Source organism: Colwellia sp. BRX8-7 (assembly GCF_014077275.1).
GTDB lineage: Bacteria > Pseudomonadota > Gammaproteobacteria > Enterobacterales > Alteromonadaceae > Colwellia_A.
In genome coordinates this window covers 57672-115342 of sequence record NZ_JACGVP010000015.1, presented here as the reverse complement: position 1 = coordinate 115342, position 57671 = coordinate 57672, and the positions used below count along the sequence as shown (strand labels likewise).

Below are 57671 nucleotides of genomic sequence, written 5' to 3'. Positions count from 1 at the left end.
ATTGCTAAAGCTTTTTATATTGCCAGCACGGGAAGACCGGGACCTGTGGTTATTGAGCTGCCCAAAGACTTATTAATGCCAACCAGCATGGGCGAATTTCATATTGAAACTGATGTTAAGATGCGTTCATACAATCCAAGCATTAAGGGTCACCCTAAACAAATAAGAAAAGCCGTTAAAGCAATGACTACGGCTAAAAAGCTGGTTGTTTATTCGGGGGGTGGTGTCATTATCGCCAATGCATCAGGCTTGTTAACAAAACTTGTTGAAAAGTTAGATGCCCCAATTACTAATACCTTAATGGGTTTAGGTGGCATTTCAGGCACTCATAAAAACTATATTGGTATGTTAGGCATGCATGGTTCAGTTGAAGCCAACAAAACGATGGCAAATGCTGATGTCATTCTTGCACTTGGTGCTCGCTTTGATGATCGTGTCACAAATAATGTTAAGAAATTTTGTCCCGATGCCAAGATAATTCATGTTGATATTGATCCGACTTCTATTTCGAAAACCATAAATGCTCATATCCCGGTTGTTGGCCAACTTGAGGTCGTGTTACAACAGTTATTAGATGAATTAGCGGCAACAGACTTTGAGCCTAATAAAGAAGAAAGAATGCAGTGGTGGCAAGAAGTTAATAACTGGCGCGACATTAACCGCGTAGCTTATGTCCAAGAAGGAGACCAAATAAAACCTCAGCGTGTTATCGAAGCTATGTATAAAATTACCCAAGGTGAAGCATATGTTTGCTCTGATGTCGGTCAACATCAGATGTTTGCCGCACAATACTACCCGTTTGCTAAACCTCGTCAATGGATAAACTCTGGTGGTCTAGGCACAATGGGCTTTGGCTTACCTGCTGCTATGGGGGTTAAATTAGCCTTCCCTGAAAGTCATGTTATTTGCATAACGGGTGATGGCTCTATTCAAATGAATATTCAAGAGCTTTCTACTTGCCTACAGTACAACTTACCTGTGGTTATTATTTCATTAAACAACCGCTCATTAGGCATGGTTCGCCAATGGCAGGATATGGTTTATGGCGGTCGTCATTCATCTTCCTATATGGAGTCGCTTCCTGACTTTGTAAAACTTGCTGAATCATATGGTCATGTAGGTATGCAGATAAACCATTTAGATGAATTAGAAGATAAGCTAACCGAAGCCTTTGCGATTAAAAATCGTTTAGTTTTTGTAGATGTATTAGTTGACGAAAACGAACATGTTTACCCAATGCAGATAAGATTGGGCGCAATTGATGATATGTGGATAAAAAAAGGAGTAAAAGCATAATGCGCAGAATTTTAGCTGTTTTATTAGAAAACGAACCGGGCTCTTTATCACGTATTGTTGGCTTATTTTCTCAACGAGCCTTTAATATTGAAAGTTTGACAGTAGCTCCCACTGAAGATCCGAGTTTGTCGCGTATTACTATAGCAACACGAGGCGACGATAGAGTACTAGAGCAGATCGTCAAACAAGTTAATAAACTCATTGATGTCATCAAAATTACCGACTTAACCGAGCGTAGCCATGTTGAACGTGAACTACTGCTGATCAAAGTTTTGGCGATGAATGATAAATCACGCACTGAAGTTAAGCGTATTACCGATATTTTCAGGGGTTCAATTATCGATATTGGTAAGCAAGTTTATACCATTCAATTAACCGGCGATGCTGAAAAGCTTAATGCTTTTATCACGACACTCGCCAATGAAACAGAGATAATTGAATCGGTGCGTTCTGGCTGTGTCGGTATTGCCCGTGGTGAAAAAGCGCTTAGGATATAACGAACACTGAAGTTTAAAAACCAAGCAACCTGCTTGGTTTTTTGTTTTATAATGAGCAGCCAATCATCAAAAGACAGATAATGAAAACGACTTTTTCTCTCGCAACTAAAAGTGATAAAAAATCACTGATGCGTTTTTATAAACAGCAAAGTTACAGCGCAGGCCTAATGGGTTTAGACAACGCTTACTTGCTTAAGTGCTCATCAGAGATTATTGGCGCGGTTATAATTTCAACGCTGTCAGAAAATAGCCAACAATCGTTTTTACATGCATTGGTTATTGAACGGGCCTTTCGACAACAAACGTTAGCCTCACAGCTATTAACCTCTGCTTTCACTCAACATCAACACCAAGAAATTTTCTGTTTTGCTGATGAAACGCTAAATCACTTTTATCTGCAAAATGGCTTTGAAAAAATATCTGAACAACAATTACCTGAGCCACTGCTAGGAAGATTTCTAAGAGTAAAGAAAGCTAAAAAAAATTTATTAGCTTTCACTTGTAAGCCGCTTATTTTATAGAAAATTAACCATTAGTGCTTGCGGCTATAAGGGTGTTTTTTAATAAGCAGGCAATGGTCATTGGGCCAACGCCACCCGGTACCGGTGTTATCGCACCACAAACCGGTGCAACATTAGCAAAGTCGACATCACCAACGAGTTTAGCTTTGCCTTTCTCATCTTCTATATGGTTAATACCGACATCAATAACAGTTGCGCCTGGTTTTACCCAACTGGCTTGAACAAAATTAGCTCGGCCAACCGCCGCAATTAGAATATCGGCTTGCTGACAAATACCTGCTAGGTTTTTAGTGCGGGAATGAGCAATGGTTACTGTGCAATTTTCTTGTAGAAGTAACAAAGCAACAGGCTTACCAACGATATTAGAGCGACCAATGACAACCGCATGCAATCCTGATAAGTCTTCGCCTAAATGTTGTTTAGCCAATATAATGCAGCCTTGCGGCGTACAAGGCACTAATGCGCCTGGCTCGCCATTCAACAAGCGACCCGAGTTCATCGCATGAAAACCATCAACATCTTTATGCGGAGCAATAGCCGCAATAATAACGCTTTCATCAATGTGCTTTGGCAAGGGTAATTGTACTAAAATACCGTGCACTGCATCATCACTATTTAACTGTTGCAGCTCGGCTAATAATTGTATTTGGCTAGTGTCATGAGGCAATTTAATTTCGTTAGAAATCATGCCGACATCGCGTGTCTGCTTTATTTTATTACGCACGTAAACTTCACTTGCTGGGTCTTCCCCAACGAGTACCACAGTTAAGCCTGGTACAATTCCCTTATCTTTTTTAAGGTGGGCGACTTGAAGCGTTAGTGTTTTTCGTAAATCAGCAGCTGCCTGCTTACCATCAATGATCATCTATATTTCACTTTATTAGAATTAGAATTAGCGTTGGAACCATGGGCAACGAGTCACGACTCAATTGAGCGTTAGCCGTCAACCCTTGTTGCTATCACTCTTTGCACTTACCTTTTAGATAGAGGAAAGCAAAGCATAAAATTAATCGATATCATTTAGCGGCCATGAAACAATGAAATCTTCAAAATATTCTATCGCTACATCGTCATCTTTAACTATTTTTCCTCGAACCGACATCCCCGCTTTATGCATGGCTGTCTTTTTGCCGTTATTAAGCAGTGGATGCCACGAAGGCATGCCACGTCCCTCTTTTAGACGACGATAGGTACAACTAGGGGGCATAAAAAAAACACCGTCTAAATTTTCTTGTGTTAAGCGCACACAATCAGGCACTAAAGTGGTACGTTGTTCGTATTTTGAACATTGACAACTTTTTTCATTCAGTAAATGGCAAGCAATATTGGTGTAATGAATCTGCTCACCTTCGTTGATATAAGTGGTTGGCAGTAACTCAGTTTCCTGGGTTGTTTCATCATCATCAATAAATTTGTTTAGACAGCATTTAGCACAACCATCGCAAAGAGACTCCCACTCAGGTCGACTCATTTCTTCTAATTTTTTGGTTTGCCAAAAAGGAGCTTGTTCGCTCATAAATATCTTCTCTTTTATTTTCTCTGGTGAATCGAATGAATTTTACTGAATAGGTGGAAATTTTATTCTGTCTGATAAATGACCGACCGAGCTAACAAAATAATAAGATAGATTCCAATGCATTAGACTCTTATAATTATTATAAGCTAAATAAACACGGCCATTCTCGTCATCAGGAAATACTAGTGCAGCCTTAATGTCGACTTTAGGTAAGTGAGTACCATCGGCACGCCTAACACCTAAAGCTTGCCACTGTGCTAAGGTTTTTTCTGTTTTTTCCCAAGCTTTTAACCAGTTTGCTCGACTACCCGTATTTTTAGGAATAGCCAACGACTTATCGAAATCTGCTGGTAATTTAACCTGTCTACCCCAAGTTAATTCGTCGCTCCAACCTTCTTTTTTAAGATAGTTAGCCATAGACGAAAACACATCGTCTAAATTACCCCAGATATCTTTCTTGCCATCGCCATCTCCGTCGACCGCAAAAGCAACAAACGAGGTTGGCATAAACTGATTTTGCCCCATAGCACCCGCCCAAGAGCCTTTCATCTGTTCAACACTGATATGTCCTTGCTGAACAATAGTTAACGCAGCCCAAAGTTGTTTCTTAAAAAACACTTCACGGCGGCCTTCATATGCAAGCGTGGTTAATGCCGAAATAACATTATAATTACCCATGATTTTACCGAAGTTTGTTTCTAACCCCCATAACGCCACGATAAAACGGGGTTGAACGTTATATTCTTTACCAATTTTTGTTAACAAGGGTAAATGTTCTTTATACAGTGCACGCGCTTTATTAACTTTCCAGTCAGGAACACGTTTTGGTAAATAAGTATCTAAAGTTTCAACAGTTTCTGGCTGAGAACGATCGGCTTTTACCGCACGCTGGTGAAATTTGACCTGTGAAAAGGCGTTATTAACAAGTGCCGTGTCATAGCCCTTGTCCAGCGCTTCTACTTTGAGTGTGTCAACATATATCTCAAAACCCGCTGCGCTTATATTTTTTTTTGCCGCTTGAGCAGAGCTAGTTAAACAAAGCAAAATACAACAACTCATTAGCACACTATATTTTTTAATATCAAAGCAAAACGACATGTAACACTCCTTAATCATCATTGTTATTTTTTATTTTCATTTCCGTTTTATGTTGGTCAAGTAAGTTTTCTACGGGTGGTGGAAGCTGTAAGTAAAACCCTTGCTCATTTAAATTTGCTTTTACTTTTTCAATGTCTGCTAGTGCCAGCTTTTCTTTTTTTGCTAAATTCATCACAGTAACAAGTGTTGGCGTACCAAAAATCGACATCAAGGGTGCCGGTACTGATGAGAAATCATTACGTTGTTTAACAAAAAGATATGTTTGCGCTTTTTTAGTACTTTTATAAATGGTACACAGCATAAAGTAGACCTATGTTTTTAGTTGTAGTATTTTAAAATGCCTAATAGACAGTTTATTTAAAATCATTTTTAGCGAATAAATTTAATTGCTCACCGAACAAGGTTTTACGCCAGCCCGACAATATATCAATTGATTCACTATACTCGGGCGCATTATGTAATTTAAAATGCGATGACAAAAATTGATTAATTTGTTTTTTCGAGGCTAAATTTTCAGGGGTAAGTTCAGCGTTTAGCGCTTGTTCAGCGACAAAGTTTTTCACTTTCTTAAAGATTTGTTTATAACCCGGATATTCATCAAGACGAAAAATTTTCTCTGGATATTGACCACAATCTTCTTGCTCAGCCTTTTTTAAAACCATCAACATTGTTTTGCCCTTGTGGCGAACATCAAGCATTTCGACGCCTTCAAGGTTGGCCATAACCGCAACGTTATCAGGGTTATGAACCGCTAAAGCAAACAAGGTGTGATCTTTGGCAATGAAGCCTATCGGCATATCACGACTCTTCGCTTGCTGAAAACGCCAACTGGCTAAGTGTTGCAAGATGTACAGTTGCTTAGCGCTAAGTTTCCAGCTTAACTTGATATTACGATATAATTTACTTTCATCGATAGGCGTAAATTTTTTCTCTATCAGTAAATCACTTTCTTCCTGCGCAGCATCGAGCCAGCCTTTTTGCTCAAGTTCATCACGAATACGCGGGTAAAGTTGAAATAGATACTCGACGTCTGCTTGCGCATAATCAAGCTGTTTAGCACTTAAAGGACGCTTCATCCAATCGGTTCTAGACTCTGACTTATCAACTTCTATATCAAGATAATGGTTGACCATTGCGGCATAGCCCATTGATAAACCATGACCAAGAAACGACATCATTATTTGACTGTCAATTAAGTTAACCGGACGACAATTTGCCGCAGTCAGAAAAACTTCTAAGTCTTCTGAGCAAGCATGCAGTACCTTGCAAATTTTTTCATCGGTTAGTAGCTGCCAAAAGGGTGATAAATCATCTATCGCAACGGGGTCAATTAACGCTAAATTTTCCCCGTCGTTCACTTGAATAAGACCTAATTTAGGATACAAGGTACGAGTACGAACAAATTCGGTATCTATTGCCAAAAAATCTGCTTGCGCAAGTTTCTGACAAAGTACAACCAATGAGGCATGATCTTCTACGTAAGTTTTATTCAAGTTTATCCCTTAAAAAATTAATGACCGCTTATGCAACAATATCAACAAAAGACTAACGGCGACGACGCGTTGCTTGTTGACTTCTTTGTTGATGTTTTTTCACTGAGCGGCGAATACGACGGCTTTTGGCATTATCCATCACTTTTTCGTCCACTTTTACTTTGCTTTGTGTTTCAACAGGCAAACCCACTAATTTACGGTAGTAATTGACTTCAGGTAAAGCTAACTCAGTCCAACCACCATTAGGTAATTGTCGTTTCATTTCCATATCGCCATAGCGCACACGAATTAGACGGCTGACTTGAACTTCTTGGCTTTCCCATAAACGGCGAACTTCACGGTTACGCCCTTCAGAAAGTACCACATGAAACCAATGATTACGGCCTTCACCACCTTTGTAAGTGATCTTTTGAAACTTCGCCGGTCCATCTTCCAATTTAACACCCGCACGCAATGTTTGCAGCATGGCTTCATTGACTTCGCCAAAAACACGCACTGCATATTCACGTTCAACTTTTTGTGAAGGATGCATTAAACGATTAGCAAGCTCACCATCTGTGGTAAATAACAGCATACCCGAGGTGTTAATATCTAATCGACCAACAGCAACCCAGCGACTATTCTCTAGTGGCGGTAAACGATCAAAAACCGTTGGACGGCCTTCAGGATCTTTACGGGTACACATTTCGCCTTCGGGCTTGTTGTACATAATGACACGACATAAATCGTCTTCTTTAGGTTTTAACTTAACGATGTGACCATCAAGACGAATTTGCTCACTTCCTTCGATGCGATCCCCTAAAAAAGCGGTTTTTCCATCAACACTGATACGACCAGCACTAATGAAGGTTTCCATTTCACGGCGTGAACCTTTACCGGCACGGGCAAGGACTTTTTGTAATTTTTCAGACATGGCTTTAACTCTCTTTACGTCAGTAACTTCACGGTGTTTTCCGCTACGTTGCTGTCTCTAAAATAAATAGTGTTTGTATATTTTTATTAATACGGGTGCTGTTGCTATAACTAAACCAATGCTTGCAAAGGTTTATCTATAGCGCCTAAATCAGCCATAGGCAATAATTCGGGTAACTGGCTTAATGAAGTTAATGAAAAATAATCTAAAAATGCTTTTGTGGTCGCATATAACGATGGCCGCCCAGGCACTTCTTTATTACCAACCACTTTCACCCAGTTTCTTTCTAATAATGTTTTCATTATATAACTACTTACCGCTACTCCGCGAATCTCTTCAATTTCGCCGCGGGTTATTGGCTGTTTATAAGCAATAAGGGCAAGCGTTTCTAAAAGTGCTCGCGAATACTTAGGCGTTTTTTCTTTGGTGAGCTTAGCAACAAAAATAGCTAAGTCTTCATTAAGCTCACTAATCGTTTCAAATCGGTAACCTGAAGCAACCTGCACCAAGTTAACCCCTGAATTTTTATATTTTATCACCAATTCACCAATGACATCACGAATTTGCTGGTGATTTAGCTGATAATTAACTAATAACTCTGTTTTTATTTGCTTAACACTCAAAGGTCCATCACTAACAAAAAAAGCCGCTTCAATAAGTTTAGCTATTTTTATTTTTTCAACAGTTGTCATACTGGTAAACGCACTCTTAATTGACCAAAAATGGTAGTTTGTACACATTCTATCAAACTTTCTTTGATCAACTCTAAAATAGCTAAAAAAGTTACCACAACACCTTGTCTGCCCTCAACGACTGTAAACAAAGCGCTAAATTCAACAAAAGCTGAGCTATTTTCGGCAGCACACTTTAACTGCGCTAATATTGATGACATCCGCTCTCTGGTTGATAAAGATTCTTTTTCTATATGGTGATGTTCGAGTGCTTTGGTACGTTTAAGTACTCCTTGTAAAGCACTAACAAGTTCACTTAAATCGACATCAGCCTGAAAAACGGCGGCTTGAAAATCTTCAGATAATTCAACATTCCCTTGAAAAAAATCACGTTCAAGACGAGGAATTTGATCAAGTTGTTGTGCAGCACTTTTGATCACCTCATATTCTTGTAAACGACGTACTAATTCGGCACGTGGGTCTTCATCCTCATCAGCTACCGCTTGTTTTGGTAATAATAAACGTGACTTTATTTCCATTAAAATGGCAGCCATGACTAGGTATTCAGCCGCTAATTCCATTTTAATTTCTTTCATCAACTCAATGTATTGCATATATTGTGTGGTAATGGGCGCAATAGGCATATCTAGAATATCAAATTTTTGCTTACGAATAAGGTAAAGCAATAAATCAAGTGGTCCTTCAAATGACTCTAAAATAACCTCTAAGGCATCAGGCGGAATAAATAAATCTTTTGGCTTATTAACCACCACTTCACCACGGATCAATGCCAACGGTAATACTTGCTGAACCATCTCTCGTGGCATAGTTTTTTCTTTTGAATTAGCGGGCTGACTCACTCGTTATTAATCCATAATAAGTTGTAGTTATTCAAAAGGGCTTGGGTCGCCTTCACCGACTCGAATAACTTTCACTTCATCATCAGAAAAATCAATGACGGTGGTTGGGTGCTCACCCAAGTGCCCACCATTAATGATTAAATCAACTTGGTGCTCTAAAATATCGCGAATGTGCTCAGGGTCATACTCTGCTCGTTCTTCACCCGGCATAATTAGCGTTGTCGACATAATAGGCTCTTGCAGCTCAGCCAGTAAGGCTTGCACTATGGCATTATCAGGCACCCGAATACCTATGGTTTTTCTTTTCGGATTTAATAACCGTTTAGGTACTTCTTTTGACCCTTTAAAGATAAAGGTATAAGGACCTGGGGTATTACTTTTTAATAACCGATAGGCGCTGTTATCAACACGGGTATACTCAGATAATTCAGATAAATCTCGGCACACTAAGGTGAAATTATGATTTTTATCGATATTTCGGATATTACAAATACGTTCAAGCGCTTTTTTGTCGCCGATATGACAACCTAAAGCATAGCCTGAATCGGTAGGGTAAACGATGACACCACCTTGTTGAATAATAGCCGCCGCTTGCTTCATCAAACGACCTTGCGGATTATCTGGGTGTACATAAAAAAACTGACTCATAAATTTTCTCCACTAAGATGTTGATGTTAATTTCGGTGTTACTTTAGGTGTTAATACAGTTGTTAAGCTTACTACTCACTTACGACTAGCTCGGGTATACCTATCTTGCTCACTTAGTAACTCACTTAACAGCGTTAGGCCAAAGATCCCAAATGGGTTTCACCTGATCGGGCATACGTAAATTACGACCTAAATCACTCCATCGTGTTGGATAATGAAAGTCTGAGCCCATAGATGCATGTAAATCATATTCTAAACAAAAGCTTAGCATTAATTTTCGTTGTTCGTTAGCCATTTGCGGTAATACTATTTCTAAGCCATCACCTTTTGCGGCTTTAAACTGCACCACTAAGCGGCGTAACCATTTGGTTGATAAGTCATATCTAACCGGATGGGCAATCACCGCATTACCACCGGCGTGGTGAATAGCGGCAATCGCTTCTTCAATAGAACACCAGTTTGGCTTTACAAACGCGCGTTGGCCTTTGCCAATGTATTTATCAAAGGCTTTTTGCATATGATCAACATGGCCTTCTTGCAATAATATTTTAGCAAAGTGTGCCCGCGTTATAGAGCCTTGCCCTGCAAGCTCTTTCGCTTGCTCGTAGATGCCAGGGAAGCCACATTTGGTGAGTTTTTCACCCATGGTGGTGGCACGTAATTCTCTTGCTGCTTGCTGGCTGGCAATTAATGTTTGTAATTGTTCATTATTTTCATCAATGTTTAAGCCAACAATATGAATTTCAAAACCATGCCAGCTGGTTGATATTTCGATGCCATTGATAATGGTTAATGGATGATTTTTTTCTAGAATATAATCTTTAGCTATAGATAAACCTTTAAGCGTATCGTGATCGGTAATAGCTAAAACATTCAATTGGAAGTTAACCGCCCGTTCAACAAGCTCTTGCGGCGTCAGTGTTCCATCAGAACATTTGGTATGACTGTGCAAATCGACCCGTAGGCTATAATAATCAGCTAAATCAGAGGTTGACAATACAGTCATAATCGGTTCTTCTATAGGGGAATTAATTGCTAAGGCAATTTTACTGAGATGAAGACAATAATGATACAAGTAAAACAAACTATTTCGATGAATTGTTGGTGGCATAAATCTGCATAAGTGGGTTGTGATGTTTACTTGTACGTAAAAATTCAAAAAGCCTGCTTATTTCATAATGAGTGGGCTTTTTACTTTTTAGCTCAAAGCTAAAGTACTATGGCGAGAAAAACATGATTATTACGCGCGTTAAAAGTTGGTTTATATGGTGGCTATTGCCTATTTATGCAGGTTGACCATTAATTTAAATTAGACGTTAAAAGCTAGGAAAGAATATGAATCATCAGAATACGCTTACCATAGATAAGCAAACTGGCAGTGTTACCACACTATCAGAAACCGTTAAATATCAGACCGATCCCCTGGCGATATTTCACCAGTTAAGCCAAAACAGTGATAACAACTTATTATTAGAATCGGCTGAAATTGATAAAAAACATCAATTAAAAAGCTTATTACTTACCGATGCGGCATTAAAAATAACCTGTCATGGTAATCTTGTTACGTTTGAAGCGTTAACAAACAATGGTCAATCGGCCCTTGAGTTTGCGCAACAGCATTTAGCTGAACACGCTACGTTAAGCGTTAAAGATAAAACACTTAGCGCCATTTTCCCTGAACTGACTCAACAACTGGATGAAAAATCGCGCTTACTCGCTATTAATCCTTTTCAAAGTTTGCGCTTATTTAATAAGCTTAAAAATAGCAATAATCACCCTTTTGCGATATTTTTAGGTGGTGTCTTCGCCTTTGATATGATGTCGATGACCGAGCAATTACCGACAGTAAGCCAAGGTGATAATACCTGCCCAGACTTCGTCTATTATTTGGCTGAAACTGTTGTGGTTATCGATCATGAAGCGCAATCAACTGAAGTTATTGGTAATATTTTTTCAGGAGAAGCGGCCAATCATAATCTCGTGACAATTCGTCAACGGTTAGCCGATATAAAAAATATTTTGGCCCAACAATATATTGCTCAAGAAAGACCTTATGACAAGCCGATTGAAAAAAGTGAAGTTAGTAGCGACATCTCAGATCAACAGTTCTGTGACACGGTTAATCAGTTAAAAGAAAATATTCGCGCCGGTGATATTTTTCAAGTGGTACCTTCTCGTACCTTTACGCTAAAGTGCTCAAATACCTTAAATGCTTACAAAGCGTTAAAGCAAAGCAACCCTAGCCCTTATATGTTTTACCTAAAAGACAGCGAATTTTGTATTTTTGGTGCTTCTCCAGAATCTGCATTAAAATATCAACATAAAAATCGTCAAGTAGAAATTTATCCCATTGCAGGAACTCGTCCGCGCGGACTTAATAAAGACGGTTCAATTTCACTTGATTTAGACAGTCGTATTGAACTTGAATTACGATTAGATAAAAAAGAATTAGCCGAGCACACTATGCTGGTTGATTTAGCCCGCAACGATATTGCCCGCGTTAGTCAAGCAGGTACTCGCTATGTTGCTGACTTATTAAAAGTTGACCGTTACTCTCATGTTATGCATTTGGTCTCTAGAGTTTGTGGCACCTTAGCGCTTGACCTTGATGCCCTGCACGCTTATCAGGCTTGTATGAATATGGGCACTTTATCGGGAGCCCCAAAAGTAAAAGCGACACAATTAATTCGAGAAGTAGAAGGCAAACGTCGGGGGAGTTATGGCGGCGCGGTTGGCTATTTAACCGGTGACGGTGAAATGGATACCTGTATTGTTATCCGCTCTGCTTTTGTTAAACACGGTATAGCGCATGTTCAAGCAGGTGCCGGTGTTGTTTACGACTCAGATCCTCAGTCAGAAGCCAATGAAACCAAGCAAAAAGCACAAGCGGTCATTAATGCCATTCAACATGCAGAACTGTTCACTGTTGAGATCACTGCCGCACCGAGTAGCGACAGCGCTAACCTAAACAATCCGTGCAAGGAGAGTAATCATGCATAGTCATCAAGAACCCGCTATTAATGGCAATGTTAGAATATTCATGCTCGACAACCTCGATTCTTTTACTTACAACTTGGTCGATGAATTTCAATGTTTAGGGTTTGAACCGACCATTTACCGAAACACCCTATCGGCAGATTTTATCTTTGAACAAATGCAAAAATCCACAGAACGAGTATTACTCGTATTATCGCCCGGCCCAGGAGAACCCAATAAAGCCGGATGTTTAATGGCATTAATAGCCAAATGTGCCGGTAAATATCCAATCTTAGGCATTTGTTTAGGCCATCAAGCCTTAGTTGAACACTATGGCGGTAAAGTTATCCGTGCACCTGAAATTGTCCATGGTAAAGCGTCGAGTATTACTCATCGTCAAACCGGTGTTTTTGACCAGATAAATCACCCCTTACCTGTGGCGCGCTATCATTCACTGATAGCAAGTGAAGTCCCTAATACCATTGATATTATTGCTGAATATATAACATCTGAACAAATCAGTTTACCAATGGCCATTGAGCATAAGACGGACGTAGCCTTAGGATTTCAATTTCATCCAGAGTCAATCCTAACGACTTATGGCGGTACGTTATTAGCGCAAACTATTGATTATTTACTGGCTTCACCACACAAAGCAGCGGAAGGTTCTTATGAGTAAAATTTTACAACAACTTGTTGATGGAAATGATATTAGTCAGACTGAAGCTGAAGATTTTTTTAAAAATATGATCAAAGGTGAAGTTGAGCCCGTACTGTTAGCAAGTGTATTAACTGCCTTAAAAATAAAAGGCGAAACGGCTAACGAAATTTCAGGTGCTGCCCTAGCAGTAAGAGGCTCAGCAACACCATTTCCACAGCAAGAGCATAACGTTGCTGACTGTGTAGGTACCGGTGGCGATGGCGCGAATACCATTAATATATCAACCACCGCGGCAATTTTAGCCGCGGCATGTGGCTTAAAAATGGCGAAACACGGTAACCGAAGTGTTTCTAGCATGTCTGGCTCCGCAGATTTATTGGAGGCCTTTGGCGTCAATTTAATGATGTCGCCAACGACAGCAAGTGCGTGTTTAGCGCAAACAAATTTATGTTTCTTATATGCTCCGGCTTATCACCCGGGTTTTAAACATGCAGCTCCGGTTAGAAAATCTATGGGTGTGCGCACTTTATTTAATATATTAGGGCCATTAGTGAATCCTGCTTCACCGAGCACTATGTTACTCGGTGTTTATACACCAGCGCTTATCGATGTAATGGCAAAAAGTTTACTGTTAACTGGGGTTAAACGTGGTTGGGTCGTTCACGGTAGCGGCTTAGATGAAATTGCCTTACACGGCGAAACGCAAATTAGCGAGATAGCCAATGGTCAGTGTACAAGCCGAACCATTTCTCCCGCTGATTTTGGTTTACCCAGTTACACATTAGAAGATATTAAGGGCGGTACGCCACAAGAAAATGCTGAGTATATTCGCGCAATTCTTAGTGGTAATGGCAAGGCTGCTCATAATGCCGCCGTCATTATTAATTGTGCCGCATTATTGTATCTACATGATAAAGCAACTGATTTAAAAATAGCCGCTAACATGGCAAGAGAAGTATTAGCTTCAGGTAAAGCATTAACGACTTTAGAAAATATGGTCGTGATTTCAAACTCAAATTTAGACTCAAAGGCAATGGCATAACATGGCAAATGTATTAGAAAAAATTGTTGCTGATAAACGTATCGAAATAGCGCAACGTAAAATTGATTTTCCATTAAGTGAATTTATTGACACTTTAGTACCCACTCAAAAAGATATGTACGGTGCACTTGATAGAAAAAAAGGTCACGCGCATGCTGGCTTTATTTTAGAATGTAAAAAGGCTTCGCCATCGAAAGGTTTAATACGCGAAAATTTTGACCCTAAGGCTATTTGCCAGATTTACGATAAATATGCTGCCGCTATTTCTGTTTTAACCGATGAAAAATACTTTCAAGGCACTTTTGAATATTTAAAAATAGTGACTGATTCGGTAAATTGTCCAGTACTTAATAAAGATTTCTTTGTTGATGCCTATCAAGTTTATTTGGCACGATATTACGGTGCCGATGCGATTTTATTGATGCTAAGCGTTTTATCAGACCAAGAATATAAAGACTTATCTGCTATCGCAGAGCAATATAACTTAGCGGTCTTGACTGAAATATCTAATGATGAAGAGCGCGATCGAGCCATTGATTTAGGCGCTAAACTTATTGGTATTAACAACCGAGATTTACGCGACTTATCCACCGATATCGCTCGAACCTTTGACTATGCGCCGACACTGCCTGCTGATCGCATCGTTATATCTGAATCGGGTATTTATACCAACGAACAAGTTCGCGAGTTAGCGCCAGCAGTTGATGGCTTCTTAGTGGGTAGTTCAATCATGGCAGAAGATGATATTGATTTAGCTTGTCGTAAACTCATTTATGGCAATAATAAAGTCTGCGGCTTAACACAAGTTGACTATGCCCAAAGTGCTGTTGATGCCGGCGCACAATTTGGTGGCTTAATTTTCGCTGAAAAGTCGCCAAGGTATGTTAACGAACAACAAGCAAAAATGATTGTCGAGCAGGTTCCCTCTTTACGTTACGTTGGCGTGTTTGTTAATCATGCCATTGAAGAAGTGGCGAAACTTGCACACAAGCTAAACTTATTTGCGGTGCAACTTCATGGTAATGAAACTTCACAATATATCGCTTCATTGCAGCCATTACTTCCAAAAGGCTGCCAAAGTTGGAAAGCTTTGCCGGTCGAAGACGAAGTACCTGAGTTAATGAGTAATGCGCAGTTTTATGTCTTAGACGGCAAAAATGCCGGCAGTGGTGAAACCTTTAATTGGCGAGCGTTAGCCGATTCTGGGCAAGACTTAAGCCATTGTTTTCTAGCGGGCGGGTTGTCTATCGATAATATAGCGCAGGCGGTTAGCCAGAAAACAACACTAGATTTATTCGGTTTGGATCTCAACTCAGGCGTTGAAACAAGCCCAGGCGTTAAAAGCCGCGAAAAACTTCAGCAAGTTTTCGCCGCCATTAGACACTATTAATAAGACCGAACACACAAATTAAGTGAATATTTATACGCTATAAATAACTCACTTAATTCATGTAACTCGTATAAAGCATTAGGAATAAAGAAAATGACAGATCAAACAATTAAACAAGAGACGACCCAAGTAAAAGCAACTTTACCAGCCTATTTTGGCGAATTTGGTGGCATGTTTGTTGGTGAATTATTAGTCCCTGCCCTTGAGCAGTTAGAGCAAGCATTTATTGACTCACAACAAGACGAGAGCTTTTTAACTGAGTTTAATGACCTACTAACAAATTACGCGGGACGTCCGACCCCCCTGACCTTAACCCGTAATTTATGTAAAAATCCATTAGCTAAAATATACTTAAAGCGCGAAGACTTATTACACGGTGGCGCGCATAAAACCAATCAAGTCCTTGGCCAAGCATTACTCGCTAAACGTATGGGTAAAACAGAAATTATTGCCGAAACAGGTGCTGGGCAACACGGCGTAGCTACAGCTATCGCTTGTTCACTATTAGGTTTGAAATGTCGAGTTTACATGGGCGCATTAGACTGTGAACGTCAACAACCCAATGTATTTCGCATGAAATTAATGGGAGCAGAAGTTATCCCTGTTACTGCAGGCTCCGGCACCTTAAAAGATGCCGTTAATGAAGCTTTGCGTGACTGGTCTGCAAACTATGAAAACGCTCATTACTTGTTAGGCACAGCCGCAGGTCCTCACCCGTTTCCAACTATCGTTCGTGAATTTCAAAAAATGATTGGCGAAGAAGCTAAACAGCAAATCCTTAAACAAGAAGGTCGCTTACCAGATTATGTCATTGCTTGTGTGGGTGGTGGTTCAAACGCCATTGGTATATTCCATGATTTTATTAAAGAGAGCAGTGTAAAATTAATTGGTGTGGAAGCGGGTGGCAAAGGTGTTAATACCAACCAACATGGTGCAACCTTAGTTGCCGGTACAAAAGGTATGTTACACGGTAACTACACTTATATTATGCAAGATAAATCAGGACAAATAGAGGAGTCGTACTCGGTTTCAGCCGGTCTAGACTACCCAGCTGTTGGTCCGCAACATGCCTTTTTAAAAGATACGGGTCGAGCTCAATATGTGCCTATTAATGACGACGAAGCGTTATCAGCTTTTAAACTGTTAGCAATGAATGAAGGTATTATTCCAGCACTTGAACCATCACATGCCCTTGCTCATACGATTAAAATGGCGGAAGCGGTTACTGAGGAAACAGTATTTCTTGTTAATTTATCAGGGCGCGGTGACAAAGATTTAGCGCATGTGCAAACAGTGTTACAAGCTGAAAATGAAGCAAAAATTCAAGGAGAAGCAAAATGAGCTTAGACACAACGTCAAACAAGCAGATGACTACACGTTATCAGCAAACTTTTGCTGAATTAGCAAAAAAGAATCAAGGCGCTTTTATTCCGTTTGTGACCGTAGGCGATCCAAGTATTGAGCAGTCATTTGAAATAATCAAAGCTTTAATCGATGCTGGCGCAGATGCATTAGAATTAGGTATTCCATTTTCAGACCCAAGTGCTGATGGTATTACTATTCAAATGGCGGCATTGCGTGCACTCAACGCTGGGGTAGACACTGATGTTTGCTTAACTATTTTAGCAAAAGTTCGTGCTTACGCGCCTGAAATCCCAATCGGTTTACTACTTTATGGAAATTTAGTTTTTGCTCGTGGTATTGATGATTTTTATAAAGATATGGCTGCTGCTGGTGTTGATTCAGTGTTAATTGCTGACTTACCTTTGCGTGAAAGTGCCCCGTTCCGTTCTGCTGCACTAAAGTATGGTGTTGCGCCAATATTTATTGCTCCGCCTAACGGCAGCGAAGAAACATTAAAGCAGGTTGCAAAATATAGCTACGGCTATACCTACGTATTAAGTCGTGCGGGTGTAACGGGTGTGGATACGCCTAAAAGTGCATCGGTAGAAGCCACTAATCCTGCTATTCACTTAATTGAAAAGCTAAAGGCAAATAATGCCTCACCTGGCGTGATAGGGTTTGGTATTTCTAACCCAGAACAAGTTAAAGCAGCACTTGCAACGGGTGCCGCTGGCGCAATAAGTGGTTCTGCCGTGGTTAAAATCATTGAAAATAATCTTGATGATAACCAAGCAATGTTGGCGGCATTAACACGTTTTGTTCAAGAAATGAAAGCAGCAACGCGTTAATAAAAAACGCCTGTTTATTACCTATAAAATTAAATAAAGCCAGCTGAATTAACATAAGCTGGCTTTATTTTTATCACTATGTTTTGTTAACTTGCTAATAAAATCTTATTAACTATCACGTTTAAATAATAAATATAACGCTATTGCATTATTTATCACTAGCGGACGTTTAACTTCGTTAGTTTTTCAAAAATAGCTCGTCTGTTATCTAAACTTTAAAATCACACACCTAAATATATTAAGAATTACGATACCATTCAAAACAAGCTATATGATGAAAAAATTAAAGTATAAATTTAGATAAAAAAAAACCTTTATATACCGGTGAGATTCCAGTAAATAAAGGTTTTAAACGTAATAGTAGGGTAATTAGTTACCCATTTTAGCCCAAGTATCGCGCAAACCTACCGTACGGTTAAATACTAACTTATCACCTTGTGAGTCTTTATTATCACGACAAAAATAACCTTGGCGTTCAAATTGAAAGGCTTGTTCAGGTTTAGCATTGACCAATGATGGTTCTACTTTAGCGTGACTAATGGTAATTAACGAATCTTCATTCATCACACTCTGAAAATTTTCTGCAGCAGCAGGATTTGGTACATTAAATAAACGGTCGTATAAACGAATTTCTGCATCAATAGATTGCTGAGCAGCAACCCAATGAATTACACCTTTTGGTTTAGTACCATCTTCAGGATTTTTACCTAAGGTATCGGCATTATAATTACAATAAACGGTCGTAACATTGCCTTCGCTGTCTTTGTCACAACGTGTGGCGGTAACAACGTAAGCACCACGTAAACGCACGGCTTTATCAAGCACTAAACGTTTATATTTTTTATTAGCTTCTTCACGAAAGTCTTCCGCTTCAATATAAAGTTCTGCGGCGAAAGGAACAATGCGAGTCCCTTGTTCATCATCACTTGGATGATTTTTTACTGTTAATTCTTCTACTTGATCTGCTGGATAGTTTTCTATTACCAATTTAATCGGGTCAAGTACCGCCATAGCACGAGGTGCATTGTCATTGAGGTCTTCACGAATACAAGCTTCTAAAACTCCAATTTCAACGGTATTGTCCATTTTAGTAACGCCAATACGTTTAGCAAACTCACGTAATGAGCTCGGAGTGTAACCGCGACGACGAAAAGCAGCAATCGTTGGCATACGCGGATCGTCCCAACCATTTACAAGCTTTTCATCAACTAACGTATGAAGTTTACGTTTACTCATCACCGTATATTCAAGGTTTAAACGTGAAAATTCATATTGATGTGGTACAACATCAATCGATACATTTTCAAGTACCCAGTCATATAAACGACGGTTATCTTGAAATTCTAATGTACAAAGTGAATGGGTAATACCTTCAATAGCATCAGATAAACAATGGGTAAAATCGTACATCGGGTAAATGCACCATTTGTCGGCTGTTTGATGATGATGAGCAAAACGAACGCGATAAAGAATCGGGTCACGCAAACACATAAAGCTTGATGTCATATCAATTTTAGCGCGAAGAACACATTCGCCTTCTTTACATTTACCGTCTTTCATTTTGGCAAAAAGTGCTAAGTTATCTTCAACACTCGTATCACGATACGGGCTATTTTTCCCTGGCGCTTTGAGCGAACCACGATGTTCGCGTGCTTCATCCGCATTTAAGAAACAAACGTATGCCAAGCCTTTTTCAATTAATTCAACAGCAAAACCATGCAATTGATCAAAGTAATCAGAGGAGTAATGAACCTTACCCGCCCAATCAAACCCTAACCATTTTACGTCTTCTTGAATTGAGTTAACGTAATCAATGTCTTCTTTTTCAGGGTTGGTATCATCGAAACGTAAATTACATAAGCCTAGGTAATCTTGAGCAATGCCAAAATTTAAACAAATTGCTTTCGCATGGCCAATATGTAAAAAACCATTGGGCTCAGGTGGGAAACGAGTTTGTACACTCGAATGTTTACCACTTTCAAGATCCGCATCGATAATTTGACGAATAAAATTTGTTGGGCGTTTTTCAGCTTCCGACATCCACAAAACCTCTAAAAAGAATTTAAACTACGTTATTTTTCGGCATTATAACAACTGTTAATCAAAGGGAATAGCGCTTATCTCGGCAAATTATAAATTTTACGCATTAAGGGCAAAAGTTGCTTAAGAATTAAATAAATATCGGCTTATTCCTAGAAAAATCAATTAACGTCTGATTATCATCAATAGATATTTACCTAATCCCCATAAAAAAGAGAAGTACCGAACGGCACTTCTCTTTTGTAAAGATTTTTTACTGCAATAAGACTTTAGCTTAAGCTTTTTTATTCGCTATTTTTTATTCGCTATATAGGTATCAACTAATTGAGCTAAAACATTTAAGGGTACTGGACCATTACGAAGTACCACATCATGAAACTCACGAATATCAAATTTCTCAGCAAGTTCGACTTTAGCGTGTTCACGTAGCTCAATAATTTTTAACATGCCAATTTTATATGCGGTTGCTTGTGACGGCATAACAACATGGCGCTCTACCATTTTTACAGCGTCAGACTTAGCATTTGGCGTATTTGCGACATAATATTCAATACCTTGAGCTCTCGTCCATTTTTGCGTATGAATACCCGTATCAACCACTAAACGACAAGCTCTCCATAACTCCATAGCTAAACGACCAAAATCAGAATAAGGGTCTTGGTATAAACCAATTTCCTTCGGGATCATTTCTGAGTACAAACCCCAACCTTCGGTGTGTGCGGTATAACCACCAAATTTACGAAATTTTGGAATATTTGTTAGCTCTTGTTTTATCGCTATTTGCATATGATGACCAGGGATCCCTTCGTGATACGCAAGCGCTGCCATTTGATAAGTTGGCATCGCTTGCATATCGTAAAGGTTGGCATAATAAACACCTGGACGAGAGCCATCAGGTGCAGGCTGTTGATAAAAAGCTTTACCTGAAGATTGTTCTCTAAAAGCTTCAACCGCTTTAACCTTTAGCTTAGCTTTAGGTTTGGTTAAAAATAAACTGTCTAAACGTCCTTCCATATCATCAATTAAAGCAACAGCTTCATCTAAGTAACGTTGTTTACCCGCGTCATCAGCAGCGTAATAAAATTGTTTGTCATTTCGCATGAATTCAAAAAACTCACCAAGTTCGCCTTCAAAGCCAACCTTTTCCATAATTACGCGCATTTCACCGTGAATTCGAGCCACCTCACTTAAGCCAGTTTGGTGAATTTGGTTAGCGGTTAAATCTGTTGTGGTGGTGCGTTGTAATGCATTATTAAAGAATGCTTCACCTTCTGGAAATTTCCATGCGCCATCTCTATTGTCTGCTTTTTTTTCTAGCGTTTCTAAATAACTGACTAATTGTTGATATCCAGGCTTTATGCTGGTTATTAATGCGGTATTAACCTCTGCTAAGAGCGTGCTTTTTTCAGCGGCATTGATCTCAAGTTTATTCACCTTTTTAGTGAAGTCAGCTAAAATCGTACTGTCTTTTCCTTCTTCAAATGGAGCACCTGCAAGAATATTTTGAGAGTCACGAATAACGTGAGGAAAAACAAACTTAGGGGCGATAATACCTAAGTCTTCACGCAATTTTAGTTGTGTCGTTAATTGTTCTAAAAGTACTTTAGCACCCTGCACTCGAGCAATATAATCTTGTGCTTCTTTGACATTGCTAATGGAATGCTGATTAATTAAAAATGCAGGTAAACTCGAGTGTAAGCCACGCATTTGATTTACAGGATAGTTATGAAAACGCCACTTATGGTCAGCAATTGTATTTTCTAATTTTTGTACCAATAAGTGATAGCTGATCATTGTCTGCTCATCGAGTTTTTGACTATCGATGGCTTTAACACGTTGGAGGTTTTCATGAGTAATCGCTAATTCTTTTAGCGTGTTTTCTTCTGAAATATCATCCCATTTATCATAATCTGTTTTTATGCCTAAATAAGTTTGCATCATCGGGCTTCGTGCAACACCTTCATCAAAAATAGCATCAAATATTTGGTTAGCTTTTTCTGATTCAGACAGTGCTTTAATCGCACTTTTTTTCTCAGCTTCCTTTGAGCTTGTTTGTGGTGTATCAATACCTTTTTGTTCTGTGCAAGCGGCAAGTAATGAGCTAGAAATAGCCACTACCAGTAATGTACTTTTGAAAGTCATAAGTATCTCTTTTTATAGGAATATATAGTTACATTGCAATAACTGTAAATGTTCTGAATTTAAAATGCTTTTATCTAGTCTTGATCAAAAATGATAGTGTTGGCAATAGCTGTTCGACAAATCGCATTGTAATTACGATAAAAGGAACTTTACCTTTTCTATTTTTATAAGACATAAAAAAGAGCTTATACCGAGGTAAAAGCTCTTTTCAATTAGAGTAGAATTTATACTTTTATGATTAACAAAGAAAAATTTATTCTCAAGAATTACTGAATATAAATAACCACGCCTAAAACCTAATTTTTATAAATATCTGAAGGCTTAAGTTTTAACACTGTTCTTTTAGGTTTATCATCGTTATCTGTTGCTTTAGTGGCATTGGGGTTTATGTATATTTTGCTCACTTTAGGCTTAGCTGTTTGATAGTCTTTTTTTGGTAACTCAGGTTTTTTTACCGTTTCAACTTCACGCTTTGGGGTGAATTTTTCAGGACGATTAACATGATATTTGGTATCAATGGCTTGAATAAAGTTTCTCAAAAACTGATCTTTACACTCGCGGTAATGTTTGTGATCGGGCTTACGAAAAAATGCACTTAATTCAGGTTTAGTCATACGTATACCTGAGGTAGACATCATATCGAGAACATCTTCTGCGCGCAGCGCTAATGCTATTTTTAATTTGTTGAGCACAAGATTGTTATTCATTCGTTTTTCAGCTGGCGGTGTTTCACCATCACGGGCGCCACGTTTGTCAATAATTAAACCGTTCAAAAAAGTTGCTAGCTGAACATCGGTGCAGTTAACAACTTGTGGATCATCTTCTTTTTTCAACCAATAACTGATTTGTTCACGACTTACCGTTAACTTTGCTAAATTAAATAGGTCGATCATCTTTTGATCATTAAAATTAAAGGTATATCTTAAACGACGTAAAACATCATTATTGGTCACGAAACTCTCCAAAAAACACAGCAGGCTCTACCCAATGTAAAGCTGGGCCTTATTATATCACTATAGTTTTTTAAACAAAAAAGTATTTACTCGTTCTTAAAATTTAACCATAACTCATGTTAAGATAATGCGCTGTTTTAGACGCCTTATTAACAATCATTATTTGATAGAGAAATCATGAGTAAAACTGCTAGCTTATTTGAACCTGTATTAACTAAACGTCGTGGCAAACATGCTGATAAAAAGCATTGGACTAATTTACTAGGTAGTAGTGACACGCTAGCTATATACCATGGCGCCCTCAATGCCGACGCTCCGATGTTGTTATTAACCAATGACACCCAGTCAGCATTGCGTTTCGAGCAAGAATTAAAAAGTTTAAATAAAAAGCGGCAACTGCCTATTTGCTTATTTCCTGATTGGGAAACATTGCCCTATGATACCTTTTCACCGCATCAAGATATTATTTCCCAGCGACTAGCAACGCTTTACCAATTATCAAATATGAAAAGTGGCATTATTATTGTGCCGGTTTCAACATTATTACAACGCCTTGCGCCAACGCAGTATTTGCGTACGAATAGTTTGATCGTAAAAGTAGGTGATAAAAAAGACTTACATCAAATGCGACAAAATCTTGAAGCCAGTGGTTATCGCTGCGTAGAACAAGTAATGGAGCATGGTGAATTCTCGGCACGTGGTGCAATTCTCGACATATTCCCTATGGGCTGTAAAACTCCGTTTCGCTTAGATTTTTTTGATGATGAAATTGATGACATTCGCTTGTTCGATCCTGAAAACCAGCGTTCAAGTGATAAAATAGATGAAATAAATTTATTACCCGCACACGAATTTCCGACCGACGAAGCAGCAATAAATTTATTTCGTCGTCAATACCGAGAAGAATTTCCTAACACCATTCATAAAGAGTCAATATATCATCAGGTCAGTGATGGTATTTTGCCGGCAGGTATTGAATATTACCTCCCCTTGTTCTTTGAAGAAACGAGCACTTTGTGTGACTATTTAGGCGAAAACACACGGATAATGCTCAGTGGCGATATTGATAAAGCTATTGAACAGTACTGGCTTGATATTGATTACCGATTTGAAGAACGTCGTTATGATCTGACTCGGCCATTATTACCCCCCAAGAAACTCTTTTTAAATAGTGAAGAGTTTTATCGTGCCTTAAAACCTTTTGACCGAATTTCAATAGAAAAAGTGCCGGTAATAAACGCGTTACAAGAAACTGACAGTGACGACATTGAAAAGTCAAAAGCCGGTCATATCCGTTTTGATGTCACTCCCTTACCTGATGTTACGGTTAATCATCAACTGAAACAGCCTTTTGAATTAATCAATAATTTTATTCGCGACAAAGAAACCCCAGATAAGATTTTATTTGTTGCCGAAAGCCAAGGCCGTCGAGAAAGCGTTTTAGAGTTATTAGAGCGTAACCATATCAAGCCACAATATTTTGACGATATTGAAAGCTTTGTCGCAAGCCCGGACAAACTTGGCATCACAGTGAATACCCTCAACAGTGGTTTTATCTTTCAAAGTAAAGGCACCGCTAAGAAAAATGCGATAGCCCTAATCACCGAAGATGAACTTTTAGGAGAGCGGATAAAACAAAGTCGCCGCCGTACCAAACAACAAACTATTCAAGCGGATGCTATTTTTAAAAACTTAGCCGAGCTTTCAATGGGACAACCTGTTGTCCATTTTGAGCATGGTATTGGTCGCTACATGGGCTTACAAACCATTGAAAACAGTTGCATAACCACTGAGTTTCTAGTTTTAATTTACGCAGGTGAATCAAAGCTTTATGTACCGGTTGGCTCATTGCATTTAATTAGCCGTTATTCGGGCGCCGACGCAGAAAGTGCACCGTTACATAAATTAGGTAACGATACTTGGAGTAAAGCAAAACAAAAGGCCGCTGAAAAAGTGCGTGACGTGGCGGCTGAACTACTCGATATATACGCCAGCAGAGCCAGTAATAAAGGTTATCAATTCAAACGTGACAAAGCTGAGTATCAAGCTTTTTCAGACAGTTTCCCGTTTGAAGAAACCTTTGATCAAGAGCAAGCCATTAAAGCAGTAGTGTCTGATATGCTCAGCGATAAGGCCATGGACAGACTCGTTTGTGGAGATGTCGGTTTTGGTAAAACTGAAGTTGCGATGCGTGCCGCTTTTGTTGCCGTTAACGACGGCAAGCAAGTGGCTATCTTAGTGCCAACAACCTTGCTTGCCCAACAACATTATGAAAACTTTCGCGACCGTTTTGCTAATTTACCGGTTGCTATAGAAGTATTATCACGTTTTAAAACAGCCAAAGAGCAAAACGTTGTTATTGCCGATGTTGAATCAGGCCAAATAGACATTCTGATCGGCACCCATAAGTTATTGCAAAATAGTATTAAATATAAAGACCTAGGTTTATTAGTGGTCGATGAAGAACATAGATTTGGTGTAAAGCAAAAAGAAAAAATCAAACAATTACGCAGCAATGTTGATATTTTAACATTGACCGCAACCCCTATTCCACGGACCTTGAATATGGCGATGGGCGGCATGCGCGACTTATCGATTATTGCCACACCGCCGGCAAAACGCTTAGCGGTAAAAACCTTTGTTCGCGAACGTGACGACGCCCTTATTCGTGAATCTATTTTACGTGAAATCCTTCGTGGTGGTCAGGTTTACTTTTTACATAACAACGTTGATACTATCGATAAAACCGCTGCAGATATTCAAAAACTGCTGCCAGAAGCAAAAGTAACCACCGCCCATGGGCAAATGCGCGAACGTGAACTTGAACGCATTATGGGCGACTTTTATCACCAACGTTACAATGTATTAGTTTGTACAACGATTATCGAAACAGGTATCGATGTGCCAACAGCTAATACCATTATTATGGACAGAGCCGACCATTTAGGTCTAGCGCAACTCCATCAATTACGAGGCCGAGTGGGTCGTTCACATCATCAAGCTTATGCTTATTTATTAACACCACATGTTAAACGTATTACTAAAGATGCGAAGAAACGTCTTGAAGCTATTGCGTCTCTTGAAGATTTAGGCGCTGGTTTTACCTTGGCCACACACGATCTCGAAATTCGTGGCGCAGGTGAATTATTAGGTGAGGGACAAAGTGGTTCGATGAGCCAAATCGGCTTTACCCTTTATATGGAAATGCTCGATCAAGCTGTTTCAGCGTTGAAGCAAGGCAAACAGCTTTCGCTTGAAAATATGACCGCTAAGCAAACTGAAATTGAATTGCGGGTACCGGCGTTACTACCAGACGATTATATTTTTGATGTCAGCTTACGGTTAAGTATTTATAAACGTATCGCCAGTTGCGGCAATAAAAATGAACTTGACGAAATTCAAGTAGAATTAATTGACCGTTTTGGCTTATTACCGCAGGCTGCTAAAAATCTAGTCCATATTGCGAAGTTACGTTTAAAGGCCCAAAAAATAGGGGTTTCTCGTATTGAAGCAGGTCCAGCAGGTGGCTCTATTGAGTTTAGCGATGAGACAAAAGTTGATCCTATGCTTATTATTGGTCTTATTCAGCAACAGCCAAAAGTTTATAAATTAGTTGGCGCTAATAAACTCCAATTTAAAATTGCCACTGAAGACAGTAAATCACGCTTTATTTTAGTGACATCTATGTTAAATGATTTAGTAAAAACAAAAAAATAACCGTAAGATAACAGAGTAGACTCAATGCCTTAGTTTACAATAACAAGGCAGGTTATAACTCTTTGGATGATTAATGAATTTAAAACATTTAGCGCTGCTCTGTGCAGCCTTAATATTTTCACAACAAACCAGTGCCGCTGATAAAGATAATGACGACCGCTGGTTTGAAGTGGAAGTGATCCTGTTTAGTCAACTGGGCGATAAAGCGCAATTAAAAGAGAAGTTTCCAAATAATACGCTTTTACCCCAATACCGAAATATTATTGACTTGTTAGGCCCCTACCTTAACCCTGATATCACCAGCTTAAAACAGCAATTACCCCGTTGTGATAATCCTACTTATGCTCAATCACTCCTTGAGCAAGCTATAACGGCCATAAAAGAACAGCCTTACTATGTTGCTAAAAGCTTAGCTGAATTACAAACGCTTTCAGCCCAAACGATAGACGAGTCGTTAACCGATCCATCAATATCAAAATTTAGCGATGGCACACATAGACAAGTGACTTTAGACAATATCGATGATAGCCCAGCGCCGATAAATAATTCATTAAAAGCGGATGACAACAGCAGCCTAGCTATGCCATTACCAAAACAAGTGATGAGTGAAAAAGAATTAACGCAACGCTTAATGTTACTTGAGCAAGCAGCGGCTGAATTTTCAACTTTTCCCTTAACTTATGCCAACGAAACTGCCTCATTTACCGACGGTATTTGTACTATTTCTGTAGAGGAATTTCAGCACTTTAATCAATCAACCGATGCTTATGCTTATCAAAGTTATAACGCTTTTAATCTTGAGCAAGTACCGCCTACTATTAATAATATTGAAAATATCTATAGTGATGAAGACTACTTACTTAATAAAGAATCATTACAACTTGACGATATTGTTAAAGAAATAGCCCGCAGTCGAAATTTCAAACCATTACTGCATTTTGGCTGGCGTCAAAAGACAAAAACTAAACAATTAGCTGTGCCACTGAAAGTTATTGCCGGTGAAAATTTTGCTGAACAATACCAAAAAGAATTGCAACAATTTCAACAGCAACGCAAACAAGCACAAAGGCAAGAAGAGGCCCTGCATAGCGTATTATACAAAGATACTTCGGCCCAAATAGAAGGGTCAGATGAAACAGTAAAAGAAAAAATAATGGCAGAACGTTTACAAGAGCTGCTGATAAAGCTACCCAATTTACCTACTGAGACAAAAAGTTTACTCGCTGAAATAGAGCAAGATATAAACGACACAGCGGTAATATTGAATACTAACACAATGCAGGCAGCCCCAATAAAGCCTCCTCAAAATTGGACAGTAGAGGGTTTTATCAAGGTAGAAGTTGACTTTTATTTACATATTACCGCTGATCTTAATGTAATGAATATGTCGTTAGCCGAACAAGCAACGCAAAAGTTATTACCTGGTGATAAACAAAAGCCATCGGCAATTTTAAAAACGATAAACTTTAAACAAGACAGACGAGTCAGAAGCACAGAAATACACTATTTTGATCATCCTTATATAGGTATGATTATTCGTATTCTGCCTTATGACAAACCCACTAAGGAAGTTGAACAGTCAACTCCACTTAACTAAATAAAGAGATTAATATGGACAAAGAAATAGAAATACAAGCTGCTGTTTTTCGTCGATTACTGGCTCACTTAGACAGTAGAAAAGATGTACAAAATATTGAGTTAATGAATTTAGCGAGTTTTTGTCGTAATTGTTTTTCTAAATGGACCGTTGCTGAGGCTGAGAAGTTAGGTGTTGAAGTAGATATCGAGACCGCTCGTCATCAAATTTATGGTATGCCCTATAGCGAATGGAAAGAAAAACATCAATTGCCAGCAACAGCAGAGCAAATGGAAAAATTTAATCAGTTACAAAAGAAGTAAACAATTTAGCGCAATTAAATTTTCACTGATATTGCATATTGAGTCGTTCGGCGATCATTTCTGTCGCGTGACTCTAACCAACGTCCGCGTTTATTTTTTAAATGACGTCGATCAGCAGATGAGCGGCGTTCAGGTCCTGTCCAAAGCACTTTTTTTATTCCCACTCCATTTTTAACATCATCTGCTATATCGGGCAGACTTGCTGCTGAGTTCATTTGACGATTATATTTATTAGCTTGGCGCTTATCTTTTTTTGATTGAGCGATTTTTACTTGATTGGCCGCAGGCAATAAATCTATCAGTACATCCACTTTACTTGTCCGTTCATCAGTAATTGTCTTGTTGTACATTTAATCGGCAACTAAGAATAAAAGTTTAATCTTTTATATAAATAGTACTGCTAGGCTAACTGACGATTATTTTCAGCCATGGTTTTGATACAAATCAAATAGATGTTCTTCAGCAAGCCATTTAAAAATATGCTCAGGTAAAATGCTGTTATCGTTATAAATAAGTAAAGACTCAGTATTATGGATAAAGCCACGCCATCAATAAAAAAATGGTTAGCATTTGGTTGGTCAAGTTTCATCAAAACTAAAACCATCAGTATAGTATTTAGCAGCTTTTTTTGCATTATCGCCGGTCTACTCTATTGGTTATTATTACGCATTGGTGCCGATTTAGTTATCTTTCCTTTTATCGCCGGTTTTTTCATTGTTGCTCCTATTCTTATTATTGGTTTTCAGCAAGTTGCAGGTCTATTAGAAAAAAATAAAATACCTACATTTAAAGACTTAATTGCGATTAAGGGACAAAAAAATAAAGGCATTTGGTTTTTAATCTTTATTCTATCCTTGTGTTATTTTATTTGGATAACCGATGCTTTAGTGATTTACGGACTGTATTTTGGCATAGAGCCCTTACCTTTAGACCACACTTTCATTACTGATCCAGCGTTAAGAGAATCATTACTTTGGTTTTTACTTTACAGCGGTTTAATCGGCTGGGTAACTGCAGTGATTGGCTTTTTACTCGGTGTGTTTTCTATACCCTTGATTATTCACCAACAGTTAAATTTTGTTGATGCGGTAAGTATCAGTGTTAAAACCGTATTTAAACATAAAAAATTAATGTTTAAATGGGCGCTAACCTTAGTCATGATAACGTCTTTAACTTTAGTGGTAGCACTACCGCTATTAATTATTGTCTTTCCTGTGTTGGGTTATGCAAGTTATGCGGTTTATGCTGACTTGTTAATCAACAAGGATAATAGCCCGTAATATTGTCAACACTCGAAAACAATACCTTGATAATTCAAGTAAAGCTATTTACCTCAGCATTCGCTAAATAGCGCCACTTGCCCACTTCAATACTCAATTAATTTTACCTGTTAATTGACGAACTAAACCAACCCCTTTATTAGCAACACCGGCAAATATTTGTTTAAGCTAATGGTGTTTACCTTCGGTGATAGTCGTTAATACTTATTTTTCATTTCCCCTTTATAGCTCGACATCTAAGTTAGTTGCTCATGTTTTTCAAGAGGCTTCAAGGTAAAGTGGTTAATTGGCTAAGCTGACTTGTCTGACCATATGGCCTTACGTAAATTGTTTGTCTTATAGTGAATAAGTAAAATAACGATGCTGCAGTTAATTGTTGATGCTAGGCTATATGACACCCCATTATAATTGTTTAATATAAAATAAAATTCATAAAAATTAAATATTTTAAGTGTTTATTATGAAAGACTTAAAATTGTGTCTATACTTCTCAGGACATTAACTAACGGCGCGGTAATATCACTTGAGTCTCCTATCAAAGAATAAGAATCAAACTCATATTTTAATTATTCTCATTCTTATCTTCGTTGCCATTGGCTTTACCCAATTTTTAATTATGCAGTTCTTGCCTTGGATACAAACCTTATTTCCATTTTTACCTGAAGCGTTATTGAACGCTATATTACTGAGCCTATCGATTACACCGATTATTTATTTATTAATTAGAAAGCATATTATCGATGTATCATCTGACGAATCAAACATTCGTAAAAAGCTTATAATTTCTGCCGGCTTACCTCTTATTATTGCTATTACATTAATGCTAAATATTGTTCACAATAAACAACAAGATATTTCAATTTTACACAATACTGAAAGCATAATAGCGTTGGATAGTAATATTGCTAAGCTCATTGATGCCCTCAACAAAGAATTAGAACTCAGTGCGCTTTTTTTAATTAGTCTTGATGAAAAATCAGCAAAAATTTCGTCAAATACTCGATCACTAGATGACTTGAAAGTACTCCGTATCGCTGTTGATACATTGCTGTTGTCAATAAAGAAAAGCATGACATCTGAAGACATTATTGTTGGCGAATTTAATCAACAATATGTTGCTGAGCTAAAGTCAGCGTTAATAACTCTTAGAGAAGGGATTGATGCTAACAATATATCTTGGCAGCAAATCATTGATTTTCATATTGATTGGAAAAATGATTTTTTATCAAAATTACAATCATTTTCAGATCAAATAAGAAATAAAAATATTGCAAAGATGCACAGTAATTTCCTTATTTTATTGAAGTTGAAATCTTTAAACCTGCTCAATAGTACTATTTTAACAGTGACCCTTGAAAATGAAGAAACAAATGATAATACCATTGACATACGTCCACTTAAGCTAAGTATCCGCCAACAAAATAGTCAAGAAAGACTGTATAATAATATATTTATCTCTTCACTATTTAAAGACAACGAAAGCCATGTAATTCAATTACTTGATAATAAAACAATAAGTGAAGCTAATCGACTTCAAAATGTTTTGCTCGAACGGAATACTGAGGAGCTTGTCGCTCAACTAAAAACTTCTATAGGCTATAATGGACTGATACATCAATTTAAAAATTATCTACTGCGTGATGATGAAAAATATCGAATCGCTTTTTTAACGCTTCATAGTGATGTAGAACAACTTATCAGTAAGTTACGAACGCTTAAACAATATAATCGTAAAGCCTTGTATCAGCTTGACAGTTTTTCAGCTGTATTGAATCAATATAAACAAACGTTGTCAGATATTTCTCAATATAGACAGCAAGGAAAATCGGCATCAGAGATTGACCAATTGGTTATTATTAATGATGACCCCGCCAATGAAGCATTAGAGTATTTGCAAAACCATTTATGGGAGAATGATCCTTTATACACCTTAGGGGTGCTTAAAAATAAAAACCTAATATTACAAAGTATTGAAAATCATCTCTCTGCACAAATACAAAAAACGCTCACCCATTTGTTGGTAGAAAAACGAAATGATTCTTACATATCCGCAGTAACTGCACTTTTACTCAGCCTTTTCGTTATTGCACTTTTACTGGTTATTAGCCGAAATATTAATGACTCATATCAAGAAAGAATTGCTGCACTTAATAAAGCGGAAGAAGGCGCGAAATTAAAGTCAGAGTTTTTAGCAAATATGAGCCATGAAATACGCACCCCCATGAACGGTGTATTAGGCATGTTAGGTTTATTACTTAATAGTAAACTTGATGATGAACAAAAACACCGAGTTAATATCGCAAAATCTAGTGCTGACTCCTTATTAACTTTAATTAATGACATTCTAGATTTTTCAAAAGTTGATGCGGGTAAACTCGAACTTGAATACTTAGATTTTAATTTAAGAAACTTATTAGGTGACTTTGCTGAAGCTATGGCCTTACCTGCTCAAGATAAAGGTTTAGAAATAATCCTAGATCTTACGGGTATAAAAGAATCGATGATCAAATCAGATCCGGGCAGAATTAGACAAATACTGACGAATCTTGTCGGCAATGCAATAAAGTTCACAAATCATGGAGAGATAGTTATTACCGTAAAACTCATCACTAAAAAGAGTAATTATGGTGATGAATTAATATTACATTGTCAGATATCTGATACAGGAATCGGCATTCCGGCAGATAAAAAAGAAGGGCTTTTTTCAGCATTTAGTCAAGTAGACTCATCGACGACACGTAAATATGGGGGCACAGGGCTTGGGTTAACAATAACGAAAAAACTCTGTAATTTAATGCACGGCGATATTAATGTAGTTGATAAAATGGGTGAAGGTAGTTGTTTTGAATTTAGCTTATTAGTTGAGAAAAGTAAAAATTCGACCCTAGTTATACCCGAAATAAATATTTCGGCATTGCACATTTTAATTGTTGATGACAATAAAACCAATCGCGATGTCCTTCGCTCGCAGTTACAGCTGTGGGGGGCAAATATTGAAGAAGCTGATAGCGGTGATGCAGCATTGGCTCTATGTAAAAAGCGATATGAAGATACCGGCACACACTTTTTTGATATTGCCATACTTGATATGCAAATGCCTAATATGTCAGGAGAAACCTTAGCGAAAAAATTAAAAAACCAACAAGAATTTAAAGCAATGAAACTCGTTATGATGACCTCTATGGGTGAAAGAGGTGACGCAAAACATTTTGCAGATATTGGTTTTAGTGCTTATTTCCCTAAGCCAACAACAACATCAAATCTATTTAAAGCTTTATCTGTAGTTGCTCATGGCGGAGAAATACTAAAGCAAGCGTCACCATTAGTTACTCATGATTATGTTAATGCAATGAAAATAGTAACAACAGAGGATAAAAAACCATTATTCGTTTCATCTGCCAAAAATATAAGAATATTAATTGTTGAAGACAATCGCATAAACCAAATGGTCGCTTTGGGTGTTTTAGAAGAATTAGGATTAACAGCTGACGCAGTAGCAAACGGCTTAGAAGCACTGATAAGCTTAAAAGAGTCATTAAAAAGCCACCCTTACTGTTTGGTCATAATGGATTGCCAAATGCCAGAAATGGATGGCTATGAAGCAACACGACTTATTCGCAAAGGAGATGCAGGCCAAAAGAATAAAGTTATTCCTATCATTGCGATGACAGCAAATGCAATGCAAGGAGATAAAGAGAAATGTTTAATAGCAGGCATGGATGACTACTTAACAAAACCTATAGAAATAAATAAAGTTAAAGCTAAATTAAAGTTATGGCTTGGAGTAACAGCTGATAAAGAAGAGCGTTTCGATACTGATACCTTAAATTCAGACCACCTCACCTTAAGTAGTCAATCAATTGAAAAATCTAAAAGTGAGCATGATAGCCCTTGGCACAAAGCTCATTTATTAAAACGGCTGGGTGGAAACCCTAAAAAAATGACATTATTGGTAAAATGTTACCTAGATGATAGCGAAGAAAAAACACGCGAACTGCAAGAGTCAATAAAGGCAGAAAATTGGCAAAAGATAAATTATAACCTGCATTCAATTAAAGGTGCAGCAGGTAACTTAGGTGGAGCTCAAGTACAAAACTTAGTCACTAAGATAGAAATACTATCAAAAGAAAAGAATATAACGGCATTGAATGAGAGCATAAGTGAATTATATACCGCATTGGAGACGTTTAATTCATTACTTGCTGACCACTTAAAAGCGCATTAAATTTTCATCACTTAACTTGGTGAGAAGCACCATGAAAACTTTATCAGCTTGAATATTAATCAGAACAATTGATTACTGAGTTTCTGTATCACTAGTGGCTAAATCAGCTTTTTATGTCCCAATAAACATTAAGCCAAGATAAGCCACTGTTTTATATAAAGATATGAAAATCAGTTACAGCCCTGATAGATAATTAATATGGACAACGCTCAAAAAACGCCTAGATATCTTATTGCATTCTTATACTGTAAAACTTCCGGTGATGGCTATTTGGTTGACTTTTTCTTCATTTGAGATAGCTTTGTTACTCGAGGCAAAGACAAAGATAGCAGTCAGTGAGGGTCACAACACCAAAGTAGCTAACTAAAAGCTATTTACCTCGGCATCCGTTAAGTAGCGCCACATGCCTAATTCAACATCTAAGTTAATTTCGCCGATTTGCTGGCGATGTAAACCAATCACTTTATTACCAACAGCAGCAAACATTCGCTTAACTTGATGGTACTTACCTTCGGTGATGGTCAGTAATACTTCTTTTTCATTGAGTATTTCTAATTTAGCTGGCAGAGTCAGTTGATCTTCTCCTTGTAACTGTAAGCCAGCTGTAAAGCGCTCAATTAGCTCCGCTGACTTTTCAGATAATATTGCATTACGTAAATTAACGCGGTAAACCTTGGCGCAGTTTTTTTTGGGTGAAATAATATTATGCGACCAACGGCCATCATCGGTAACTAATACTAAGCCTGTGGTATCTGCGTCTAAACGTCCAGCAATGTGAAGATCAAACACTTTATCCACTTCAATATAATTGAGTAAAGACGGATAAACTTCATCGATATTACTGCAAATAGTATCTAAGGGTTTATGCATCATTATATAACGAGAAGTGCGCGCCGTGAGCGCTTCACCGTTAACAGTAACGCTGTTATTTTCATGCACTTGTGTTGCTGCGTTCTTAATCACCTCACCATTAACTAGAACATCCCCCATTTTTAGCAGTTTCTTCGCTTCACTTCGGGTCAGTTCAGTGCTCTTACATATAAATTTATCAATACGCATGGTTAATTAGGTCAGTGTTTAGTCATTATAAGTATCGCTATTATCCTTCATAGCCAGTAAGAATCAACAAAGAAAAATAAAAAGCGCTGTAGATATTAAAAGAGCCGCGCTAGCCTTTAGGCTAATGTGGTTACCTTAGTCCCTAAAATATTAAAACCAACGTTAAGTGTCGTACCTTACAGCCTTCAAAAAAAGTTATTGTTGACCGCACTACAATCGGTATATAAAGAAGCCTTAGCCGACAATGACTTTGCGTTTTTAGAAGATAAATGGCTAGATATTTCAGTAACCGACTTGGCATTAAATTGGTTACTCAGCTGTAACAATGGTCAATTAATTATGACCGAAGATAACCAAAGACAAACAGCTGACGTAAGCTTTTCAGCCAGTAGTGATGACTTACTATTAATTGCTGGGCGTAAAGAGGATCCCGATACCTTATTCTTTCAACGACGATTAAAAATTGTCGGTGACACTGAGCTAGGGCTTGAAATAAAAAATTTGATTGATGCGCTTGATCTTGAACATTTACCCAGTATCGTTCATAACGTGGTTAACCGCCTTGCTATTATTGTCCAACAGACAAAGCAAGAAAGTGATTTAATATAAAGACAAAAACATCACGTCAATGCCGAATACTCAAATACAGATCCAAGAGTAACTTTAAAGATACGGGTAAGTTTTTTCAGAAACTAAATAAACCTTAGTTACTCGGCAATTCATTACTTGCTGAACACGTCAAAGAACATTAAAGTTTCACTAATCATATCAATGAGAAACACTATGGAACTTTTACAAGGTTTACTGTTAATTAGTTCAATTCATTTATTAGCTGCCGCTTCACCTGGGCCTGATTTTGTTTTGGTGTCTCAACAAACACTAAGCCATGGCAAAAAAGCCGGTTTTATGTGCAGTATTGGCATTGCACTCGGTTTATCGATACACATAATTTATTCTGCTTTAGGCTTAGCTGCTGTTATCGCTAACTCAGCAACAACGCTATGGGTAATTAAGATCTTGGGGGGCTATTACTTATTATATTTAGGTATTCAGGGACTCCGTGCAAAAGCCTCGACACAAATCAGTAACAAACCGGATTCAAAACCCTCGATGAAACGTTCATCTCTCAAAAATATCGGTGTTGGTTTTCTATGTAATGCTTTAAACCCAAAAGCACCGATTTATTTTGTCGCGCTTTTTACCGTGGTACTTTCTCCTGATTTACCGTTATTACACTTAGTTATTTATGGACTTTGGATGATGGCTATTCAACTCGCTTGGTTTTCGTCTGTGGTCGTTTTGCTATCTCAGCCAATAATAAACGAAAAATTTCAACGTTTGGGTCATTGGATAGACCGAATTTTAGGCGGAGCAATGATACTTATTGGCTTAAAAATATTGACCAGTAAAATTAATTAACATCACTGACGAGAGGAATAACTGATGGCGGTAAAAAAATACCAGACCTTTAGCGAGTTTTATCCATTTTATTTAAGCCAACACCAAAATATTATCTGTCGACGCTTACATTTTATCGGTTCGTCGTTAATAATATTACTGATTATTTATTGTATTAGCTATGCGCTATGGCAAGGCTTATGGTTTATTCCCGTGATAGGTTATGGATTTGCTTGGCTGGGACATGTTTTCTTTGAAAAAAACAAACCTGCCACATTTACCTATCCTTTCTATAGTTTACTCGGCGACTGGGTGATGTTTAAGGATATGTTGACAAGAAAAATTAAATTTTAACTGAATTAAGGCATAACGATAAACACTTGCATTCAAAAAATGCGATAACAAAACCTTAACAATCACTTAAAACAGCGATTTAGCTATTTTAACTTTAATGTCTACTCCATATTAACCAAGAGTGAAATAGCCAATAACACTAATAACCTGCCTTTTATCGATATTGAACGAGAAGGCAGAAAGTTTTTTGAATGCACTTTATTATATCGCTAACTACCCTATTATAATTATCAAAAAATTAAATTAAGATCCGCTAAGATCACTGCTGCCCTTCTCTGTATATAACAAAATGTAAAATAAACCAATCATGATGTAAAAGATATTTGACACTGGGTGTATTAAATCTTATGCTAACTCATGTCAAATATAGTAGACACAGTGTCAAAATTATCAACCTAGGAAAGCTCATGTCTTACAGAGAAACCAGTATTTTAGTATCACTTTTGATTACCCTCGGTATTTGGAGCAATTATGCATTGGGTGTCGTCAATTTATATCAGCGGCAATTATTCTCGGTAGAGGCTATGTATGGCTTATTGTTTACTGCAGTAATTTATACGATTTTTTTAGAAGTTGTTTTACAAACTATTCTCGCTATTTTTAAGTATAGAGAAGCAAATGATAAAAGTGATGAGCGTGATAAAATAATTTCAAGGCGGGCAAACTCATATGCTTATAAGATATTGTCCTTGGGTGTTTTCTGTGTGACCTTCTACATTCTATTCCCCGCACTATCAAAATTTACTTTTTCAATGCCTGGTTTAGCTAAAGAGTATGAAGTTATGCATTTAATTATTGCCTTTTCTTTGCTTGCCGAAATTGTTTGTTCGTCAGTTAAATTAGTTTCTTATCGTCGAGGCTATTAATATGGCTAAAGTTATTACCAATAACATTAGAAAATTGCGCTTTGAACATCAAGAAATGACTCAGCAAAAACTTGCTGATAGCGTTTCAGTCTCTAGGCAAACCATAGTAGCCATTGAAAAAGGAAAATATTCTCCCTCTTTAGAAGTTGCTTTTAAAATTGCAGATATATTTGAACAACCGATAAACCAAGTGTTTATATATCAAGAGCAGCGTTAGCGGATGAAGACTCCGGGGAATAATCCTACCAAAGCACTTGGTCTATTTCATTAAGTAGGTTTTGCGCCGCTTCACTGATCAGCTGAGAAGAGCCACTTTTAATATGTTTTTCTAATTTTATCGCACTCACTGAAACCAGTGAAAAACCAAACATTTGTGCGGCGCCAGCAATACGATGAGCCAATTCAGCAAGCTTCTCTAATTCATTATTTTTAATATGAAGAATGATATCTTGCTGCTCTAACACTAAATTCGATTTAAATTCTGTCACTAAATCGGACATATCTACGCTTGAAATGGCATGTTCAGCTGCACTTTCATCCATTTGTTCACCAAAATATTTAGCTATGGTCGCAATAAATAATTTTCGCTCAATAGGCTTTTTTAAATGTCCATCGAAACCAAGCGCTAAATATTTGTCAACTTCATGAGACATGGCATTGGCAGTTAATGCGACTATTGGGCTAGCGCATCCTTTTTGTCGCAATACTTTAAAAGCCTCAATACCATCCATTTCTGGCATTTGTATATCCATAAGAATGAGTTTAGGTTTGTTTTTTAAACAAAGCTCAACTGCTTCTCTACCATTTTTAGCTGACAATACCTCTAAGCCTAGCGATGTTAATAAACGAGCGATTAACCGGCGATTATCATCATGGTCATCGGCCAGTAATACTTGCCCTTCAAACTTAATATCACTAGCATCTGCAGTGAATGCAGAGGCGATAATTTTAGTGGGAGGAAACTCGGCTAATTGAATCGATTTGAGTTGCTTGCAAGGTAAGACTAAAGTAAAAATACTGCCCTTATTTAGCGTACTGATAACGGTGATTTTTCCTGACATTAATTTGGCCAATTGCTCTGATAGACATAGACCTAAACCTGATCCACCAAATCGTCGGCTAATGCTGCTGTCGCCTTGAGTAAAGCTGCTAAAGACTTCCTGCAATTGTGTTTCACTCATACCAATACCGGTATCGCTAACCGCAATAGTTAACGCGGCATTTTTGACCGATATATCAAGAGTAACTGAGCCTTTACTGGTAAATTTAATGGCATTGGAGCATAAGTTAATTAAGATTTGTTTTAAGCGAAAGCCATCAATGGTCAGCATAAACTTGTTTGGCAAGGTGTGTACTATCTGAAATTGTAATCCTTTGACTGTCGCTGATTTAATAAAAATATTAGCAATGTCATGCAAAATAACGTGTAAGTCTTGCTCGACAAGTTCTAACTCTAACTTATTGGCCTCAACGCGACTTAAATCTAAAATATTATTAATAAGCTCTAATAAATGTAAACTATTACCGTGAATTATTTTAACTTCTTTTTGCAGGTAACTTTCATCAACATCACCATTTATTATTGCCTCTGCTTGGCCAATAATTGACGTTAAAGGGGTCCTTATTTCATGGCTCATATTGGCGAGAAATTGACTTTTAATGGCATTAGCTTTGACCAACTCGCTGGTTAGAAGCTCTAGCTCTTGAGTACGGTTTTTAACTCGCTCAGATAACTTTAATTTGGCGCGTCTTTCAACATTTCGGTTGAAAATAAATAAGGCCAAAACAATGATAAAACAAGCGGCTACTAAGCTAAAATTACGTTGTTGATTGGCTTGCTCTGTCTCTAATGCCTGAAGTTGCTCATTTTGCTTGAGCTGGCTAACTTCTTGTCTTAATTTGTTAGATTCAAAGTCTGACAATTGACTATTGAGCTGATTGTTCGCTATTTTTCTTGTTCTTTTAATATATTTTTGATGTGTTTCAAAGGCCGCACTTTGCTTGTTTTGTGCCGAATAAATCAACGCCAGCAGCGCCATATTATTCATCATTTGTTCTTCATGACCAGATTTTTTAGCTATTTCATCAGAGAGCTGCAAGCTTTCATAGGCTTTTTCAACATAGCCCAACGAAAACTCTGCTTGCGCTAGACTATACAAGCCACCCGCATAAGCGGTGTTATGATTTGAAGCTTTAGCCAAATTTATCGCTTGTGTTGCATACTTAATTGCATTTATTGGCTGGTTCATCATATTATAAAGACCGGCAATATTATGACTAAAAGCCGCTAAATAATAGTCGTTATTAGTTTGTTCAAAATACGCTATTGCCTGTGACAGAAATTTAAGAGATTGCTGATACTCTCCTGAATATTTATAAACAGTGCCCAATTCTCCCTTGGCTTTAGCTAAGGTGAGCTTGTCATCGACAAAAGCAAGCTGTGCAATAACATCGAGATAGAGTTCAATCGCGATATCGTATCTTTTTAAAGTTAAATATAAACCGGCAATGTTATAACGCACATCTATTTTATCTTGCTTAGTACCCAATTTATTGTAGATGCTTTCGGCTAGTTGAAAATTGACTAAGGTTTTACTGGAATTACCCAGATTAATATAAGCCAAGGCAATATTATTGTATATCCCAGCCACTGTAAGCGGCTCAGGTGAGTTTATATAATAACTTAATGCGGCTTGAGAAGCGGCTACAGACTCTGGATAATCACCAATTAAATAGTGATATATACCGATCATTTTATTAGCATTAGCGGCTATTTTTTTAAAGTTATTTTCAGTGGCAATTAATTGTATTCGTTGAGCGCTAGCTAATCCTAATCGAAGCTCGGTTAACTGATAGTAACGTTTTTGTTGAATATCTAAGATGTCAATAATTTGCTTGGGAATTAAAGCTGAGCGCGTTAATAATAAAATTGAGTAATCAACCGCTTCCTGATCATCTTCAATTTTTTTAAGAATTTCAATTTCTTGTGATATCTTTTGCTCATCACTGAGCAGGGTATTTTGATTAGCGGCAAGCGCCGCAGACGAAAAAAATGAAGCTTGAACAATAATAACGATAAAAAAGTAGAAAATTCGCTTGAAAGCAATCATTAAGAACAACCAAAACACTTGAATTAAATATGATTTTTATTTTATACCATCTTATTTAATTAAATCCCACAAGTCTTCGGTTATCTATAAAAATTAATCTCAGCGATGGTTGAGTTTTTCTTTGAGTAAAGTCTTAATTTCGGCAAGCTCACGCTCAAGGTTTTCAATTTGTGCTCGGCTCGCCGGCTCTCCACCTTCACCTGATTCGCCATGTTGTTCCGCGCGATAAATTTCATTTTCTTTGCCCATAACTTCTAGAATAGTACCGACCATCATGTTTAAAAAGATAAAAGCCGTTAAGAAAATAAAGGTCAGGTAAAAAATCCAGCTAAGCGGATAAATCGCCATCGTTTCATACATCACATCGGTCCAATCTTCAAAAGTGGCTATACGAAAAAGGGTCAACATCGATATTGAAACATCGCCCCAAAGCTCTTTATTAATATTATTAAAAACCATACTGCCAACTGCAGCATAAATATAAAAAATAACAAACATGAGTAAGGCGATATAGCCCATACGAGGAATAGCTTTGAGCAGCGAATTAATCAGCAGGCGTAATTCAGGTACCATAGAAACTAGACGTAACACCCGAAACACTCTCAACAGCCGTGCTAATAAGACACCTGAGCCACCTGTTGGTATTAAACTACCAATAACAATTAAGGTATCAAAAATATTCCAACCACTTTTGAAGAAATTCTTTTTATCTTGAAAAGCCATAAAACGTATTGATAATTCAATGACAAAAAATACCGTGATAACACTGTCTAAAAAAACCAATATTCTTAATGCTTGCGGGGGCAAGTTATGGGTTTTTGCGCCAATAAGTAATGCTGACATAATAATAACGGCAATAATTGACCATTGAAAAAACGGGCTAGCGTCAATTTTTTTTAGCCGTTCTTGGACACGCACCACATAGGAATTCATAAATAAAGTTCTCTCAAAATAACATTCAACCGTGTTAACGCCGACAAACGGGTTATTACAACGTTCTTATTAAAATAAACGTAGCTTCGGGGGATAATGTCCAAGCTTATCTTGATAACTTTAACAACACCCACACTTTTCATACGTATTTATAATGACATTAATTTAACTTCAACCTATATAGGGGTAATATTTTTGAAAGCAAGTTTATCAGCCATTAGTTGCTAGGTTTACAGTGTTTATATTTTATCAGAAACAAATTTTTAAAAAACCGTTGCTATATGATCTGAACTCGGTAAGCTCATCACCAAATAAAAATAATTTGCATTCAATACTATATGACACACACTAGAGATTCTTTTCATTCCCGTATCGGGTTTGTCTTGGCCGCTGCAGGATCAGCCATTGGTTTAGGCAATATTTGGGGATTTCCAACCCAAGCCGCTAATAATGGCGGTGGTGCTTTTTTATTCGTCTATTTACTCGTGACACTTTTACTCGCCCTCCCCGCTTTGTATGCAGAAATATATATTGGTAACCAGGCGCAAAAAAATCCGGTAGCCGCATTAAAAGAGGCCTGTAAAGACACTTGGCCCAATGTAGGTAAGTATGCCGGCATAATAGGCCTATGTGGCGCTATAATGATGTTAAGCTTTTACACTATCGTCGCTGGTTGGATGTTAGCGCATGCTCTATCAGCATTTACTGAGCTGTTAGGCCTAACTAATATTTCACAGTGGTTAGCCACATCAAGTACCGAACGTAATTTATTATTTACGCCACTTTTTATCTTACTCGGCGCCGCCATTATACATCAGGGCGTTAATGCCGGTATTGAAAAATGGTCAGGGCGTTTAATGCCGTTATTGTTAGTGATGCTAATTGGTTTAATCATTTATATTTTACGCCAACCCGGTGCAGAAAAAGGCTTAGCGTTATATTTAATTCCTGACTTTTCACAGGTCACTAACCCTAAACTCATCATATCAGCAATGGGACAAGCCTTCTTTTCATTGTCTATTGGCGTAGGCGGTATGATGGTGTACGGCTCGTACATGCAAAAAGGTAAAGATATCGGTAAATTAGCCATCTCTATCACCGCACTTGATACTTTTATCGCTTTTATGGCCGGTCTGTTAATCATACCGGCACTTTTTGTTGCTCAAGAAGCCGGAGTTGAAGTTTTCAGTAATAACGAGTTGATTGGTGAAGGACAGTTAATCTTTAAGATATTACCTGAGCTGTTCAATTCAATGGGTAATGTCGGCTTGATTGTCTCAAGCTGTTTCTTCTTGTTGTTATCCATTGCGGCATTAACTTCAACTATTTCTTCAACTGAAGTACCTGTCTCTTATTTAATGGAAGACAAAAGCTTTACTCGTTCAAAAGCGACATGGCTAGTCTCCTTCGTGGTGCTTTGTGCCAGCATGTTGTTAATTGCTTTTTTTGACGAATTATTTGGTTTAGTGATTCGAGCATTAACAACCATATTGCAGCCATTAAGTTGTTTATTCTACTTTATTGTGGTCGGTTGGTTATGGAATAGAGGTAATAAATTACGTGATAAAGCGCTACAAGAAGGCAGAAAGTGGCTACCCATTTGGGGAAATTACCTTCGTTTTGTCTGCCCACTCTTGTTGAGTGTGGTTTTTGTTAACGTTGCGATATTAAATTAAGCGTTAATAACTGGCTTACCCAGCATTATTACAGCCTTTTAACATAAGCCCCTGAAGCAAGTTCAGGGGAGCCGGTACTTTGTGCTAGGTGGCGATTAATAATATCACTGGTCACGTTAACGTCAATAAACAATGCCAAGGCTTGCTCAATAATGATGCTTTGCATGAGGTGGTTCACTTTGCTTGTGAACGATGATTTTTGCTGGCCCAGTCTTATACTTGCAAACAATCATCATATTTAGCCCGCTTTAAACACTAACGTTGTTTCGCCCTTTGTTCTTAGCTTTGTATAACGCTTGATCCGCGCACTTTAACGCTTGTTCAAAGCTTTGTTTACTTTCCCGTACTGCAACGCCAATTGAAATAGTGACATTGACCGTTTTAAACTCACTATTTTTGCTTACTTTTTTAGCGTTTCGTTGTTGTTTTGTTTTTCTTTGTGGCTGACGAATGACAATTTTATAGGTTTCAATAGCTTGACGTACCGCTTCTAACTCAGTTAAGGCTTGCTCAATAGTTTTACCAGTAAATACGATGGTAAACTCTTCTCCGCCATAGCGAAATGCTTTCCCTCCCCCTTTAACGTTGCCAATTTTTTTTGCCACTAGTTTTAATACTTGGTCGCCAATATCATGGCCATAGGTATCATTAAACTTTTTAAAATGATCAATGTCTAGCATAGCAAGGGTGTAGTTTCGTCCAAGTGATAAGGCTAACTGATTGAGCGCCCGACGCGATGGTAAGCCCGTTAAGTCATCTCGATAGGCAAGAAAATAAGCGTCGACAACAATGACTAACACGAAATACAAACTGAGTAATGCCAGCGTTAAACTTAGCGGTAGCTCAATTAATTGATATTGATAACATAGCCAAAACAGTAAAGAAAGCGCAACCGCTGAAGTCACTAAATCCGCTTTAATCACTGCTCGCCAAACAATAACCATAGTGCATAAAGCTAGTGGTAACTCTAAACGAATAACCTTACTAAAGCCTGCAATATGGGGAAAGGTTTGTACAAAAATGATAATTGGCTCACTCATCGTTAACCAGGCATAACTAATGATAGCCACTAAGGCGATAGCGACTAATCGATAAAGACCATGAATTGAGATAACGCCACGGTCTTTTATCAAAGACAATAAAAGTAAAACACTACAGCCAAATAACGTTAACCAATCACCCTGCTGCAGTAACCAAGTTGACCAAGGCGGTGAAAAAGTAATACTGGCGTAATATAAAAGCCACAATAATGATAAGTAGGCTAACCTGCTACGATTAAAATAACTGGCAAAGACGATCACAACAGCCAAGAACACCACTAATAACTGTTCGACAATCACTATTTGCTTTAGCCAAAAAGCTTGGCTTTTTATCATCAAAAAATAAACTAAGGCAACAGTGCCTAAACTAATAAACAGAGTTTTTAGTCCTTTAATTCTTTGCAACAAGATTAACTCCTTAGATTAAGTTATCGCTAAAGGGTAGAGAAGAAATCAGGTTAAACAACAGGCAGAGCTTGCTCATTATCTATTTTACTGTTTGCACCAGTGGGCTTTTCATCACTTTCATTTTTCAACTCAACCTGTTCAATTTTATCAAAGCGTGACGATATTTTATCTGCAGATGTGTGGATTTGTTTTACGTCACTCGCCGCTTGGTCTATGTGTTTTGCTAAATTGGCAAAACGAGATTTAAAGCGACTAAAGTCCTGAGATAAGTGTGAGAGATGCGCTTGAATAACATGTATTTGCTTACGGGTTGCTTCATCTTTTAGTACCGAGCGTGACGTTGTTAATATAGCCATTAACGTGGTTGGCGATGCCAGCCATACTCGCTTTTTATTGGCGTAATCAACTAAATCACCTTGATGTGCATGAATTTCAGCAAAGATAGCTTCTGCAGGAATAAACATAATAGCGCCATCGGCGGTTTCTTTTTCAATTAAGTATTTAGAACTAATATCGTTAATATGTTTTTTTATGTCGAGTTTAAACTGACGCTCTGCCGATTTTCGGTCATGTTCCCCTAATTGGTTATCCAGCATTTTCTTATAGTTTTCTAGAGGAAACTTAGAGTCGATAACGACATTACCGGTTGGCTCAGGTAAAAATAAAATACAATCAGCAATTTTTCCATTTGATAAAGTGTGCTGTAAAGAAAAGTTTTGCTCGGGGATCACGTTGCGAATTAAACTGTTAAGCTGAACTTCGCCAAAAGCCCCCCGCGAACGCTTATCACTTAATACTTCTTGTAAGCTGACGACGTTTGAGGAAAGTTCCGTTATCTTCTTTTGCGCGTCATCAATCAAGGCAAGGCGTTGCAAAATATCATTAAAGGTTTTTGTTGTTTTCTCAAACCCTTCCGCTAAACGTTTCTCTACTTGCCCGCTAATTTCTTTCAAGCGGTTATCGGTAGAGACGGTTAATCCATCAATACGTTTAGCCATTTGCTCACTCGATGCTTGCAATGACTTCGTTAACTCTTCGCGGCTAATGTGCGTCACTCTATTTAGGTGTTCAACAAGTTGATCAACCGATTTTAGCTGATTCTGATTAAAAACGACTTGGTGCTCGTGTAATGCGCGGTGTAACTTTTCACTACTTGCATGTAAACTCGATGACTGCTTCTCACCTTGCTCAGCATGTTGATACAACAGCTTAATTTTAAAGTCAGAGATTTGTTGTTCAAAATAAGTCTTTAACTCAACTTGTTGGTTTGCCAATTGTTGATGATTAAAGCTAGTTTGCTGCTGTTGTTGCTGTTGATATTTATTTGAGACTTCACTATCAACGGTTAATTTTTCAAACAATAGCTGTAACTTTTCATGTTGCAAAGACAACTGTAGTGACATTTTTTTTATTTTAAAAAATACTATAAAGCTGATTAAAAAACACAATACCAATAGAATAACGCTAAACAGCATAAAAATTTCGGTAGGGATTTTCTCTAAAAAAACAAGGAGTTCATCGATAGGCATAAAGTCACATCAGTAACACTGTAAATATTATCAGTATTAAACCATAGAAATATACTCAGGTTAAGTTTATTCTAAGCTTGTTCATTAACAAGTCCATATTTAATAATCATTGATAAGATGAATGCGATCGCCAACTTTATTAAGAATGGTTATTTCTCCATCACACACAGCAACAATCGATTTATCTTCTTTAAATTTTTCCGGTATAATGACCCGCCCACTGGCATTTTCTGCAAATTGTCCAACAAAGTGCATTAACTCAAGTGAATCTTCAATATAATAAATAATAGTAACAGTGCGCAGGTTAGTGTTAGTCATAGTTAATGTTTTCAAAACTTAATTTTATTAATGTTCTTTTAGTATAGACAAAATTTTCAACTTATTATCGTCAATAAAAAAGCGCCCTAAGGCGCTTGTTTTAAAATTATTTGCTTACACAAGCATCAATTAATTTTTTGATTTGGCATCTTGCACTTCAATCTTAGCTTTCCAAATAGCAGGACCCGTGACATGAGCCGACTCTCCTTGGCTATCAACAGCTACAGTGACTGGCATATCTTCAACTTCGAATTCGTAAATGGCTTCCATCCCCATATCTTCAAAAGCAACAACTCTTGCTTTTTTAATAGCTTTTGATACTAAGTATGCAGCACCACCGACGGCCATTAGATAAACTGACTTATGGTTTTTGATGGTTTCAACGGTCTCGGCACCACGTTCAGCCTTGCCGATAGTGCCAAGTAACCCTGTTTCAGAGAGCATCATTTCTGTAAATTTATCCATGCGTGTTGCTGTCGTTGGACCAGCTGGGCCAACTGCTTCATCGCCAATAGCATCGACAGGACCTACGTAGTAAATAAACTTGTCAGTAAAGTCTACTGGTAACTTTTCGCCCTTGGCTAGCATATCTTGAATACGTTTATGGGCAGCATCACGTCCGGTTAAGATAGTCCCGCTCAATAATACAGTTTCACCGGTTTTCCAGCTACTGATATCAGATTTTTTCAAGGTATCAACATTAACACGACGTACGTTTTCACCGACTTCCCAAGTTATTTCTGGCCAATCTTCTAATTTTGGTGGTGTTAAGTTAGCCGGACCAGAACCATCTAAGTGAAAATGAACATGACGCGTTGCCGCACAATTGGGTATCATCACCACAGGTTTTGATGCAGCGTGGGTTGGTGCTGACATAATTTTAATATCTACAACCGTCGTTAAACCGCCAAGACCTTGTGCGCCAATACCTAATTTATTAACACGCTCGAAAATTTCTAGACGCAGCTTTTCTTCGGCTGTTTCAGCACCACGGTCAATAAGGTCTTGAATATCTACCGGTTCCATTAAACTTTCTTTGGCAAGTACCCCTGCTTTTTCTGCTGTTCCGCCGATACCTATGCCTAACATTCCCGGTGGACACCAACCTGCGCCCATTGATGGTAGTGTTTTAACTACCCAGTCAGCGATTGAATCACTAGGATTTAACATCACCATTTTAGATTTGTTTTCACTACCACCGCCTTTCGCTGCGATCATGATATCGACGCCACCACCGGCAACCATATCGATATGAACAACAGATGGTGTATTATCTTTAGTATTAATACGCGCGCCAGCGGGGTCTTTTACAATAGAAGCGCGCAATGGGTTGTCTGGATTTAAGTAAGCTCTGCGAGTACCTTCATCAACCATTTGCTGAACTGTTAAGTCAGTTTTGTCCCACTGAACATCCATACCCACTTTAACAAAGCAAGTCACTATGCCGGTATCTTGACAAATAGGACGCTGGCCATGGGCTGACATTCTAGAATTAATTAAGATCTGAGCAATAGCGTCTTTAGCTGCGCTGCTTTCTTCTTTATGATAGGCTTTTTCAAGCGCTTGAATAAAGTCTAAAGGATGATAATAAGAAATGTACTGTAATGCATCGGCAATACTTTCAATTAAATCTTGTTGTTTAATGATAGTCATGAGGGTCTCTTTTTATGCAGATCGACAGATGTAGTTCAACGGCATTTACCTACTTACCTGAAATTATAGATAAACTAGGGAAGCTGAAAATGGTTGAAAGTTATAAATTTGCAGATATCATACCCTTCTTGTTAACGAGCTTCCACAATATTATCGAGTAAAACCTGTCATGTTCACTATTTCTGCCCAGCATTTTACTGTAGAAAAATCTATCGATGTAAAAGCTTTATTTTCAGCTTTTAGTCATCAACCTTGGGCGATGTGGCTTGACTCTTGTGGTGAACAACAGTCACCTGCCCACGTTGATAGCAACTTTGATATTCTGGTTTGGCAACCCGAAATTACGCTAACTACTCGCGGCGATCAAACTGAAGTACGGTGGTTAAAAGAGGACAAAAAACAAATCAGTCATCAAAATCCTTTAACGCTGTTAAAAGAAATTCAACAACAATGCTTCAACAACATAACCGTTGCCACCAGCCACTTACCTTTTAATGGCGGCAGTGTCGGTTACTTTTCTTACGATTTAGGTAGACGTTTTGAGAACTTGCCTCATCAAACAACGCAAGATATAGATTTAGCCGACATGTCGATAGGGCTTTATTTTCAGGCATTAATCTTTGATCACCAAGCTCAACAGTTTTGGTTGGTTTGCCCGCAACCACAACGAGAAAGCCTAACAATAGCAATAAATCAGCAGTTAGCTTTGATAAAGAAAGCCACACAAATAAAAGAAAAGTTTTCATTAATAACCGACTGGCAGTCGAATATGAGTAAAGCGCGTTATGATGAAAAATTTAAGCGTATACAAGACTACTTATTGTCTGGAGATTGCTACCAAATTAATTTAGCACAACGCTTTAGTGCCCAGTATCAAGGTGATGAATTCGAAGCTTATTGCGCGTTACGTGATAAAAATAAAGCACCGTTTTCTGCTTTTTTACGTTTTGAAAAAGCCAGTATTCTCAGTATTTCTCCTGAACGATTTTTACAAAAAGCAGGCCGTAAAGTACAAAGTAAGCCGATAAAAGGCACTAAACCACGAAGTGATGATGCCGTCATAGACCAACAAAACTCAGTTGATTTACAGCACTCAGAAAAAGACCGTGCCGAAAACTTAATGATTGTTGATTTACTGAGAAATGATATCAGTAAAGTCTGTATTGCTGGCTCGGTAAAAGTTCCTAAGTTGTTTAATATTGAAAGTTTTCCTGCCGTTCATCACTTAGTCAGCACCGTTGAAGGTGAGTTAGCACAACCTTATCAAGCGACTGATTTATTAGCGGCTTCATTTCCTGGCGGTTCAATTACTGGCGCTCCAAAAATAAGAGCCATGGAAATAATTGATGAATTAGAGCCTCATCAACGAAGTATTTATTGTGGTTCTATTGGTTATATTTCTGCTTGTGGCAATATGGACACTAGCATTACTATACGTACCCTACTGTGCGAAAAAAATAACGCGACCAAAGCGAGTATCATTTATTGCTGGGCCGGTGGTGGCGTAGTAGCTGATTCAAAAGTTGACGCTGAATATCAAGAAACCTTTGATAAAGTAAACAAAATATTACCTGTGTTATCAGCGCTTTAACTTATTGTAGTTTTGGCTTTCGCCATTGATGGATTTATAATGAACAAGCATGATTTTTTACAAAACTTTCAATTTTCAACACTTGATGTTTCCCTCCATCAATACCAGCACCTTGGCGCACTAAAACCTGCAGCCGTGTTAATCGCACTAATAGAAGAGAATAAACAACTCTCTGTTGTGTTAACAAAACGTGCTAGTCATTTAAAACATCATCCTGGGCAAATCAGTTTTCCCGGTGGAAAAATGGAAGACTTTGATACAAGTTTTATTAGCACCGCCATAAGAGAAGCTGAAGAAGAGATTGGTTTAAATAGTAACAACATTAATATTGTTGGCCAATTACTCCCTTATGAAACAATCAGTGGTTATGTGGTTACGCCCATCATTGCTTTTATTGATAAAAAACAAAATTATGTGATCGATAAAAATGAAGTTGCTGAAATATTTCAGGTGCCATTACAACATTTTCTAGATTTTAATAATCACTACATGGTGACCATTGAGCGTCATCGCAAACCCTTTTCAATTCACTTTATGCCTTTCGAGCACCATAATATATGGGGCGCAACCGCGGTAATGCTGAAAGATTTGGCCATTCAATTATCTTGAACCTTTAGGTTTTTAATTAATATCAACTATAATTAAACTATTATTGTTTTTCATGGTGGTAGCTTTCAGTTACAATTACCGAAGATAATTCCATCTTTTGATAATTTTATCAAAATAAATTCAGGTTTTAGTATGATTAGTGTATTTGATATGTTTTCTATTGGCATTGGCCCGTCAAGCTCTCACACTGTAGGTCCAATGAAAGCAGCGAAATTATTTGTTGAACAACTTAAAGATGAGCATAAATTAACCCAAACAACACGGGTGAAATGTGAACTTTTTGGTTCGTTAGGGCAAACAGGTATTGGCCATGGTACCGGCAAAGCGGTAATTTTAGGTCTGTCTGGCGAAAATCCGGATACGATTGCCGTCGACGCTATTGATTCAATTCTAGAAGCCGTAGTGGCTAGCCAAAAAATTTCGCTTAATGGCGAGCACTTAGTATCATTCCCTAAAAATGATGCAATTATTTATCATCGCCGTAAAACGTTACCTGCTCATTCAAATGCCATGACTATTTTTGCCTTTGAAGATATCCCAGGAAAAGAAAGTACGTTATTACTAGAGCAAACATATTATTCAATCGGTGGCGGCTTTATTGTTAACGCCCGCGACTTTGAAAAAGAAAAAGATAAAGCATTATCTCTGCACAACAATATAAAACGTCCTCATTATTTCTCATCAGCGACTGAGCTTATCAACGAAGCTAATGAGAAAAATCTCAGGATCAGTACCATCATGATGAATAATGAGAAGTGCTTAGCCGATGAAGCCACTGTTAGGGCTAAACTAGTTAATATCTGGCAAGCAATGAAAGATTGTGTTGACCGTGGTATTAAAACAGAAGGTATTTTACCCGGTGGCTTAAAAGTTGCGCGCAGAGCCCCTGCCCTTTATAAAGCATTATCAGTTGAAAATAACAACGATCCGCTTATAGCGATGGACTGGGTTAACTTATTTGCTCTTGCAGTTAATGAAGAAAATGCCGCAGGTAGTCGTGTTGTAACGGCGCCAACCAATGGTGCAGCCGGTATTATACCTGCCGTATTATGCTACTACGATAAGTTTGTTAGACCTGTTGATGAAGATACCTGTGTACGCTATTTATTAACTGCCGCAGCCATTGGTATTTTATATAAAACTAACGCGTCAATTTCTGGTGCTGAAGTGGGCTGTCAAGGTGAGGTTGGCGTAGCTTGTTCTATGGCAGCTGGCGCATTAACTGAAATTATGGGTGGTTCGCCAAGTAAAGTAGAAAACGCGGCAGAAATCGGTATGGAGCACAATTTAGGATTAACCTGTGACCCTGTTGGTGGCTTAGTTCAAGTTCCTTGTATCGAACGTAACGCTATGGGCTCGGTAAAAGCGATCAACGCATCGCGTTTAGCTTTACGCGGCACCGGTAATCAAAAAGTCCCGCTGGATAAAGTGATTAAAACCATGTGGGAAACCGGCAACGATATGAAAACCAAATATAAAGAAACTTCTCGTGGCGGCTTAGCGGTCAACATTACTGAATGTTAAGACGTTTTTAATCCCAAAGCTGCAACGGACAAAGGGTTAATGGCTGAACATTTATTGTTCCTTGCTATCGCCGTGCAGCGAAACACTTATGTTTTGAAATACAGGATGTATGAGAAAGGCCATCCTGAACATTCGTCGTTCCTTGCCATACTTACCATAATTACCACCACGACATACCCTTCATCCTGAACATTCGTCGTTCCTTGCCATACTTTACATAATTGGCATCACGACATACCCTTCATCCTGAACATTCGTCGTTACTTGCCATACTTTACATAATTGGCATCACGACATACCCTTCATCCTGAACATTCGTCGTTCCTTGCCATCCATGGCATCACGACATACCGTTCATCCTGAACATAAAAAAGCGACTGATATCAGTCGCTTTTATGTGGTTATTGATTTATATCGCAGTTGCTTTAACGAACAGGCAACTTAATATTTGCAAACATCTCATCTATTTCAGCATTATTTTTCAATAAAACAGCTTTAGTGACTAAATCACGATTTAAATGAGGAGCAAAACGCTCAATAAAATCAAACATGTAACCACGTAAGAAAGTACCGCGTCTAAAGCCTATTTTAGTGGTACTTGAATTAAATAAATGACTGGCATCAATAGCCACTAAATCACTATCAATTCTAGGGTCGATAGCCATAGTAGCAATTACACCAACGCCAACACCTAAACGCACATATGTTTTAATTACATCAGCATCGGTGGCAGTAAAAGCAATTTTAGGCTCTACTCCAAGACTATTAAAAGCAATATCAAGCTCTGAACGTCCAGTAAAACCGAACACATAAGTCACTAATGAATACTTGGCTAAGTCTTCAATAGTAATGCCTTGTTTTTTAGCTAAGGGATGATCGGGTCGCACTATTATACTGCGATTCCAGTGATAACAAGGTAACATCACTAAATCGTTATACAAGTGTAATGATTCCGTCGCAATGGCAAAATCTGCGTCACCTTTGCCTGCGGCATCACTAATTTGCGCTGGCGTTCCCTGAGACATTTGCAAAGAAACTTTTGAATACTTTTTCATAAAGCCTTTGATCACTTCAGGCAATGCATATCGCGCTTGGGTATGCGTGGTTGATATACGTAATTTACCTTCATCGGGTTGAGTATGCTCACGCGCAACCGCTTTAATCGCTTCAACTTTAGAGAGAATTTCTGTGGCAATATTAATAACTTCATTGCCTGGGGCAGTAACATGGGTTAAATGTTTGCCACTGCGGCCGAATATTTGAATACCGAGTTCATCTTCTAGCATGCGAACTTGCTTGCTTATGCCCGGTTGAGAGGTGAATAAACTTTCTGCTGTTGCAGAGACATTTAAATTATTGTTGAGTACTTCAACAATATAGCGCAGTTGTTGTAGTTTCATAATTATACTTCAAAATTTTTTATGCTGATTGCTTATGCAAAAAATATATACTTAAATGAAGACTTATTCCATATTAATTTTCATTATTCTGCTTATAAACGAGATTTAATTTAAAAATGTAGGATTATTACAACAAAACCCACATAATCAAGTTTAAAATAGCTTTTCTATGATGAAATGAAGTTTTTCATTCAAAATAAAAAGTTATATAAATAGCCTTAATTAGTATTAGAGATAAAAGGTTCATATAAGGCTATGCTAATGTGTCCATTTTTTGTAGACTGCATAAAAGATATTTCTATTTTCACAGACGAGTAGTTAACATTATGGGCATTATCATTGCTTTAATTATCGCATTAATCATTATAGTTGTGGGTGTTGGTGCAATTCAACAGCACAAAGCAAAACAAGAAAAAGACAAACGCATAAAAGCGGCTAAGCAAAAAGCGATTATAGATGAAAGTGAAGACCTTATTCTACATCTTGCTAACCTGCCCAGTAATCCTAGTATCGTCAACATTCTTAATCGACGCAGTTTAACCGCAGCAAAAGCGATGAGATCAATTTTACCTGATTCAAAAAAAATTAAAGGTAAAGTTGATGATATTGAGTCAAGGTTAAAAGCGTCTCAAGAACTCGCGGCTTCAAATTCAGAACAAGAGGAACCATTCATTCTCCCTGATAATGAACAACAACTTGTTAGTATTTTGCAATGTATTAAAAAATTACGAGCAACACTTAAGTCAGAGCAAGTCAAAGGAGCATTAGACGCACAAACATTTACCCATGAAGATAAAAAGCTCGATGCTATGCAACTACAGATTGGTGTTGAAAGCTTGCTAAAACGTGGCAACATGGCTTACCAAAAAGAAATGTTGGGGTCAGCGCGCCAATATTTTGAGAAAGCTTTGCAAACATTGTCCGCTCATCCTTCACAAACAGAATATACCATCAATAAAAAAGCTGAGGTTGAGATCCAACTTGAAGAAATAACCGATGCACTTAAAAGCACTAATGCTAAAGATGCGGCGAAAAAAGCCAAAGATCAAGAAGATGATATAGACTTATTATTTCAACCGAAGAAAAAATGGTAGTCAATTATTATTAGTAAGACTGAAACCAGCATTTTGCTGGTTTTTTATTCTCTGTTAACATTACTCGCTCCTTATGAAAACATCGCCAAATCATATACCTGTCATTAATCTGCCCTCATTGCTTAGAAAAGTAATAAAAGCTTATGCGTTAAAAGCAGGAATAAGAGCTAGTGGCTGTGAACTTTATAGAATTGGCCGTTCGCGCAATTGGCAACTAAAAGCTAGCTTTGAACAATTAGAACACGTTGTCGCTTTTATACAAGACTCAGAAGAGCCGAGTTGGCAGTGGCTAGTTAATTACTTAATGAGTCAAAGGCAAGCACTTAGTCACGATGAACTTATACGTATTGCTAAATTAAAGTCAGACATTACTGTTAACCAATTAATGGCCCGCACTGATTGCACGATTGCTGAAGCCAGAAAAGTCATTGATGAATTAGAGTGGCTGGTCGAATAAAAGGACTTACCTGCTGTATTCCTTAATGTTATACGGGTATTATAAGCTTAATTAGCATTTCTTACTTTACGGATAATCATGGCACTAAAAGCAACAATAAATAAAGCCAGTATACAACTGTCAGATATGGACAGAAATTACTACGACACCCTCAATTTAACCATCGCCCAACATCCTTCAGAAACAAATATTCGCATGATGGTTCGCTTGTTAGCTTTTATTTTAAATGCAAATGAACATCTGCAATTTGGTAAGGGTGTGAGTGACGAAGAAGAAGCCGCTCTGTGGCAAATTAATTACTCTGAAGTGATAGAGTTATGGATAGAGCTTGGGCAACTGGATGAAAAACGTCTCAAAAAAGCCTGTAATCGTGCCCAAAAAGTGATTCTTTATGCCTATGGCAGCAGTGCTGAAACCTGGTGGAAACAGTCACAAAACAAATTATGTCTACTCAATAAACTTTCCATTGAGCTCATTAGCCAAGAAACTTGTGATGCATTAGCAAAACTTGCTGGCCGCTCTATGGACTTTCAGTGCAGTATCCAAGATGGCCAATTATGGTTAACGGCGGGTAATGAAACACTGTTAATTGAAACAACAAAATTACAATAATTAATACCAACATGGATAGGGAAATAATAAGCATGAAAAGTCACCTTACTAAAAGCCGCTTAACTTTAGCTCTTTTTACTGGCATTACACTCCTTTCTGCATGCAGTGAGCCTGAATCACCTAAAGCCGAAATTGCTGAAATTGCTGAAATTGCTGAAATGTCATTGGAACAAGTTATTAAAGATATTACTTATCTCGCAAGTGACGATTTAAAAGGCCGAGCCAGCTTCTCTGTTGGTATTGACCAAGCGGGTGATTATATTAGCCAAAGGTTTACCGAAATTGGACTAAGCCCAATGGTAGGCAATAAAGATTTCAAACAAACATTTAATGTAACCAGTATTATGCCAACAGCATTAACGGTGACCTTAAATGGTAAGACTATTGCTGACGCTAACTTAGGCATGGCAAGTACTATGGCCACGCTTTCATGGCAGAGCCTTGAAAATGTTAACACCCATATTATTGCTGAAGCGGATGATATGCGCGCGGCTCTTGGTAAAATGAATAATGACGGTGGCCAGCATCTGGTTATTATCCATAGCGCTCACGCTAAAACCTTTGCCGGTTATCGAGGTTACTTTCAACGAGGCTTAACTAAGCTTAACCTTGAGCACCAAGGGGCTATTGTTATGGTTTTAGCCGATGATAATGAAATTACCACGGTAGACGTTAACGCGAGTACTTCGATAACTGAAAAAACCTTAACCAATATTGTTGCGATACTACCGGGTAAAGATAAAAATCCAGCGACAGCAAAAGAAGTGGTTTTATATTCATCACACTATGATCATTTAGGTGTAACGGCTGATGGTAAAGAGGTTTTTAATGGTGCTGATGACGATGCGTCGGGCACCTCTGCTGTTCTTAATCTGGCACAACACTATGCCCATCAAGGTGAGAACAAAAGAACCTTAATGTTTAGTGCTTTTACCGCCGAAGAAATTGGTGGCTTTGGCTCTAAATATTTTTCACAGCAATTAGATCCTAACAACGTTGTGGCAATGATAAACATTGAGATGATAGGTAAACCTTCAAAGTTTGGCGCTGGTTCGGTTTGGATGACAGGAATGGAGCGTTCAAATTTAGGTGAATTACTTAACGTAAGCTTAGCGGCTAAAAACAGTGAAATTTACCAAGACCCTTACCCAGAGCAGGGGTTATTTTATCGTTCAGACAATGCAACACTTGCGCGTTTAGGTGTTCCAGCTCACAGTTTTAGTAGTACCCAACTCGATAAAGACCAGCATTATCATAAAACGTCTGATGATATTAGCAGCCTAGACTTAGCGTCGATGTATCAGGTTATTGAGACGTTATCAGTCGCTACGCAAGGACTAGTTGATGGCAGTATTACCCCAACACGTATTGATGTAAATACTGTTCGAGCGAGTGGTAAAATCTACTAAGTTTGACCGTTCGTCCTGAACACCGTCACTCCTTGCCATCCATGGCATCGTGACATACCGTTCATCCTGAACATAAGGTCAGTGATTTTAATTACTGGCCTTATTTTATTGTAACCAGCGCATTTGATACTCAACTTCATTCTGGCCAGTGACAACAAAACCATGGCGTAAATATAAAGAAATAACTGGATTTGCTAACAAAACATTTAATGTTATTGGTAGTTTTAACTCTTTTGCTTTTCTTTTAATTAAGGCTAAAACCTTACCACCAATTCCTTTTCCTTGATGTATTGGTATGATTTGCAGCTGCCTGATGTGTAATTTATTCGCTAATACGGCTATTTTTATTAAGCCTATAGGCTCATTGTTCATCAAAATAATAGTTGAATCTGCAAAAAATTCATTCACTCGTTCAAGGTGTTGCTGATCAGATAAATCCAAACCTGCAGCAATAAGATGTTCGCCCATTGAGGCTTTTCTTAATTGTAATAAATAGCCGATATCACTCTGCTGGGCTTGTCGAAATCCTATGGTTACTTTTTCATCACTGAGCATATTTATTACGATGGTGTTTAATCACTGAATCGCCCCATTGATAAAT

At 38.0% G+C, this 57671-nt stretch carries 52 protein-coding genes (2 of these 52 cut by a window edge); 27 read left to right on the top strand and 25 right to left on the bottom strand.

Annotation, left to right across the window (positions count from 1 at the left end):
• The 3 genes from H4J57_RS15105 to H4J57_RS15095 form a co-directional block, all read left to right on the top strand.
• On the top strand, positions 1–1296 hold the 3' portion of the coding sequence (locus H4J57_RS15105; RefSeq protein WP_070373994.1) for an acetolactate synthase 3 large subunit. Its footprint begins 429 nt before the window's first position; the window shows 1296 of its 1725 coding nt (coding positions 430–1725); its start codon lies beyond the left edge, outside the window; its stop codon occupies positions 1294–1296.
• Positions 1296–1793: an acetolactate synthase small subunit gene (gene ilvN, locus H4J57_RS15100; RefSeq protein ID WP_070373995.1), complete on the top strand. Its 498-nt coding sequence runs from the start codon at positions 1296–1298 to the stop codon at positions 1791–1793. The genes H4J57_RS15105 and ilvN overlap by 1 nt, the downstream gene beginning before the upstream one ends.
• An 80-nt stretch (positions 1794–1873) precedes the next feature.
• Positions 1874–2314, top strand: coding sequence for a GNAT family N-acetyltransferase (locus H4J57_RS15095; RefSeq protein ID WP_182243490.1), 441 nt, complete (start codon positions 1874–1876; stop codon positions 2312–2314).
• A gap of 4 nt (positions 2315–2318) precedes the next feature.
• Here the strand turns inward: H4J57_RS15095 and folD are convergent, their stop codons facing one another.
• The 10 genes from folD to rnm form a co-directional block, all read right to left on the bottom strand.
• Positions 2319–3179: a bifunctional methylenetetrahydrofolate dehydrogenase/methenyltetrahydrofolate cyclohydrolase FolD gene (gene folD, locus H4J57_RS15090; protein ID WP_182243489.1), complete on the bottom strand. Its 861-nt coding sequence runs from the start codon at positions 3177–3179 to the stop codon at positions 2319–2321.
• A gap of 141 nt (positions 3180–3320) precedes the next feature.
• Entirely contained in the window at positions 3321–3830 is a 510-nt protein-coding gene (locus H4J57_RS15085; protein WP_070373998.1) for a YcgN family cysteine cluster protein, read from the bottom strand.
• A gap of 42 nt (positions 3831–3872) precedes the next feature.
• Positions 3873–4928 carry a lytic transglycosylase domain-containing protein gene (locus tag H4J57_RS15080; RefSeq protein WP_182243488.1) on the bottom strand — a complete coding sequence of 352 codons (1056 nt, stop codon included), beginning with the start codon at positions 4926–4928 and terminating at the stop codon, positions 3873–3875.
• A gap of 10 nt (positions 4929–4938) precedes the next feature.
• The gene (locus H4J57_RS15075; RefSeq protein WP_182215728.1) at positions 4939–5229 is read right to left on the bottom strand and encodes a YcgL domain-containing protein; all 291 of its coding nucleotides are present in this window, start codon (positions 5227–5229) and stop codon (positions 4939–4941) included.
• Between the two features lie 52 nt (positions 5230–5281).
• The gene (rnd, locus tag H4J57_RS15070) at positions 5282–6421 is read right to left on the bottom strand and encodes a ribonuclease D (RefSeq protein ID WP_182243487.1); all 1140 of its coding nucleotides are present in this window, start codon (positions 6419–6421) and stop codon (positions 5282–5284) included.
• A 52-nt stretch (positions 6422–6473) separates the two neighbouring features.
• Positions 6474–7334: a 23S rRNA pseudouridine(2605) synthase RluB gene (rluB, locus tag H4J57_RS15065; RefSeq protein ID WP_070374002.1), complete on the bottom strand. Its 861-nt coding sequence runs from the start codon at positions 7332–7334 to the stop codon at positions 6474–6476.
• A gap of 110 nt (positions 7335–7444) precedes the next feature.
• Positions 7445–8026 (bottom strand): SMC-Scp complex subunit ScpB, encoded by a 582-nt coding sequence (gene scpB / locus H4J57_RS15060; protein ID WP_070374003.1) that lies wholly within the window; start codon positions 8024–8026, stop codon positions 7445–7447.
• Positions 8023–8832 (bottom strand): ScpA family protein, encoded by an 810-nt coding sequence (locus H4J57_RS15055; RefSeq protein ID WP_182215747.1) that lies wholly within the window; start codon positions 8830–8832, stop codon positions 8023–8025. Before H4J57_RS15055 ends, scpB begins: the two co-directional genes overlap by 4 nt.
• Before the next feature lie 60 nt (positions 8833–8892).
• Complete coding sequence (locus H4J57_RS15050) at positions 8893–9513, bottom strand: L-threonylcarbamoyladenylate synthase (RefSeq protein ID WP_182243486.1); 621 nt, start codon at positions 9511–9513, stop codon at positions 8893–8895.
• A 121-nt stretch (positions 9514–9634) separates the two neighbouring features.
• Positions 9635–10519 carry an RNase RNM gene (rnm, locus tag H4J57_RS15045; RefSeq protein ID WP_182215725.1) on the bottom strand — a complete coding sequence of 295 codons (885 nt, stop codon included), beginning with the start codon at positions 10517–10519 and terminating at the stop codon, positions 9635–9637.
• A gap of 329 nt (positions 10520–10848) precedes the next feature.
• Here rnm and H4J57_RS15040 point away from each other — a divergent pair, with 329 nt between their 5' ends.
• The 6 genes from H4J57_RS15040 to trpA all read left to right on the top strand — a co-directional run bounded on the left by H4J57_RS15040 (position 10849) and on the right by trpA (position 17774).
• Positions 10849–12513: an anthranilate synthase component 1 gene (locus H4J57_RS15040; protein ID WP_182243485.1), complete on the top strand. Its 1665-nt coding sequence runs from the start codon at positions 10849–10851 to the stop codon at positions 12511–12513.
• A complete protein-coding gene (locus H4J57_RS15035) occupies positions 12506–13168 on the top strand; it encodes an aminodeoxychorismate/anthranilate synthase component II (protein ID WP_182215721.1) in 663 nt (220 codons plus the stop codon). The genes H4J57_RS15040 and H4J57_RS15035 overlap by 8 nt, the downstream gene beginning before the upstream one ends.
• On the top strand, positions 13161–14192 hold the full coding sequence (trpD, locus tag H4J57_RS15030) for an anthranilate phosphoribosyltransferase (RefSeq protein WP_182243484.1): 1032 nt from the start codon (positions 13161–13163) through the stop codon (positions 14190–14192). Before H4J57_RS15035 ends, trpD begins: the two co-directional genes overlap by 8 nt.
• Position 14193: 1 nt before the next feature.
• Positions 14194–15582: a bifunctional indole-3-glycerol-phosphate synthase TrpC/phosphoribosylanthranilate isomerase TrpF gene (trpCF, locus tag H4J57_RS15025; protein ID WP_182221554.1), complete on the top strand. Its 1389-nt coding sequence runs from the start codon at positions 14194–14196 to the stop codon at positions 15580–15582.
• 93 nt (positions 15583–15675) lie between these two features.
• Positions 15676–16923: a tryptophan synthase subunit beta gene (trpB, locus tag H4J57_RS15020; protein WP_182215716.1), complete on the top strand. Its 1248-nt coding sequence runs from the start codon at positions 15676–15678 to the stop codon at positions 16921–16923.
• The gene (trpA, locus tag H4J57_RS15015) at positions 16920–17774 is read left to right on the top strand and encodes a tryptophan synthase subunit alpha (protein WP_409049410.1); all 855 of its coding nucleotides are present in this window, start codon (positions 16920–16922) and stop codon (positions 17772–17774) included. The genes trpB and trpA overlap by 4 nt, the downstream gene beginning before the upstream one ends.
• A gap of 369 nt (positions 17775–18143) precedes the next feature.
• On the opposite strand, the gene glnS is transcribed toward trpA, so the two are convergent.
• From glnS to H4J57_RS15000, 3 genes are all read right to left on the bottom strand, one after another.
• Positions 18144–19814: a glutamine--tRNA ligase gene (glnS, locus tag H4J57_RS15010; RefSeq protein ID WP_182215714.1), complete on the bottom strand. Its 1671-nt coding sequence runs from the start codon at positions 19812–19814 to the stop codon at positions 18144–18146.
• 291 nt (positions 19815–20105) lie between these two features.
• Complete coding sequence (locus H4J57_RS15005; protein WP_182243483.1) at positions 20106–21956, bottom strand: DUF885 family protein; 1851 nt, start codon at positions 21954–21956, stop codon at positions 20106–20108.
• Positions 21957–22252: 296 nt separating this feature from the next.
• Positions 22253–22909: a DUF1456 family protein gene (locus tag H4J57_RS15000; RefSeq protein WP_182215710.1), complete on the bottom strand. Its 657-nt coding sequence runs from the start codon at positions 22907–22909 to the stop codon at positions 22253–22255.
• 177 nt (positions 22910–23086) lie between these two features.
• Between H4J57_RS15000 and mfd the strand changes: the two genes are divergently transcribed.
• The 3 genes from mfd (at position 23087) to H4J57_RS14985 (ending at position 28525) form a co-directional block, all read left to right on the top strand.
• Positions 23087–26626 (top strand): transcription-repair coupling factor, encoded by a 3540-nt coding sequence (gene mfd / locus H4J57_RS14995; RefSeq protein ID WP_182243482.1) that lies wholly within the window; start codon positions 23087–23089, stop codon positions 26624–26626.
• 73 nt (positions 26627–26699) lie between these two features.
• Complete coding sequence (locus tag H4J57_RS14990) at positions 26700–28223, top strand: CsiV family protein (RefSeq protein ID WP_182221556.1); 1524 nt, start codon at positions 26700–26702, stop codon at positions 28221–28223.
• A gap of 14 nt (positions 28224–28237) precedes the next feature.
• Positions 28238–28525, top strand: coding sequence for a DUF1244 domain-containing protein (locus H4J57_RS14985; protein WP_182243481.1), 288 nt, complete (start codon positions 28238–28240; stop codon positions 28523–28525).
• A gap of 14 nt (positions 28526–28539) precedes the next feature.
• Here the strand turns inward: H4J57_RS14985 and H4J57_RS14980 are convergent, their stop codons facing one another.
• Positions 28540–28875, bottom strand: a complete 336-nt coding sequence (locus H4J57_RS14980) for a hypothetical protein (protein WP_182243480.1) — start codon at positions 28873–28875, stop codon at positions 28540–28542.
• A gap of 180 nt (positions 28876–29055) precedes the next feature.
• On the opposite strand from H4J57_RS14980, the gene H4J57_RS14975 reads away from it, so the two are divergent.
• Together H4J57_RS14975 and H4J57_RS14970 are read left to right on the top strand one after the other, a co-directional pair.
• Positions 29056–29805 (top strand): DUF2189 domain-containing protein, encoded by a 750-nt coding sequence (locus tag H4J57_RS14975; protein WP_182215702.1) that lies wholly within the window; start codon positions 29056–29058, stop codon positions 29803–29805.
• Between the two features lie 523 nt (positions 29806–30328).
• Positions 30329–34030: a response regulator gene (locus H4J57_RS14970; RefSeq protein ID WP_182243479.1), complete on the top strand. Its 3702-nt coding sequence runs from the start codon at positions 30329–30331 to the stop codon at positions 34028–34030.
• A 363-nt stretch (positions 34031–34393) separates the two neighbouring features.
• Here H4J57_RS14970 and H4J57_RS14965 read toward each other — a convergent pair whose 3' ends face one another.
• The gene (locus H4J57_RS14965; RefSeq protein WP_182215698.1) at positions 34394–35089 is read right to left on the bottom strand and encodes a pseudouridine synthase; all 696 of its coding nucleotides are present in this window, start codon (positions 35087–35089) and stop codon (positions 34394–34396) included.
• 126 nt (positions 35090–35215) lie between these two features.
• On the opposite strand from H4J57_RS14965, the gene H4J57_RS14960 reads away from it, so the two are divergent.
• The 5 genes from H4J57_RS14960 (at position 35216) to H4J57_RS14940 (ending at position 37924) form a co-directional block, all read left to right on the top strand.
• The gene (locus H4J57_RS14960) at positions 35216–35698 is read left to right on the top strand and encodes an SCP2 domain-containing protein (RefSeq protein ID WP_182243478.1); all 483 of its coding nucleotides are present in this window, start codon (positions 35216–35218) and stop codon (positions 35696–35698) included.
• A gap of 174 nt (positions 35699–35872) precedes the next feature.
• Entirely contained in the window at positions 35873–36508 is a 636-nt protein-coding gene (locus H4J57_RS14955; protein WP_182243477.1) for a LysE family translocator, read from the top strand.
• 24 nt (positions 36509–36532) lie between these two features.
• Entirely contained in the window at positions 36533–36841 is a 309-nt protein-coding gene (locus H4J57_RS14950; protein WP_182215688.1) for a DUF962 domain-containing protein, read from the top strand.
• A 407-nt stretch (positions 36842–37248) separates the two neighbouring features.
• The gene (locus H4J57_RS14945; RefSeq protein WP_182230094.1) at positions 37249–37707 is read left to right on the top strand and encodes a hypothetical protein; all 459 of its coding nucleotides are present in this window, start codon (positions 37249–37251) and stop codon (positions 37705–37707) included.
• Position 37708: 1 nt separating this feature from the next.
• Entirely contained in the window at positions 37709–37924 is a 216-nt protein-coding gene (locus H4J57_RS14940) for a helix-turn-helix transcriptional regulator (protein WP_182221563.1), read from the top strand.
• 25 nt (positions 37925–37949) lie between these two features.
• Here the strand turns inward: H4J57_RS14940 and H4J57_RS14935 are convergent, their stop codons facing one another.
• Positions 37950–40817 carry a response regulator gene (locus H4J57_RS14935; protein ID WP_182243476.1) on the bottom strand — a complete coding sequence of 956 codons (2868 nt, stop codon included), beginning with the start codon at positions 40815–40817 and terminating at the stop codon, positions 37950–37952.
• Between the two features lie 99 nt (positions 40818–40916).
• The gene (locus H4J57_RS14930; protein ID WP_182215682.1) at positions 40917–41750 is read right to left on the bottom strand and encodes an ion transporter; all 834 of its coding nucleotides are present in this window, start codon (positions 41748–41750) and stop codon (positions 40917–40919) included.
• 338 nt (positions 41751–42088) lie between these two features.
• Here H4J57_RS14930 and H4J57_RS14925 point away from each other — a divergent pair, with 338 nt between their 5' ends.
• Positions 42089–43426 carry a sodium-dependent transporter gene (locus tag H4J57_RS14925; protein WP_182215680.1) on the top strand — a complete coding sequence of 446 codons (1338 nt, stop codon included), beginning with the start codon at positions 42089–42091 and terminating at the stop codon, positions 43424–43426.
• 28 nt (positions 43427–43454) lie between these two features.
• Here the strand turns inward: H4J57_RS14925 and H4J57_RS14920 are convergent, their stop codons facing one another.
• From H4J57_RS14920 to H4J57_RS14900, 5 genes are all read right to left on the bottom strand, one after another.
• Positions 43455–43592, bottom strand: coding sequence for a hypothetical protein (locus H4J57_RS14920; RefSeq protein ID WP_182243475.1), 138 nt, complete (start codon positions 43590–43592; stop codon positions 43455–43457).
• Positions 43593–43674: 82 nt separating this feature from the next.
• Entirely contained in the window at positions 43675–44874 is a 1200-nt protein-coding gene (locus H4J57_RS14915) for a diguanylate cyclase (RefSeq protein WP_259366870.1), read from the bottom strand.
• Between the two features lie 50 nt (positions 44875–44924).
• Positions 44925–46277 carry a DNA recombination protein RmuC gene (locus H4J57_RS14910; protein WP_259366869.1) on the bottom strand — a complete coding sequence of 451 codons (1353 nt, stop codon included), beginning with the start codon at positions 46275–46277 and terminating at the stop codon, positions 44925–44927.
• A 225-nt stretch (positions 46278–46502) separates the two neighbouring features.
• Entirely contained in the window at positions 46503–46721 is a 219-nt protein-coding gene (locus H4J57_RS14905) for a TIGR02922 family protein (RefSeq protein WP_070374026.1), read from the bottom strand.
• A gap of 129 nt (positions 46722–46850) precedes the next feature.
• Positions 46851–48374, bottom strand: coding sequence for a fumarate hydratase (locus tag H4J57_RS14900; protein ID WP_182215677.1), 1524 nt, complete (start codon positions 48372–48374; stop codon positions 46851–46853).
• A gap of 169 nt (positions 48375–48543) precedes the next feature.
• Between H4J57_RS14900 and pabB the strand changes: the two genes are divergently transcribed.
• From pabB to H4J57_RS14885, 3 genes are all read left to right on the top strand, one after another.
• Positions 48544–49965, top strand: a complete 1422-nt coding sequence (gene pabB, locus H4J57_RS14895) for an aminodeoxychorismate synthase component I (RefSeq protein ID WP_182230098.1) — start codon at positions 48544–48546, stop codon at positions 49963–49965.
• A 39-nt stretch (positions 49966–50004) separates the two neighbouring features.
• Positions 50005–50574: a CoA pyrophosphatase gene (locus H4J57_RS14890; RefSeq protein ID WP_182215674.1), complete on the top strand. Its 570-nt coding sequence runs from the start codon at positions 50005–50007 to the stop codon at positions 50572–50574.
• 132 nt (positions 50575–50706) lie between these two features.
• On the top strand, positions 50707–52098 hold the full coding sequence (locus tag H4J57_RS14885; RefSeq protein WP_182215672.1) for an L-serine ammonia-lyase: 1392 nt from the start codon (positions 50707–50709) through the stop codon (positions 52096–52098).
• A gap of 425 nt (positions 52099–52523) precedes the next feature.
• Here H4J57_RS14885 and cysB read toward each other — a convergent pair whose 3' ends face one another.
• A complete protein-coding gene (cysB, locus tag H4J57_RS14880; RefSeq protein ID WP_182215670.1) occupies positions 52524–53498 on the bottom strand; it encodes an HTH-type transcriptional regulator CysB in 975 nt (324 codons plus the stop codon).
• Between the two features lie 326 nt (positions 53499–53824).
• On the opposite strand from cysB, the gene H4J57_RS14875 reads away from it, so the two are divergent.
• The 4 genes from H4J57_RS14875 to H4J57_RS14860 all read left to right on the top strand — a co-directional run bounded on the left by H4J57_RS14875 (position 53825) and on the right by H4J57_RS14860 (position 57070).
• Positions 53825–54592, top strand: a complete 768-nt coding sequence (locus H4J57_RS14875; RefSeq protein WP_220463286.1) for a hypothetical protein — start codon at positions 53825–53827, stop codon at positions 54590–54592.
• 73 nt (positions 54593–54665) lie between these two features.
• On the top strand, positions 54666–55049 hold the full coding sequence (locus H4J57_RS14870) for a ribosome recycling factor family protein (RefSeq protein WP_182243474.1): 384 nt from the start codon (positions 54666–54668) through the stop codon (positions 55047–55049).
• Positions 55050–55127: 78 nt separating this feature from the next.
• Positions 55128–55661, top strand: coding sequence for a YaeQ family protein (locus H4J57_RS14865; protein WP_182174657.1), 534 nt, complete (start codon positions 55128–55130; stop codon positions 55659–55661).
• A 32-nt stretch (positions 55662–55693) separates the two neighbouring features.
• The gene (locus H4J57_RS14860; RefSeq protein WP_182243473.1) at positions 55694–57070 is read left to right on the top strand and encodes a M20/M25/M40 family metallo-hydrolase; all 1377 of its coding nucleotides are present in this window, start codon (positions 55694–55696) and stop codon (positions 57068–57070) included.
• Positions 57071–57175: 105 nt separating this feature from the next.
• On the opposite strand, the gene H4J57_RS14855 is transcribed toward H4J57_RS14860, so the two are convergent.
• Positions 57176–57625, bottom strand: coding sequence for a GNAT family N-acetyltransferase (locus tag H4J57_RS14855; RefSeq protein ID WP_259366868.1), 450 nt, complete (start codon positions 57623–57625; stop codon positions 57176–57178).
• Positions 57615–57671: the 3' end of a DMT family transporter gene (locus H4J57_RS14850; protein WP_182243472.1), read on the bottom strand. The gene runs 840 nt beyond the window's last position; 57 of the gene's 897 nt are visible here — the last part of the coding sequence; the start codon falls outside the window, past its right edge — the gene reads right to left on this strand; the stop codon is at positions 57615–57617. The genes H4J57_RS14855 and H4J57_RS14850 overlap by 11 nt, the downstream gene beginning before the upstream one ends.

Excerpts from the sequence above, each read along its gene's own strand:
- H4J57_RS14905 (WP_070374026.1), bottom strand. The coding sequence starts at position 46,721 with ATGACTAACACTAACCTGCGCACTGTTACTATTATTTATTATATTGAA.
- H4J57_RS15075 (WP_182215728.1), bottom strand. The coding sequence starts at position 5,229 with ATGCTGTGTACCATTTATAAAAGTACTAAAAAAGCGCAAACATATCTT.
- mfd (WP_182243482.1), top strand. The coding sequence starts at position 23,087 with ATGAGTAAAACTGCTAGCTTATTTGAACCTGTATTAACTAAACGTCGT.
- glnS (WP_182215714.1), bottom strand. The coding sequence starts at position 19,814 with ATGTCGGAAGCTGAAAAACGCCCAACAAATTTTATTCGTCAAATTATC.
- H4J57_RS14855 (WP_259366868.1), bottom strand. The coding sequence starts at position 57,625 with ATGCTCAGTGATGAAAAAGTAACCATAGGATTTCGACAAGCCCAGCAG.
- trpB (WP_182215716.1), top strand. The coding sequence starts at position 15,676 with ATGACAGATCAAACAATTAAACAAGAGACGACCCAAGTAAAAGCAACT.
- cysB (WP_182215670.1), bottom strand. The coding sequence starts at position 53,498 with ATGAAACTACAACAACTGCGCTATATTGTTGAAGTACTCAACAATAAT.
- H4J57_RS14925 (WP_182215680.1), top strand. The coding sequence starts at position 42,089 with ATGACACACACTAGAGATTCTTTTCATTCCCGTATCGGGTTTGTCTTG.
- scpB (WP_070374003.1), bottom strand. The coding sequence starts at position 8,026 with ATGACAACTGTTGAAAAAATAAAAATAGCTAAACTTATTGAAGCGGCT.
- rnm (WP_182215725.1), bottom strand. The coding sequence starts at position 10,519 with ATGACTGTATTGTCAACCTCTGATTTAGCTGATTATTATAGCCTACGG.
- H4J57_RS14950 (WP_182215688.1), top strand. The coding sequence starts at position 36,533 with ATGGCGGTAAAAAAATACCAGACCTTTAGCGAGTTTTATCCATTTTAT.
- H4J57_RS14945 (WP_182230094.1), top strand. The coding sequence starts at position 37,249 with ATGTCTTACAGAGAAACCAGTATTTTAGTATCACTTTTGATTACCCTC.
- trpD (WP_182243484.1), top strand. The coding sequence starts at position 13,161 with ATGAGTAAAATTTTACAACAACTTGTTGATGGAAATGATATTAGTCAG.
- H4J57_RS15085 (WP_070373998.1), bottom strand. The coding sequence starts at position 3,830 with ATGAGCGAACAAGCTCCTTTTTGGCAAACCAAAAAATTAGAAGAAATG.
- H4J57_RS15005 (WP_182243483.1), bottom strand. The coding sequence starts at position 21,956 with ATGACTTTCAAAAGTACATTACTGGTAGTGGCTATTTCTAGCTCATTA.
- H4J57_RS14870 (WP_182243474.1), top strand. The coding sequence starts at position 54,666 with ATGAAAACATCGCCAAATCATATACCTGTCATTAATCTGCCCTCATTG.
- H4J57_RS15040 (WP_182243485.1), top strand. The coding sequence starts at position 10,849 with ATGAATCATCAGAATACGCTTACCATAGATAAGCAAACTGGCAGTGTT.
- H4J57_RS14965 (WP_182215698.1), bottom strand. The coding sequence starts at position 35,089 with ATGCGTATTGATAAATTTATATGTAAGAGCACTGAACTGACCCGAAGT.
- H4J57_RS14885 (WP_182215672.1), top strand. The coding sequence starts at position 50,707 with ATGATTAGTGTATTTGATATGTTTTCTATTGGCATTGGCCCGTCAAGC.
- trpCF (WP_182221554.1), top strand. The coding sequence starts at position 14,194 with ATGGCAAATGTATTAGAAAAAATTGTTGCTGATAAACGTATCGAAATA.
- ilvN (WP_070373995.1), top strand. The coding sequence starts at position 1,296 with ATGCGCAGAATTTTAGCTGTTTTATTAGAAAACGAACCGGGCTCTTTA.
- H4J57_RS14875 (WP_220463286.1), top strand. The coding sequence starts at position 53,825 with ATGGGCATTATCATTGCTTTAATTATCGCATTAATCATTATAGTTGTG.
- pabB (WP_182230098.1), top strand. The coding sequence starts at position 48,544 with ATGTTCACTATTTCTGCCCAGCATTTTACTGTAGAAAAATCTATCGAT.
- H4J57_RS15080 (WP_182243488.1), bottom strand. The coding sequence starts at position 4,928 with ATGTCGTTTTGCTTTGATATTAAAAAATATAGTGTGCTAATGAGTTGT.
- rluB (WP_070374002.1), bottom strand. The coding sequence starts at position 7,334 with ATGTCTGAAAAATTACAAAAAGTCCTTGCCCGTGCCGGTAAAGGTTCA.
- H4J57_RS14955 (WP_182243477.1), top strand. The coding sequence starts at position 35,873 with ATGGAACTTTTACAAGGTTTACTGTTAATTAGTTCAATTCATTTATTA.
- H4J57_RS14990 (WP_182221556.1), top strand. The coding sequence starts at position 26,700 with ATGAATTTAAAACATTTAGCGCTGCTCTGTGCAGCCTTAATATTTTCA.
- H4J57_RS14860 (WP_182243473.1), top strand. The coding sequence starts at position 55,694 with ATGAAAAGTCACCTTACTAAAAGCCGCTTAACTTTAGCTCTTTTTACT.
- H4J57_RS15055 (WP_182215747.1), bottom strand. The coding sequence starts at position 8,832 with ATGCCACGAGAGATGGTTCAGCAAGTATTACCGTTGGCATTGATCCGT.
- H4J57_RS14935 (WP_182243476.1), bottom strand. The coding sequence starts at position 40,817 with ATGATTGCTTTCAAGCGAATTTTCTACTTTTTTATCGTTATTATTGTT.
- H4J57_RS14940 (WP_182221563.1), top strand. The coding sequence starts at position 37,709 with ATGGCTAAAGTTATTACCAATAACATTAGAAAATTGCGCTTTGAACAT.
- H4J57_RS14930 (WP_182215682.1), bottom strand. The coding sequence starts at position 41,750 with ATGAATTCCTATGTGGTGCGTGTCCAAGAACGGCTAAAAAAAATTGAC.
- H4J57_RS15035 (WP_182215721.1), top strand. The coding sequence starts at position 12,506 with ATGCATAGTCATCAAGAACCCGCTATTAATGGCAATGTTAGAATATTC.
- H4J57_RS14985 (WP_182243481.1), top strand. The coding sequence starts at position 28,238 with ATGGACAAAGAAATAGAAATACAAGCTGCTGTTTTTCGTCGATTACTG.
- H4J57_RS14975 (WP_182215702.1), top strand. The coding sequence starts at position 29,056 with ATGGATAAAGCCACGCCATCAATAAAAAAATGGTTAGCATTTGGTTGG.
- folD (WP_182243489.1), bottom strand. The coding sequence starts at position 3,179 with ATGATCATTGATGGTAAGCAGGCAGCTGCTGATTTACGAAAAACACTA.
- H4J57_RS15050 (WP_182243486.1), bottom strand. The coding sequence starts at position 9,513 with ATGAGTCAGTTTTTTTATGTACACCCAGATAATCCGCAAGGTCGTTTG.
- trpA (WP_409049410.1), top strand. The coding sequence starts at position 16,920 with ATGAGCTTAGACACAACGTCAAACAAGCAGATGACTACACGTTATCAG.
- H4J57_RS14890 (WP_182215674.1), top strand. The coding sequence starts at position 50,005 with ATGAACAAGCATGATTTTTTACAAAACTTTCAATTTTCAACACTTGAT.
- H4J57_RS14900 (WP_182215677.1), bottom strand. The coding sequence starts at position 48,374 with ATGACTATCATTAAACAACAAGATTTAATTGAAAGTATTGCCGATGCA.
- H4J57_RS14865 (WP_182174657.1), top strand. The coding sequence starts at position 55,128 with ATGGCACTAAAAGCAACAATAAATAAAGCCAGTATACAACTGTCAGAT.
- H4J57_RS14910 (WP_259366869.1), bottom strand. The coding sequence starts at position 46,277 with ATGTCACTACAGTTGTCTTTGCAACATGAAAAGTTACAGCTATTGTTT.
- H4J57_RS15095 (WP_182243490.1), top strand. The coding sequence starts at position 1,874 with ATGAAAACGACTTTTTCTCTCGCAACTAAAAGTGATAAAAAATCACTG.
- H4J57_RS14920 (WP_182243475.1), bottom strand. The coding sequence starts at position 43,592 with ATGCAAAGCATCATTATTGAGCAAGCCTTGGCATTGTTTATTGACGTT.
- H4J57_RS14980 (WP_182243480.1), bottom strand. The coding sequence starts at position 28,875 with ATGTACAACAAGACAATTACTGATGAACGGACAAGTAAAGTGGATGTA.